57 protein-coding genes and 4 tRNA genes (2 of these 61 cut by a window edge) are annotated in these 55,470 nt (G+C 70.1%); 43 read left to right on the plus strand and 18 right to left on the minus strand.

Going from position 1 to position 55,470, the window contains the following annotated elements; translation table 11 throughout:
• Window positions 1-178 carry the 3' portion of a cell division protein ZapE gene (zapE, locus tag C8E83_RS05725; RefSeq protein WP_121368834.1) on the plus strand. 836 nt of this gene lie to the left of the window's left edge, so only the last 178 of its 1,014 coding nucleotides appear in the window; the start codon falls outside the window, past its left edge; it ends in the stop codon at window positions 176-178.
• Window positions 179-433: 255 nt separating this feature from the next.
• Entirely contained in the window at window positions 434-1,726 is a 1,293-nt protein-coding gene (locus C8E83_RS05730) for an ammonium transporter (protein ID WP_121368835.1), read from the plus strand.
• A 62-nt stretch (window positions 1,727-1,788) separates the two neighbouring features.
• On the opposite strand, the gene C8E83_RS05735 is transcribed toward C8E83_RS05730, so the two are convergent.
• The 7 genes from C8E83_RS05735 to C8E83_RS05765 form a co-directional block, all read right to left on the minus strand.
• Window positions 1,789-3,213 (minus strand): LLM class flavin-dependent oxidoreductase, encoded by a 1,425-nt coding sequence (locus C8E83_RS05735; RefSeq protein ID WP_121368836.1) that lies wholly within the window; start codon window positions 3,211-3,213, stop codon window positions 1,789-1,791.
• Between the two features lie 79 nt (window positions 3,214-3,292).
• Entirely contained in the window at window positions 3,293-4,231 is a 939-nt protein-coding gene (locus C8E83_RS05740; RefSeq protein WP_121368837.1) for a MetQ/NlpA family ABC transporter substrate-binding protein, read from the minus strand.
• Between the two features lie 41 nt (window positions 4,232-4,272).
• Window positions 4,273-5,004, minus strand: a complete 732-nt coding sequence (locus C8E83_RS05745) for a methionine ABC transporter permease (protein WP_121368838.1) — start codon at window positions 5,002-5,004, stop codon at window positions 4,273-4,275.
• Entirely contained in the window at window positions 5,001-6,056 is a 1,056-nt protein-coding gene (locus C8E83_RS05750) for a methionine ABC transporter ATP-binding protein (RefSeq protein WP_121368839.1), read from the minus strand. The genes C8E83_RS05745 and C8E83_RS05750 overlap by 4 nt, the downstream gene beginning before the upstream one ends.
• Before the next feature lie 496 nt (window positions 6,057-6,552).
• A complete protein-coding gene (locus C8E83_RS05755; RefSeq protein ID WP_121371766.1) occupies window positions 6,553-7,212 on the minus strand; it encodes a DUF4232 domain-containing protein in 660 nt (219 codons plus the stop codon).
• An 82-nt stretch (window positions 7,213-7,294) separates the two neighbouring features.
• The gene (locus C8E83_RS05760) at window positions 7,295-7,708 is read right to left on the minus strand and encodes a hypothetical protein (RefSeq protein WP_147430095.1); all 414 of its coding nucleotides are present in this window, start codon (window positions 7,706-7,708) and stop codon (window positions 7,295-7,297) included.
• Window positions 7,709-7,963: 255 nt separating this feature from the next.
• Window positions 7,964-8,036: transfer RNA gene (locus C8E83_RS05765), tRNA-Val, on the minus strand.
• 171 nt (window positions 8,037-8,207) lie between these two features.
• On the opposite strand from C8E83_RS05765, the gene C8E83_RS05770 reads away from it, so the two are divergent.
• From C8E83_RS05770 to C8E83_RS05780, 3 genes are all read left to right on the plus strand, one after another.
• Window positions 8,208-8,279, plus strand: a tRNA-Gly gene (locus C8E83_RS05770).
• A gap of 23 nt (window positions 8,280-8,302) precedes the next feature.
• Window positions 8,303-8,376, plus strand: a tRNA-Cys gene (locus C8E83_RS05775).
• Window positions 8,377-8,394: 18 nt separating this feature from the next.
• Window positions 8,395-8,466, plus strand: a tRNA-Val gene (locus tag C8E83_RS05780).
• Window positions 8,467-8,944: 478 nt separating this feature from the next.
• Here the strand turns inward: C8E83_RS05780 and C8E83_RS05785 are convergent.
• A complete protein-coding gene (locus tag C8E83_RS05785; RefSeq protein WP_121368841.1) occupies window positions 8,945-9,553 on the minus strand; it encodes a DUF4231 domain-containing protein in 609 nt (202 codons plus the stop codon).
• Between the two features lie 146 nt (window positions 9,554-9,699).
• Here C8E83_RS05785 and C8E83_RS05790 point away from each other — a divergent pair, with 146 nt between their 5' ends.
• Entirely contained in the window at window positions 9,700-10,113 is a 414-nt protein-coding gene (locus C8E83_RS05790; RefSeq protein ID WP_211331669.1) for a helix-turn-helix domain-containing protein, read from the plus strand.
• Here C8E83_RS05790 and C8E83_RS05795 read toward each other — a convergent pair.
• The 4 genes from C8E83_RS05795 to C8E83_RS05810 all read right to left on the minus strand — a co-directional run bounded on the left by C8E83_RS05795 (window position 10,095) and on the right by C8E83_RS05810 (window position 14,029).
• A complete protein-coding gene (locus C8E83_RS05795; RefSeq protein WP_121368843.1) occupies window positions 10,095-10,760 on the minus strand; it encodes a ClpP family protease in 666 nt (221 codons plus the stop codon). The two genes, C8E83_RS05790 and C8E83_RS05795, sit on opposite strands and share 19 nt — an antisense overlap.
• Window positions 10,757-11,371 carry a ClpP family protease gene (locus tag C8E83_RS05800; RefSeq protein ID WP_121368844.1) on the minus strand — a complete coding sequence of 205 codons (615 nt, stop codon included), beginning with the start codon at window positions 11,369-11,371 and terminating at the stop codon, window positions 10,757-10,759. Before C8E83_RS05800 ends, C8E83_RS05795 begins: the two co-directional genes overlap by 4 nt.
• Before the next feature lie 356 nt (window positions 11,372-11,727).
• The gene (locus C8E83_RS05805; RefSeq protein ID WP_121368845.1) at window positions 11,728-13,116 is read right to left on the minus strand and encodes a serine hydrolase domain-containing protein; all 1,389 of its coding nucleotides are present in this window, start codon (window positions 13,114-13,116) and stop codon (window positions 11,728-11,730) included.
• A 64-nt stretch (window positions 13,117-13,180) separates the two neighbouring features.
• Window positions 13,181-14,029: a LysM peptidoglycan-binding domain-containing protein gene (locus tag C8E83_RS05810; protein ID WP_147430096.1), complete on the minus strand. Its 849-nt coding sequence runs from the start codon at window positions 14,027-14,029 to the stop codon at window positions 13,181-13,183.
• 177 nt (window positions 14,030-14,206) lie between these two features.
• Between C8E83_RS05810 and C8E83_RS05815 the strand changes: the two genes are divergently transcribed.
• The gene (locus tag C8E83_RS05815) at window positions 14,207-15,205 is read left to right on the plus strand and encodes an ATP-binding cassette domain-containing protein (RefSeq protein WP_121368847.1); all 999 of its coding nucleotides are present in this window, start codon (window positions 14,207-14,209) and stop codon (window positions 15,203-15,205) included.
• Window positions 15,202-16,017, plus strand: a complete 816-nt coding sequence (locus tag C8E83_RS05820) for an ABC transporter permease (protein ID WP_121368848.1) — start codon at window positions 15,202-15,204, stop codon at window positions 16,015-16,017. The genes C8E83_RS05815 and C8E83_RS05820 overlap by 4 nt, the downstream gene beginning before the upstream one ends.
• Before the next feature lie 30 nt (window positions 16,018-16,047).
• On the opposite strand, the gene C8E83_RS05825 is transcribed toward C8E83_RS05820, so the two are convergent.
• Both C8E83_RS05825 and C8E83_RS05830 read right to left on the minus strand, forming a co-directional pair.
• Window positions 16,048-19,353: an AfsR/SARP family transcriptional regulator gene (locus tag C8E83_RS05825; protein WP_121368849.1), complete on the minus strand. Its 3,306-nt coding sequence runs from the start codon at window positions 19,351-19,353 to the stop codon at window positions 16,048-16,050.
• Window positions 19,354-19,433: 80 nt separating this feature from the next.
• The gene (locus tag C8E83_RS05830; protein WP_121368850.1) at window positions 19,434-19,718 is read right to left on the minus strand and encodes a hypothetical protein; all 285 of its coding nucleotides are present in this window, start codon (window positions 19,716-19,718) and stop codon (window positions 19,434-19,436) included.
• Window positions 19,719-19,785: 67 nt separating this feature from the next.
• Here C8E83_RS05830 and thrS point away from each other — a divergent pair, with 67 nt between their 5' ends.
• The 15 genes from thrS to C8E83_RS05905 all read left to right on the plus strand — a co-directional run bounded on the left by thrS (window position 19,786) and on the right by C8E83_RS05905 (window position 34,087).
• A complete protein-coding gene (gene thrS / locus C8E83_RS05835; RefSeq protein ID WP_170159856.1) occupies window positions 19,786-21,819 on the plus strand; it encodes a threonine--tRNA ligase in 2,034 nt (677 codons plus the stop codon).
• A complete protein-coding gene (locus C8E83_RS05840) occupies window positions 21,819-22,394 on the plus strand; it encodes an HIT family protein (RefSeq protein WP_121368852.1) in 576 nt (191 codons plus the stop codon). The genes thrS and C8E83_RS05840 overlap by 1 nt, the downstream gene beginning before the upstream one ends.
• Before the next feature lie 67 nt (window positions 22,395-22,461).
• Entirely contained in the window at window positions 22,462-23,385 is a 924-nt protein-coding gene (gene pdxS / locus C8E83_RS05845) for a pyridoxal 5'-phosphate synthase lyase subunit PdxS (RefSeq protein WP_121368853.1), read from the plus strand.
• A gap of 11 nt (window positions 23,386-23,396) precedes the next feature.
• The gene (pdxT, locus tag C8E83_RS05850; protein ID WP_121368854.1) at window positions 23,397-23,999 is read left to right on the plus strand and encodes a pyridoxal 5'-phosphate synthase glutaminase subunit PdxT; all 603 of its coding nucleotides are present in this window, start codon (window positions 23,397-23,399) and stop codon (window positions 23,997-23,999) included.
• Window positions 24,000-24,062: 63 nt separating this feature from the next.
• The gene (locus C8E83_RS05855; protein WP_121368855.1) at window positions 24,063-24,827 is read left to right on the plus strand and encodes a YebC/PmpR family DNA-binding transcriptional regulator; all 765 of its coding nucleotides are present in this window, start codon (window positions 24,063-24,065) and stop codon (window positions 24,825-24,827) included.
• A 27-nt stretch (window positions 24,828-24,854) separates the two neighbouring features.
• The gene (gene ruvC, locus C8E83_RS05860) at window positions 24,855-25,433 is read left to right on the plus strand and encodes a crossover junction endodeoxyribonuclease RuvC (RefSeq protein ID WP_121368856.1); all 579 of its coding nucleotides are present in this window, start codon (window positions 24,855-24,857) and stop codon (window positions 25,431-25,433) included.
• A complete protein-coding gene (gene ruvA, locus C8E83_RS05865) occupies window positions 25,430-26,026 on the plus strand; it encodes a Holliday junction branch migration protein RuvA (RefSeq protein WP_121368857.1) in 597 nt (198 codons plus the stop codon). Before ruvC ends, ruvA begins: the two co-directional genes overlap by 4 nt.
• A complete protein-coding gene (gene ruvB / locus C8E83_RS05870; protein WP_121368858.1) occupies window positions 26,026-27,045 on the plus strand; it encodes a Holliday junction branch migration DNA helicase RuvB in 1,020 nt (339 codons plus the stop codon). The genes ruvA and ruvB overlap by 1 nt, the downstream gene beginning before the upstream one ends.
• Before the next feature lie 77 nt (window positions 27,046-27,122).
• Entirely contained in the window at window positions 27,123-27,533 is a 411-nt protein-coding gene (locus tag C8E83_RS05875) for a preprotein translocase subunit YajC (RefSeq protein ID WP_121368859.1), read from the plus strand.
• A gap of 92 nt (window positions 27,534-27,625) precedes the next feature.
• Entirely contained in the window at window positions 27,626-29,416 is a 1,791-nt protein-coding gene (gene secD, locus C8E83_RS05880) for a protein translocase subunit SecD (protein ID WP_121368860.1), read from the plus strand.
• Complete coding sequence (secF, locus tag C8E83_RS05885) at window positions 29,416-30,414, plus strand: protein translocase subunit SecF (RefSeq protein WP_121368861.1); 999 nt, start codon at window positions 29,416-29,418, stop codon at window positions 30,412-30,414. Before secD ends, secF begins: the two co-directional genes overlap by 1 nt.
• Window positions 30,411-30,752 carry a rhodanese-like domain-containing protein gene (locus C8E83_RS05890; RefSeq protein ID WP_121368862.1) on the plus strand — a complete coding sequence of 114 codons (342 nt, stop codon included), beginning with the start codon at window positions 30,411-30,413 and terminating at the stop codon, window positions 30,750-30,752. Before secF ends, C8E83_RS05890 begins: the two co-directional genes overlap by 4 nt.
• Before the next feature lie 49 nt (window positions 30,753-30,801).
• On the plus strand, window positions 30,802-33,129 hold the full coding sequence (locus tag C8E83_RS05895; protein WP_121368863.1) for a RelA/SpoT family protein: 2,328 nt from the start codon (window positions 30,802-30,804) through the stop codon (window positions 33,127-33,129).
• A gap of 28 nt (window positions 33,130-33,157) precedes the next feature.
• Window positions 33,158-33,598, plus strand: a complete 441-nt coding sequence (locus C8E83_RS05900) for a helix-turn-helix transcriptional regulator (protein WP_121368864.1) — start codon at window positions 33,158-33,160, stop codon at window positions 33,596-33,598.
• A gap of 63 nt (window positions 33,599-33,661) precedes the next feature.
• Window positions 33,662-34,087, plus strand: a complete 426-nt coding sequence (locus C8E83_RS05905) for a VOC family protein (protein ID WP_121368865.1) — start codon at window positions 33,662-33,664, stop codon at window positions 34,085-34,087.
• Here the strand turns inward: C8E83_RS05905 and C8E83_RS05910 are convergent.
• From C8E83_RS05910 to C8E83_RS05920, 3 genes are all read right to left on the minus strand, one after another.
• Window positions 34,065-34,676 (minus strand): type IV toxin-antitoxin system AbiEi family antitoxin, encoded by a 612-nt coding sequence (locus C8E83_RS05910; RefSeq protein ID WP_121368866.1) that lies wholly within the window; start codon window positions 34,674-34,676, stop codon window positions 34,065-34,067. The genes C8E83_RS05905 and C8E83_RS05910 overlap by 23 nt on opposite strands.
• Before the next feature lie 117 nt (window positions 34,677-34,793).
• Entirely contained in the window at window positions 34,794-36,026 is a 1,233-nt protein-coding gene (locus tag C8E83_RS05915) for a DUF349 domain-containing protein (protein ID WP_121368867.1), read from the minus strand.
• Window positions 36,027-36,136: 110 nt separating this feature from the next.
• On the minus strand, window positions 36,137-36,958 hold the full coding sequence (locus C8E83_RS05920) for a peptidylprolyl isomerase (RefSeq protein ID WP_121368868.1): 822 nt from the start codon (window positions 36,956-36,958) through the stop codon (window positions 36,137-36,139).
• 114 nt (window positions 36,959-37,072) lie between these two features.
• Between C8E83_RS05920 and C8E83_RS05925 the strand changes: the two genes are divergently transcribed.
• From C8E83_RS05925 to C8E83_RS05970, 10 genes are all read left to right on the plus strand, one after another.
• The gene (locus tag C8E83_RS05925; RefSeq protein ID WP_121368869.1) at window positions 37,073-38,524 is read left to right on the plus strand and encodes a replication-associated recombination protein A; all 1,452 of its coding nucleotides are present in this window, start codon (window positions 37,073-37,075) and stop codon (window positions 38,522-38,524) included.
• Between the two features lie 132 nt (window positions 38,525-38,656).
• Window positions 38,657-39,286 (plus strand): 30S ribosomal protein S4, encoded by a 630-nt coding sequence (gene rpsD / locus C8E83_RS05930; protein WP_121368870.1) that lies wholly within the window; start codon window positions 38,657-38,659, stop codon window positions 39,284-39,286.
• Window positions 39,287-39,361: 75 nt separating this feature from the next.
• Window positions 39,362-39,574 (plus strand): hypothetical protein, encoded by a 213-nt coding sequence (locus C8E83_RS05935; protein WP_121368871.1) that lies wholly within the window; start codon window positions 39,362-39,364, stop codon window positions 39,572-39,574.
• A gap of 59 nt (window positions 39,575-39,633) precedes the next feature.
• On the plus strand, window positions 39,634-42,294 hold the full coding sequence (gene alaS / locus C8E83_RS05940) for an alanine--tRNA ligase (RefSeq protein WP_121368872.1): 2,661 nt from the start codon (window positions 39,634-39,636) through the stop codon (window positions 42,292-42,294).
• Between the two features lie 10 nt (window positions 42,295-42,304).
• A complete protein-coding gene (gene ruvX / locus C8E83_RS05945) occupies window positions 42,305-42,838 on the plus strand; it encodes a Holliday junction resolvase RuvX (protein WP_121368873.1) in 534 nt (177 codons plus the stop codon).
• A 3-nt stretch (window positions 42,839-42,841) separates the two neighbouring features.
• Complete coding sequence (mltG, locus tag C8E83_RS05950) at window positions 42,842-44,338, plus strand: endolytic transglycosylase MltG (RefSeq protein WP_121368874.1); 1,497 nt, start codon at window positions 42,842-42,844, stop codon at window positions 44,336-44,338.
• Window positions 44,339-44,417: 79 nt separating this feature from the next.
• Window positions 44,418-45,653: a chorismate synthase gene (gene aroC / locus C8E83_RS05955; protein WP_121368875.1), complete on the plus strand. Its 1,236-nt coding sequence runs from the start codon at window positions 44,418-44,420 to the stop codon at window positions 45,651-45,653.
• Window positions 45,653-46,168 carry a shikimate kinase gene (locus C8E83_RS05960; RefSeq protein WP_121368876.1) on the plus strand — a complete coding sequence of 172 codons (516 nt, stop codon included), beginning with the start codon at window positions 45,653-45,655 and terminating at the stop codon, window positions 46,166-46,168. The genes aroC and C8E83_RS05960 overlap by 1 nt, the downstream gene beginning before the upstream one ends.
• The gene (gene aroB / locus C8E83_RS05965; RefSeq protein ID WP_121368877.1) at window positions 46,165-47,274 is read left to right on the plus strand and encodes a 3-dehydroquinate synthase; all 1,110 of its coding nucleotides are present in this window, start codon (window positions 46,165-46,167) and stop codon (window positions 47,272-47,274) included. Before C8E83_RS05960 ends, aroB begins: the two co-directional genes overlap by 4 nt.
• A complete protein-coding gene (locus C8E83_RS05970; protein WP_342768903.1) occupies window positions 47,271-47,765 on the plus strand; it encodes a type II 3-dehydroquinate dehydratase in 495 nt (164 codons plus the stop codon). The genes aroB and C8E83_RS05970 overlap by 4 nt, the downstream gene beginning before the upstream one ends.
• On the opposite strand, the gene C8E83_RS05975 is transcribed toward C8E83_RS05970, so the two are convergent.
• On the minus strand, window positions 47,728-48,264 hold the full coding sequence (locus tag C8E83_RS05975; RefSeq protein WP_147430097.1) for a hypothetical protein: 537 nt from the start codon (window positions 48,262-48,264) through the stop codon (window positions 47,728-47,730). The genes C8E83_RS05970 and C8E83_RS05975 overlap by 38 nt on opposite strands.
• A gap of 49 nt (window positions 48,265-48,313) precedes the next feature.
• On the opposite strand from C8E83_RS05975, the gene C8E83_RS19160 reads away from it, so the two are divergent.
• The 10 genes from C8E83_RS19160 to C8E83_RS06020 form a co-directional block, all read left to right on the plus strand.
• Window positions 48,314-48,520: a hypothetical protein gene (locus tag C8E83_RS19160; protein WP_147430098.1), complete on the plus strand. Its 207-nt coding sequence runs from the start codon at window positions 48,314-48,316 to the stop codon at window positions 48,518-48,520.
• A gap of 33 nt (window positions 48,521-48,553) precedes the next feature.
• Complete coding sequence (locus C8E83_RS05980) at window positions 48,554-49,360, plus strand: dienelactone hydrolase family protein (RefSeq protein WP_121368880.1); 807 nt, start codon at window positions 48,554-48,556, stop codon at window positions 49,358-49,360.
• An 81-nt stretch (window positions 49,361-49,441) separates the two neighbouring features.
• Window positions 49,442-50,533: a tetratricopeptide repeat protein gene (locus C8E83_RS19405; protein ID WP_170159857.1), complete on the plus strand. Its 1,092-nt coding sequence runs from the start codon at window positions 49,442-49,444 to the stop codon at window positions 50,531-50,533.
• 114 nt (window positions 50,534-50,647) lie between these two features.
• Window positions 50,648-51,211: an elongation factor P gene (gene efp, locus C8E83_RS05990; RefSeq protein WP_121368881.1), complete on the plus strand. Its 564-nt coding sequence runs from the start codon at window positions 50,648-50,650 to the stop codon at window positions 51,209-51,211.
• A 14-nt stretch (window positions 51,212-51,225) separates the two neighbouring features.
• Window positions 51,226-51,642, plus strand: coding sequence for a transcription antitermination factor NusB (nusB, locus tag C8E83_RS05995; RefSeq protein WP_121368882.1), 417 nt, complete (start codon window positions 51,226-51,228; stop codon window positions 51,640-51,642).
• 151 nt (window positions 51,643-51,793) lie between these two features.
• A complete protein-coding gene (locus tag C8E83_RS06000; RefSeq protein WP_121368883.1) occupies window positions 51,794-52,255 on the plus strand; it encodes a MarR family winged helix-turn-helix transcriptional regulator in 462 nt (153 codons plus the stop codon).
• Window positions 52,256-52,295: 40 nt separating this feature from the next.
• Window positions 52,296-52,739 carry an OsmC family peroxiredoxin gene (locus C8E83_RS06005; protein WP_121368884.1) on the plus strand — a complete coding sequence of 148 codons (444 nt, stop codon included), beginning with the start codon at window positions 52,296-52,298 and terminating at the stop codon, window positions 52,737-52,739.
• A 152-nt stretch (window positions 52,740-52,891) separates the two neighbouring features.
• Complete coding sequence (gene pyrR / locus C8E83_RS06010; RefSeq protein WP_121368885.1) at window positions 52,892-53,437, plus strand: bifunctional pyr operon transcriptional regulator/uracil phosphoribosyltransferase PyrR; 546 nt, start codon at window positions 52,892-52,894, stop codon at window positions 53,435-53,437.
• Complete coding sequence (locus C8E83_RS06015; protein WP_121368886.1) at window positions 53,434-54,402, plus strand: aspartate carbamoyltransferase catalytic subunit; 969 nt, start codon at window positions 53,434-53,436, stop codon at window positions 54,400-54,402. The genes pyrR and C8E83_RS06015 overlap by 4 nt, the downstream gene beginning before the upstream one ends.
• On the plus strand, window positions 54,399-55,470 hold the 5' portion of the coding sequence (locus C8E83_RS06020; protein ID WP_121368887.1) for a dihydroorotase. Its footprint extends 308 nt past the window's final position; 1,072 of the gene's 1,380 nt are visible here — the first part of the coding sequence; it begins with the start codon at window positions 54,399-54,401; its stop codon lies beyond the right edge, outside the window. Before C8E83_RS06015 ends, C8E83_RS06020 begins: the two co-directional genes overlap by 4 nt.

The raw sequence follows: 55,470 nt of genomic DNA on the forward strand, positions 1-55,470 counted from the left end.
CCAGACCCAGGCGCTCCGCTTCGTGGCCTTCGTCGACCGTCTCTACGACGCCCAGGTGCGAGTCGTCGCGTCGGGGATCCCGCTCGACGAGGTGTTCGGGGCCGAGATGCTCGCGGGCGGATACCGCAAGAAGTACCTCCGGGCGATGTCGCGCCTGGTCGCCCTCACGCTGCTCTGACAGCGACACTGCGTCCTTGCCGGTCGGCAAGACTTCGAAGCGTGCAGACAGTCCGCTCGCGTCCGGGCCTCAGACTCGTGAAACACGTTGTTTACATAGACGCGATTCGTGTTACATCGGGGAAACATTCGCGCACCTCCACTGAAACGTCCGACCGCCAGGATGACTGCATCCCGGGTCGACACCCCTCGACATGCCTGCACCGATCTCGAGCGCACCCGGAACCTGCACTGCACAACTGAGAGGTGACACCAGATGTTCGACCAGGGCCAAACAGCCTACGTCTTGATCACGGCCGCCATGGTCCTGCTCATGACGCCCGGCCTCGCCTTCTTCTACGGCGGCCTCGTCAAGGCCAAGTCCGTCATCAGCATGATGATGATGAGCTTCGGAGCGATCGGCCTCATCGCCGTGCTCTGGGTGCTCTACGGCTACTCCATCGCGTTCTCGAATTCCGGCACCCCCGGATTCCACGGCAAGGAGGGCGTCTTCAGCCTCGACACGGGCATGTTCAGCCTGAACTCGCTCGTCGACAACGCTCACTCGACCGCGGCCTCGGCCGGCAGCTACCCCGCTCTCGCCTTCGCCGCCTTCCAGGCCACGTTCGCGATCATCACCGTCGCCCTCATCTCGGGCGCCATCGCCGACCGCGCGAAGTTCGGCGCCTGGATGGTCTTCGCCGGAGTGTGGGCCACCCTGGTCTACTTCCCGGTCGCCAACTGGGTGTTCAACCTCCCGACCAAGACCTCGACCGGTGGCTGGCTGGCCGCCAAGGGCCTGATCGACTTCGCGGGTGGTACCGCGGTGCACATCGACGCAGGATCCGCGGGCCTCGCCCTCGCCCTCGTGCTCGGCCGCCGCGTCGGTTTCGCCAAGGGCGCGTACAAGCCGCACAACCCTCCCTTCGTGATGCTCGGCGCCGGCCTCCTCTGGTTCGGCTGGTTCGGCTTCAACGCCGGTTCGGAGCTGGGTGCTGACGGCACGGCCTCGATCGCCTTCATCAACACTCTCGCTGCTCCTGCCGCCGCGGTGCTCGGCTGGCTGATCGTGGAGAAGATCAAGGACGGCAAGGCCACCTCGGTCGGCGCCGCCTCGGGTGCTGTCACCGGCCTCGTCGCGATCACCCCGGCCTGTGCCGCTCTGACGCCGTTCTGGGGCATCGTGCTCGGCATCGTCTCGGGCGCCATCTGCTGCATCGCCATCGACCTGAAGTTCAAGCTCGGCTTCGACGACTCGCTCGACGTCGTGGGTGTCCACCTCGTCGGCGGCATCGTCGGCACGCTGTTCATCGGCTTCTTCTCGTACTCGACCACGACCGCTCACCCCGGCGGCGTCGGCCTCATCTACGGCGGCGGCTTCGGCCAGCTCGGCATCCAGGCTCTGGCTGCGATCGTCGTCATGGTCTACTCCTTCGTCGGAGCGTTCGTGATCGGCTGGGTCATCCAGAAGACCATGGGCTTCCGCATCACGAACGAGGACGAGATCGCCGGCATCGACACGGCCGTGCACGGCGAGGAGGGCTACGTGCTCCTCGACGAGCGCGTCTAGCCTCACGGCACACGACGAAGGGCCCCGCAGCGACAGCTGCGGGGCCCTTCCCGTTGCGCGGGCTACGCGGAGACGGACGCCTTGTCGGCGACGGAGCCGGTGGCCGTCGAACGGCTGCCGCCGAGCCGGAAGGAGGCGCCGCGGTGCTCCTGGGGCAGGCGGTCGCCGCGGCCGTGCAGCTTCTCGCGCAGCGACCCCTCCGCGTACTCCGTGGGGTACGAGCCGCGCACACGCAGCTCCGGGATCACGTGCTCGATGACGTCCTCCCAGGTGCCGGGCGTGACGGCGTAGGCGAGGTTGAATCCGTCGACGTCCGTGTCACGAACGAGCTGCTCGAGGTGGTCGGCGACTCGCGATCCTGAGCCCACGAAGATCGGCCCGAGCCCGCCGATGGCGCCGAACTTGGCAATGTCGCGCACCGTCCACTCGCGCCCTTCGAGCTTGGCCGACTCCGCGAAGTTCTCGAGCACCGACTGGATCGCGTTGCCCTGCACGTCGCCGACGGGCTGGTCGAGGTCGTACTGCGACAGGTCGATGCCGGTCCAGCCCGACATGAAGACGAGCGCCCCCTCCTCGCTGGCGTACTCGAGGTACTCGTCGTACTTCGCCTGCGCCTTCTCGTCGGTCTCGTCGGTGATGATCGTGAGCAGCGTGTAGATCTTCGCCGAGTACCGATCGCGGCCGGCGGCCTCGAGCGCGTCGCGGATCCGCTTCACGGTCGCGGCGAGCACCGGGGTCGTCGGCGCCGAGATGAAGATCGCCTCGGCGTTCTCGGCGGCGAACCGCACGCCGCGGGGCGACGCGCCGGCCTGGTAGATGACGGGGGAGCGCTGCACCGAGGGCTCCGACAGGTGGATCCCCGGCACGGTGAAGTGATCGCCGCGGTGGCCGATCTCGTGGATCTTCGCAGGATCAGTGAAGACGCCGCCGTCGCGATCCTCCACCACCGCGTCGTCCTCCCACGACCCCTCCCACAGCTTGTAGAGCACGTCGAGGTACTCGCTCGCGTGGTCGTAGCGCGCGTCGTGCTCGAGCTGGTCGTCGTGCCCCATGTTGCGCGCGGCGCTCGGAAGGTAGCCGGTGACGACGTTCCAGCCGACGCGACCCTTCGTCAGGTGGTCGAGCGTCGTCATCCTGCGGGCGAAGGGGTAGGGGTGCTCGTACGAGGTGCCGGCGGTGACGCCGAAACCCAGATGCTTCGTGACGGCGGCCATGGCGCTCACCAGCAGCACCGGGTCGTTGACGGGGATCTGCGCGCCGTTGCGGATCGCGGCGACGTTGTTGCCGCCGTAGACGTCGTACGTCCCGAGCACGTCGGCGATGAAGATGCCGTCGAAGACGCCGCGCTCGAGCGTCTGGGCGAGGCTGGTCCAGTACTCGAGGTCGTTGTAGTGCCTCGACCGGTCGGCCGGGTGCCGCCACAGGCCGGAGGACTGGTGGGCGACGCAGTTCATGTCGAACGCGTTGAAGCGGATCTGTCGGGTCATGGGGCTATCGTCCTTCGCTTGTCGGAGAAAGGCTCGTGGCCGCGTCACACGAGGTCACGCGGCCACGGTCCTCGGGGCGTCAGTTCGACGCGGCCTTCGCGTCGACGGGCAGCAGGATGCCCTTCTCGTCGGGGTCGGTCGCCAGGAACTTCTGCACGGCGGGGTCCTTGAACGCCTTGATGAGCTGCTGCACGTTGTGCGAGTGGAGGTACTTCGTGCCGACGGTGAGCTGCCCGGCGAACTCGTCGGGCGCCGGGGGAGCGTAGAGCTGCTCCTTCAGCGGGATTCCGGCGGCGAGGTAGTACTCGGTGTAGCCGACGGCGGCGTCGAGGTCGCCGAGCGAGCGGGACTGGGCGGCGAAGTCCAGCAGAGTGAACTTCAGGTGCTTGGGGTTCGAGGCGATGTCGGCCGTCGTGGCGTAGCCCTTGTCGATGCCGGGCTTCAGCGTGATCAAGCCGGCGCGCTCCAGGATCCAGAGGCCCTGCGCCTCGTTCGCCGGGTCGGAGTAGAGCGAGATCGTCCCGCCGTCGGGGATCTCCTGCACCGACTTCCACTTCGCGCTCCACAGCCCGAAGCCCCAGCGGAACACCGGCGTCGCGGCGGTCTCCTGGAACGACGGGTTCGCCGTGAGCACCTGCTTGAGCCAGAGCCTGTGCTGGTACACCGTGCCGGCGACCTCGCCCTCGCTCACGGCCCGGTTGAGCGTGGTCGAGTCGGAGAGTCCTTTGAAGGCGACCTTGATGCCGTACTTCGGCGCGACGTTCTTCGCGACGTAGTCCACGAGCTTCTGCTCGGCCGAGTTGCCCTCGGCCGTGACGACGTAGAGCGTCGCCCCCTTCGTGTCGTTGGCGGAGGCCGTGGGGATGAGGCGCGGCACGGTGAGGCCCGCGGCGACGGCCACGACGGCGACGGCGGCTCCTGCGATCCAGGGCCAGCGGCGGCGGCGCTTCAGGGCGAAGCCGTGGTCGTCGGCAGAGGCGGCGGGCGTGGCGGGCGAGGTGGGGGTGGTGTCAGGCATGGCTGTGCTCCAGGAGGGTGGGGAGAGGGAGGAAAGAGGTGTCAGGAGGCGGCGGGGGTGAGCCGCCGGGCGAGGCGATCGCCCGTGAGCTGGACGACGATCACGAGGGCGACGAGCACGATGATCGTGGCGAGCATGACTCGCGTGTCGAACCGCTGGTAGCCGTACGTCACGGCGACGTAGCCGATGCCGCCAGCGCCGATCGTTCCGGCGATCGCGGAGTACTCGATCATCGCGATCGTGTTGATGGTGAGGCCGCCGACGAGCGCCGGGATCGCCTCGGCGAGCTGCGCGGTGCGGACGATCTGCAGACGTGACGCGCCCGAGGCCCGGGCCACGCGGGTGTACTCGGCGGGCACCGCGCGGAGCGAGTTCTCGACGATGCGGCTGAAGAACGCGATGCCGGCGAGAGACATGGGCACGATCGCCGCCGGGATCCCGATGTTCGTGCCGGTGACGAACTGCGTGAACGGGATGATGGCGGCCATCAGGATCAGGAACGGCAGCGACCGACCGAGGCTCACCACCCAGCCCACCGCGGCGTGCAGCGCACGGTGCTCGTAGAGCCCGCCCGGGCCCGAGTTGTGCACGAGGGCGCCGAGCGGCACGCCGACGACGACGACGATCGCCATGGTGATGCCGACCATGACGATGGTCGCGCCGAGGGCGGGGAGGATGAGGCCGGCGATCTGGTCGAGCGGCACCCGGACCTCGCCGATCTCACCCGCCAGCGCGGAGACAGCGGGCAGGGCGACGGTGGTGAGAGTGCTCATGCGACGGGCTCCAGGGTGGTGGCGGGGGTGGCGGGCTCGTCAGCGGCGGCCTGTGCAGCCGCTTCCGTTCCTGGGGAGGGCGACGCGAGGGCCAGGCCGAGGCGACCCAGCGACTCCTGCGCCCGTGACCTCGCGGCGACGGGCACGCCGATGGTGGCCCGGCCGATGGTCGTGCCGTCGACGACCTCGATCGTGGCGGCGAGCAGCGAGACGGGCGCCCCGAGCTCCGCGCCGAGGCGGGCCGGCCAGTCGCCGGGCACCGTGGCCGAGGCGTAGACGAGTTCGAGGGCCGTGTCTCCGGTGGCGGGAGCGGCGGCGGCGCGGGGCGGTTGGAGGTCTCGGCCGAGTCGGCTGCCCGGATCCTGCAGCAGATCGACGACGTGGCCCGACTCGGTGAAGCGCCCGTGCTCGAGCCGCGCGACCGTGTCGGCGACCTGCCGGACGACGTCCATCTCGTGCGTGATGAGCAGCACCGAGAGGTCGAGCTCGTCGCGCAGGGTCGACAGCAGGCGCAGGATGCTCGTGGTCGAGTCGGGATCGAGCCCCGAGGTGGCCTCGTCGGCGAGCAGCACCCTCGGGCGAAGGGCGAGAGCACGCGCGATCCCGACGCGCTGCCGCTGGCCGCCCGAGAGCTCGTGCGGATACGCCGCCGCCCGGTCGCCGAGCCCCACGCGGTCGAGGAGCTCGGCGACGCGGCGCTCCTTGTCGGCCTTCGTGACGCCGAGGTACTCCAGCGGCAGCGCGACGTTCTGCGCGGCGGTGCGGCGCGAGAACAGGCCGTCGGTCTGGAAGACGGTGCCGATCCGGCGGCGTGCGTCGCGGAGGCCGGTCTCGTCGGCACGGGTCAGGTCGACGCCGTCGACCTCGACGGAGCCCGACGTCGGTCGCTCGAGGAGGGCGATGGCGGCGGCGAGCGTCGACTTGCCCGCACCGGACGCCCCCACGACCGCGGCGATCTCGCCCCGCTCGACGACGAGGTCGAGACGGTCGAGCACGGTGGTCGTGCGGCCTGCCCTGGCGAAGGTCTTCGTCAGCTGGTGGATTCGGATCATGGCGACGACCGTAGGGACCGACTGAACGGTTCGGATCCGGTGTGTCGTCACGTCTCCGAGAGTGACTCCGTGTGACGGGCGTCGTCACAAACCGTCATGAGGAGAGGGTGCGGGTGCCGTGGAGGACGTCGCGCTTGTCACAAGGAGAGTGCGGGTGGGGGCGCGCTTCCCACGTCGCGCCGCCCACCCCAAGACGTCTCAGGCGACACCCGAATGTCGCCGGCCCGTCCTGGCTGGAGGCTCTGACTTCGCCGCCAGCTCAGACTAGATAACACCTTCACAACGTTTGTCACCAGTCCCCAGTCCTCGAGAACGCTGACAAACCGATGAATGCTCGCTGTCTGCCGACTCCCAGAAACCTCGTCATCGGGCGAGAGCGGGTGCCGCCCGATCAGGGCGGACGGCACCCTGGGCGACGAGCGCCCGGACTTGTTCGGAGAACGCCGCGGTTCGGTTTGGGCCGATGTGGGCTGACGGGCGGGGCGCAGTCGGCGCGTCAGAGCGCAGCGGGTTTCGCCGAGATGGCGTCGACGGTGAGTTCGCTGAGCCCGGAGCACGCGGTGTCGGTGGGGGCTGCGATGAACAGCGAAGCCGACTGCCCGGGGGGATAGACGCGGAAGCCGTCGGCCTTTGTGAGCTGGCAGGTGTCGGCGTTGTATCCGGTGATCTTGAGGAACGCGTAGGCCGATCCGCCGGCCTGGATCGTCACCGTGGCGTGCGCGGACGATCGGTTGAGCACCGCCGACGGCCCGATCTGCGTGCCGTTGCCGTCGCCGACCCACGACACGCCGGGCCATCCCTGCAGCGTGCACGGAACCGCCGAATGGTTGGTGAGCACGATGTTCTCGGTCTCGGTGCCGGCGGCGCCGTCTTCGGCCGTCAGCGAGCCGGTGAGGCTCGAGGTGAGGCACTCGGCTCCTGCGCGCTGAGAGACTGCCGGGGTCGTGGCCTGCGGGGCGGGCGTCGCGGTGCTCGTGCCCGTGCTCGCGCCCGGTGTCGCGGTGCGCGACGAGAGGGGCGGTGCGACGGTGACGGTCGTGCTGGGGGCCGTCGTGTGCGACGTCGACGTGCAGCCCGCCAGGGCGCCGGCGAGTGCGACCGCCACGATGACGGTGGCGAGGAACCGGGTCGTGGGAGTCGACCGGTGGATGCTCATGCCCAGAGTCTGCGCCACGCGCCTGACGGGGCTGCCAGCAGGATCAGAGAGTGTTCTCAGCCGACGGTGACTCGTGCGGCGCTCACTCCTCGCCCTCGGGCCACGGCGGTGAGTCGCGATCGGCGTCGTCGGTGTCGTGCCGCGCCGCCATGGCCCGTCGGGCGGATGCTTCGGCGCTCCTGGCGCGTTGTTCGGCAACGGTGCGCCAGAGTCCGCCGGCACTGATGACGCTGTTGAGCGCGCCGAGAACCGTGAGGCAGATGCCGAGGTAGGCGACGGGTGTCGTCGTGGCGGTCGCGAGGAGGACGACGCCTCCGACGAGGAGGACGGCGAAGCCGGTCGTCGTGGCGGTGCGCCTGATGCGGGTGCGACGGAGGGCGTCGTCGCTGCGCCGGGTCAGGTCGGTGAAGGCCCATTGCACGTCGCGGACTCCGCCGCCGGGGTCGGCCGTGGAGTGTTCGTGTGACCGTTGCTGCTGCGCTGCTCTGCGCGCCATGCCCCGACCCTAGCCCTAGCCCCCTCGCCCCGCAGCCCTGGCGAGCGAATCGATGCCGTCGCCCGTCGTCCCAAAAATGCCGGCGAGCGAAGCGATGCCCCCCGTGGAGCGGGCGAGCGAAGCGATGCCCCCCGTGGAGTCGGCGAGCGAAGCGATGCCCCCCGTGGCGAAGCCACACGCGAGCGGCAGCGAGCCAGACCAGCACAAACACGATGCCCCTGGCCAGTGGTCACACTGGACAGGGACTATGCATCGTGGGCGATACCAGACTCGAACTGATGACCTCTTCCGTGTGAAGGAAGCGCGCTACCGACTGCGCCAATCGCCCGTGGGGACTCGTCGATACTAGTAGAAGTTGGCGGCGAGAACCTATTCGGGCTCCTGCCCAAGACACGAATGAAACTCAGTTTGTGCCTCGGCGCGAAAGTCGGATAGAGTCTTCCAGGTCGCAGAGATGCGGCAGAAACAACACCAGCAGGGCCTCCGGGTCGTGCGAAATGCGGATGTGGCGCAGTGGTAGCGCATCACCTTGCCAAGGTGAGGGTCGCGAGTTCGAATCTCGTCATCCGCTCGAGTGAAAGCTCACCCCTCCAGGGTGGGGTGGCCGAGAGGCGAGGCACCGGCCTGCAAAGCCGTTCACGCGGGTTCAAATCCCGTCCCCACCTCCAGCTTCCAACTCCATATTTGAGCGATTGGCGCAGCGGTAGCGCGCTTCCCTGACACGGAAGAGGTCACTGGTTCGATCCCAGTATCGCTCACGACAATGCATGCCCCCTGTCCGCCGTTCCGGCCGGACCGGGGGCATTGTCTTTGTGCCGGTCTGGCTCGCTGCCGCTCGCGTGCGGCTCGCTTCGCTCGCCGCGGGCACCACGTGGGCATCGCTCCGCTCACCGGCATTCCCGACACGGAGCGGGGGCATCGCATCGCTTCGCTCGCCGCTTGCTCGGGAGGACAAATTTCCTCCCGAAGATGCTTTATGCGCCCCGGCGAGAGCGCAGGCGACCTAGCGCGATACCCGGGAGGACTTCACGAGTCGCCTCCCTCCTGAATGTCCACGTCAGGGCTCGAATCCTCCGGGACCGACGGTTTCGGCTGGTGTTCCTCCCGAGCGACGCAATGATCCTCCCGAAAGAAGAGCCATCTCGCTCGGGCACAGTTCAGGAGGAAATACTTCCTCCCTGACGCATCAGACGGGGCGCGGGCGGCACGGTGGAGGGTCGGGCGGGGCAGGGCGGGCTACTTCTTCGTCGGCGGAGTTCCCGATCCTGCACCCGAAGGGGCCTCGGCCGACTTCGCCCAGGTCGACGTCTCGTTGCCGGCGAGGGTCTCGAGCGTGAGCGCCAGCTGCCGCACCGCGTCGGCGCCGTCGAAGGGCTTGGCGCGCACCTCCCACTGCGTGAGCGTCTTCAGCAGCGTCGTGTGCGTCGAGCGGTAGCGGATCCAGTTGTCGTGGAACTGGAACGCCTGCTGCACGCCCTCGAGCACGAGGATGATGCCGCCGAGCACCGCCGTGAGCACGGGGCCCGCCGTCTGCATGAGCGCGGTCGCCGAGACAGCGGCCGCCACGATCAGCTGGACGACCTTGATGCCCAGGTAGCACCAGCGCGAGATCTGCGCGTGCTGCTCGTACCAGCCGAGGAGGTACGTCATCCTGCCCATCACGAAGTCGACCGCCCCGTCAGGGATCGGCGCGGGCTCGGGCGGAGCCTGGACAGGTGCGGGAGGCTCCGTCGGCGGGGGAGTGATCTGCCCGCGTCGCCCGCGGGTCCGAGGTGGCGTCGCGCCCACCGAGTCGGCGCGGGTGGGCGTGGACGAGGGCACGACGGCGTCGGGCGCGTCTGACATGGGGGCTCCTCATGTTCGGGTGCGAGAAGAGTCCCGGTGGACGCAGCCGGACCGCAATACGCTCTTCGACGTAGTCGCGCGGCCGGTCGTTCTGCTCTGAGCGGAACGACTCGACGCCCGCCCGGCGGCACTGGTTGGCTGACGCCATGGCCGACCACGCACGCACCGCGCCCGTCACCGATCGGGACGCCGGTTCCCGCGAGCTCGAACCCCTCCTGCGCGAGGTCGTCGGCCGCCGCCTCCGCGCCCTGCGCCTGGCCCGCGGCGAACGCCTCGTCGAGACCGCCGCGCGCGCCGGGATCTCGCCGCAGTACCTCAGTGAGATCGAACGCGGCCTCAAAGAACCGTCCAGCGAGATGATCGCCGCGATCACCGGCGCCCTCGCCACAACGCTCGTCGACCTCACCACCGATGTGGCCCGCGACCTCCGCGGTGGCCTCCGGGCGCAGGAGCAGCGCCACCCCCGCACGACCGAGACCCCGACCCGCTCCGACGAGCCCGCCGTCCTCGCCGCGCCGCCGTCGGCGCCGCCCTTCGCGCTCTACGCCGTCGCCGCCTGACCCCTCCCGAGCACGACGTCGACGAGCCCGTAGTCGCGAGCCCCGACGGCCGTGAACACGCGGTCGCGGTCGGTGTCGTGCCGCAGGGTCTCGACGGTCTGGCCGGTGTGGAGCGACAGGACCTCCTCGAAGTCCGACCGGATCCGCACGAGTTCGTCGGCCTGGAGGATGAGGTCGGGGATCGTGCCCCGCCCCTGCGCCGCGGGCTGGTGCAGCACCACTCGGGCGTGGGGGAGGGCGGCGCGGCGGCCGGGAGCTCCGGCGGCGAGGAGCGCGGCTCCTGCGCCCAGGGCCTCGCCGACGCAGGTGGTCGCGACGGGCGAGCGGATGAAGCGGATCGTGTCGTAGATCGCGAGCATCGCCGACGGGTCGCCGCCCTCGCAATTGATGTAGAGGTTGATCTCGGGCGCCGTGTCGCCTGAACTCGAGTCGAGGAAGAGCAGCTGCGCGATGAGTGCGTTGGCCACGCCCGAGTCGATCGCGGTGCCGAGGTAGACGATCCGCTGCGTGAGCAGGTGCGAGTAGACGTCGAGCACGCGGTCGCCGCGGGGGCTCTCGGCGACGACGCTCGGGATCGTGTAGGACCCACCAGCTCGCAATGACGCTGCCGTGCCCGCGGCCTGGAATGACGCTGCCGTGCCGCTCATGCGAACGCCCCGATCCCGACGTGGCGCGTCCGGGTCGGCATGACCTCGTCGAACGACGACACGATGCGGTCGATGAAGCCGTACTCGACGGCCTCGGCGGCCGTGTACCAGTGGTCGTGCAGCGAGTCGTCGAAGACCTTCTCGAGCGGCTGCCCGGTGTCGTCGGCGATGATGCCGAGGGTCGTGTCGCGCATCTGCCGCAGGTCGGCCGCCTGCAGCTCGACCTCGACGGCCGAGCCGCCGATGCCGGCCGAGCCCTGGTGCAGCAGGATCCGCGAGTGCTCGAGGGCGCTCCGCTTGCCCGGCGTGCCCGCCGACAGCAGGAACTGCCCGGCGCTGGCCGCCATCCCGATGGCGAGGGTCGCCACGTCGCACGGCACGAGCCGCATGACGTCGCGGATCGCGAGCATCGACGGCACGGAGCCGCCGGGCGAGTGGATCCACAGCGCGATGTCGCTGCCCGCGTCCTCGGCGGCGAGCGAGAGGATCTGCGACGCCAGCATCATGCCGTTGTCGTCGTTCAGCACGCCGTCGAGCACGACGACGCGACGATGCAGCAGCTGCTGGCGGAGGGGGTCGGTGAAGAACGGTGGTCGGGTGTCGTCGGTCATGCGACCAGTGTGCGAACCACGACGGGTGGGTGTCGCGCCACCCTGCTCACGGTGGATCCGCCCTGAGCGGAAGAAGGGCCCAGTGCAGACGGCGGGCGCGGTGCAGACGGCGGGCGCAGTGCAGACGGCGGGCGCGACCCGGAATCGCGAGGAAGTCCTGAGTCCGTCACTCTCGCCATTGAGCGTGACGGACGGCGGTCGGGCAGACCCCCAGTCGGGTGAACGGCTGCGCTGCCTTCCTACCGAGCGAGACTCTAGAGCGGGGCGTGTCTCGTGCGGTAGCCCCCGCGCGCGAGTGTCGCCGATCTGTTACCGAGCCGGGCGCAGGAGCGGCGTCACCCGCACGGCTCGGGCCCTCAGGCCGGGCTCCGCAGCTCGGCGAGCGACGACGGCTCGAGCGGCGGAGTCGCCCAGCGCGCCGTGAAGGTCTGCGACGACGGCACCAGCGCGAGGTGCAGCCGGTGCGGGGTCTCGAGGAAGATCACGTCGACGTGCAGCACGTCGCCCTCGACGGCGCCGGACGCCGCGAAGGCGTCCGTCACGACCCATCGGCCGCGGCCGACCGGCAGACGGAGCGTCTGCTCGGCCTCGCGCAGGGTCACGGCCAGCTCTCCGTCGCCGTCGACCTCCACCTCGACGAGGTCGAGGGAGGGGTGGTCGTTTCCGCGCGCCGCGGCGTAGGAGCCGGGGGCGATCACGCCGCCGCGCCCGGCGACGGGTGCGAGGGCCGACGTGGTGAGCCGTGCGGCGAGGGCCTGCTCCTGCGCCTCGACGTCGCCCTCGGTCGCACGGTCGATCGCGGGCACCAGGTGCTCCCACACGGCTGAGAGCACAGCCTGGGTGTCGGTGGTCTGCTCGGTGATCGCGACGACGAGGTCGAGCTCGGGGATCACGAGGCTGAACTGGCCGTACGCGCCGTCGGCGCGATAGCCGTGCTCGGAGAGCCAGAAGAAGTAGCCGTAGCCGAGGCGCCAGTCGGGGTTGTCCCAGCGGGAGGTGTCGATGTGCGACGTCGTGGCGTCGGCGACCCACTCGGGGCTGAGCAGCTGTCGGCCCTCCCACTGCCCGTTCTGCAGATAGAGCTGGCCGAGACGAGCGAGGGCGCCTGTGGTGGCGTGCAGGCCGGTGAAGGCGAGCTGGCGGCCCGAGGCGTCCTGCTGCCAGCCGGCGTGGCCGATGCCGAGCGGGTCGAACAGGCGTGGCCTGAGATAGTCGACGAGCGAGCCGCCGGAGTGCTTCTGGATGATCGCGCCGACCGAGTAGGTGCACGGCTGGTTGTAGGCGAACCAGCTGCCCGGCTCGTGATCCGGCGGGATCAGCAGGAACCCGCGGACGATGTCGAGCGGGTCGATCACCTGCGCGCGGGCGAAGGTCTCGTCGTCGTGGCCCGACGACATCGCGAGCACGTCGCGGACGCGGATCGACCGGCTGCGCGGGTCGGTGATCTCGTCGTCGAGCTCGGGGAAGTGGCTGAGGATCGTGTCGTCGAGGCTCATCATGCCCTCGGCGATCGCGAACGACGCGGCGACCGCAGTGAAGCTCTTGCTCACCGAGTACAGCAGATGCGGTCGCTCGGGCTCGTACGGCGCCCACCACGTCTCGGCGACGACGCGGCCATGGCGCAGGATCATGAGACTGTGCGGCTCGACGCCCTCGGTGCTCTCGAGTGCGTCCACGAGAGCCGTGATGCCTTTCGGGTCGATGTTCTCGGCGGACGGGGTGCTTCGCGGCAGTGCGGTGGTCACCCGTTCACCCTAGGCCTGGCCTGGCGACCCCGCCCGGGCGGCGTCGGGCCTCCCGCCGGGCGGCTCAGGCGAGCGCTGGGTCGAGATTGAGCTTGTCGCCGGCTGCCAGCCGGTGCCCGATGAACTCGCCCGACTGCGCGGTGAGCCAGTGGAGGTCGCGCTGGGAGATGCCGAAGCGCGCCTCGATGCCGGTCTCCGTGTCGCCGGGCGCGACGGTGTACGTCAGCGGAGATCCCGTCGACGTCGTGGTGACGGTGCCGCGAGCCTCGGTGCCGACGCCGGTGTCCTTCGGCGCGACGCCCGGGTGCCGGTTCGGCAGGTGCCAGACGAGCGGCGCGACGGCCAGCACGGCCCACGGGTCGCACGCAGTCGTCTTCTGCGCGGCGATGCCCGTCGTGAGCACGACGTCCTTGAGGAAGTCGGGCTGGTCACCGGCCGTCGACAGGTCGATCGTCGGCGGGATGCTCTGGTACGTCACGCCGGGGCCGCCCCAGTCGCTGTAGCCGAAGCTCACGCCGTCTTCGATGCAGTCGCCGACGCTCTCCGGGTACTGCCGGAAGAAGATCGCGTAGGGAGCCCCGGCGACAGACGAGTGGTAGTCGCTCGTGCGGATCTCGTAGGTGTCCTCGCCCGTCGCGACGACGGTGACCGTCACGCTGACGGCGCCGCTCATCAGACTGCTGGGCGCCGCCACATGGGCCGTCGCCACGACCGTGCCGGCCGCAGGCTTCGCCGCGGCCACAGCGGCCTCTTTCGCCGTGATCGCGGCGACCTTCTTCTGGGCGGGGCTCAGGGCGGCGACGGCAGCAGGAGCCGAGGCGGTCGCGCCAGGTGTCGCCGTGGAGGCGGTGCCGGACGGGTGCGTGAACGGCGAGAGACTCGTGCATCCTGCGAGCGCGAGAGCGCCTGCCACGGCAGCGCTCACCGCCAGCGCTCGGCGAAAGTGCGAACCCCTCATGCGAAACCCCCTGACACGGAGCATAACGGGAGGCGTGCGCCGCGCAAGCGCCGTGTAAGCGCCGTGTGAGCGGGGCCGTGCACTGTGTAGTCATCCGGCGAGCGCCGGACACCTTCCACGAGAGGACTGTTCATGAGCACCCCCACCGACTGGGCCGTCGAGGCCCACGGTCTCGTCAAGACGTTCGGCGAGAACCGAGCGGTCGACGGCGTGGACCTGAACGTGCGCGCCGGCACCGTCTACGGCGTGCTGGGCCCGAACGGGGCCGGCAAGTCGACCACCATCTCGATGCTCGCGACGCTGCTGCGCCCCGACGCGGGTCGCGCGACGATCTTCGGCCACGACGTCGTCAGGGAGGCGCAGATCGTGCGCCAGCTGATCGGTGTGACCGCGCAGTTCGCGAGCGTCGACGAGAAGCTCTCCGCGACCGAGAACCTCGTCGTGTTCGGGCGCCTTCTCGGCCTGTCTCGCTCGGAGGCTCGGCGCAAGTCGGCGGAGCTGCTCGAGGAGTTCGGGCTCACCGAGGCTGCGAATCGGCCGCTGGCGAAGTTCTCCGGCGGCATGCGCCGTCGCCTCGACCTCGCGTCGAGCCTCATCGCGCAGCCGCCGCTGATCTTCCTCGACGAGCCGACCACGGGTCTCGACCCGCGCACGCGTCAGCAGATGTGGGACACCATCCGGCGTCTCGTCACCAACGGCTCGACGGTGCTGCTCACGACGCAGTACCTCGAGGAGGCCGACCAGCTCGCCGACCGCATCGCGGTCATCGACACCGGTCGCGTGATCGCCGAGGGCACGGCCGACGAGCTCAAGGCGTCGGTCGGGCAGTCGTCGCTTCAGCTGCGTCTCGTCGAGTCGCAGGATGCCGAGGACGCCCGTCGAGCGATCCGCCAGGTGCTCGGCGCCGAGGCGACTCTCTCGCCCGAGGCGGGCCGCATCACCGCCCCGATGGCGGACCCCGACCGGGTCACTGACCTGCTCCTCACCTTCCGTGAGGCCGGCATCCGTCTCGCCGAGATCAGCGTGCAGAAGCCCACGCTCGACGAGGTCTTCCTCACCCTCACCGGCCACAGCGCCGAAGCGGCTCCGGCCGACGACACGAACGACCAGAAAGCATCGGTGAACGCATGACCACCGCAACCCTCACCCCCGCCCAGATGGGCAAGCTCAAGAACCACGTGAGCCTCGGGCAGTCCGTCCGCAACTCCTTCACGATGGCGTACCGCGGCCTCCTCAAGGTGCGCCGCACGCCCGAGCAGCTGATCGACGTCACCGTTCAGCCGATCATCTTCACGCTGATGTTCGGGTACCTCTTCGGCGGAGCGATCGGCGGCAGTGTCGCGGCGTATCTGCCGGTGCTCATCCCCGGCATCCTGGTGCAGACCGTCATCACCGGCTCGGTGACCACCGGCGTCCAGCTCCGCGAGGACATGGACAAGGGCGTGTTCGACCGCTTCAAGTCGCTGCCGATCGCCCGGATCGCGCCACTCGCCGGTGCCCTGCTGGCCGACACGGTGCGCTACGCCATCGCCACGACCATCACGCTGATCATGGGCGTCATCATGGGCTGGCGCCCGGGCGGCGGCTTCTGGCACATCGTGCTCGCCGGCGTGCTGGTCATCGCCTGCGCCTGGGCGATCAGCTGGATCTTCGCCTTCTTCGGCGTCATCGCGCGGAGCGCCTCGAGCGTCCAGGGCATCTCGTTCCTGATCCTCTTCCCGCTCACGTTCCTCTCGAACGCGTTCGTCCCGGTGAACACTCTGCAGCCCTGGCTCAAGACGTTCGTGAGCTTCAACCCGGTCTCGCACCTCATCACCGCCGTGCGCGACCTTGCGAACTCCGGCACGATCACGGGCGACCTGTGGATCGCCCTCCTCGGAGCCGCGATCATCGTCGCGATCTTCGCCCCGCTCACCGTCCGCGCCTACATGCGGAAGGCGTAGCCGCAGCGCTCGCGTCGCCGGGCCGATCGATTACAGCCCGGCGACGGTCCGCAGCGTGCGATCGTCGAGCAGCGCGACAGCCGCCGCCAGCGCCCCTCCGGGGGCGAGGGCGGCGGCTTCGTCGTCGTAGCGGGTGAGGGCCGCGGTGTCGCCGGGGTCGGTGATGCGGGCGAGGTGGCTCTCGTGCACCAGGACCCCCAGATCCTGCCGCGCGCCCGTCCGCCGCCCGAGGGCGATTAACCGGAGCCCGAGGTCTCGACGTGCGGCGTCGTCGCTCACGGCCCGCAGCCACAGCCCCAGGGCGAAGACGCAGGAGCCGAGGATCGGGACGTCCTGGAACAGCCCGGGAATCCGGTCTCCCGCCAGCAGCCGCACGCGGATCCGGTTCGCCAGGCGCCCGGTGTCGGGGTGAGCCGCGCGGCCGTTCGTGACTCGGGCCGTGAGCGCTGCCGCGGCGACGAGCTCACGCCAGGGGGAGAACAGCTCGCCACGGCGCAAGGCCTCGGCCGAGGCGTCGTAGGCGGCGATGCCGTCGTCGATCCGGCCGTCGGCGAGAGCGACCTCGGCGAGGCCTGCGCGGCTCACCATCGTCAGGTCTTCGCCGTCGGTGACCTGGTCGACCTGGTCGACGTCGGAGAACCGGGTGAAGATCTCGCGGGCCTCGTCGACGCGGCCGAGCTGCACGAGGGCGAGGCCGGAGAGCCACTCCGCACGGTTCACATCGGCCGTGGCGCCCACGGCGGACAGCCCCGTGCGACTCCGCCGCGACCACTCGAGCGCGTCGGCGGGCCGACCGCGCTGCATGTGGAGCTCGGCGATCTGCCCGGCCGCGGTCGCCCGACCCCAGACGTGGTCTGCGGCGACGGCGAGTTCGTAGCCGCGCAGCGACAGCTCCATGGACTGCTCGACGTCGCCGTCGTTCTCGCGCACCTGGGCGCTGACGAGGGCTGCGAGCTGCTCGACGGCGGGGTTCGGCGAGGCGATGCCGTCGGCGAGGACGCCCTTGAGCGACGGGAGGTCGAAGGCTGCCGCCATGAACAGTCGCGAGGTCATCTCGACGAGCGGGTCGTTCGCCGGCCCGTCGCGGCGGATGCGGCGGAGGAGGCCGAGAGCCACCAGTCCGGTGCGGCGGTCGCCGAAGAAGGTGAGGCTGCCGGAGAGCGAGAGCGCCAGCATGGCCGCGTCACGGCTCTCTGCCGACGGCGGGTGCGCGAGGAGCGCCCTCACCGCGACCCGAGCGAACTCGCCGACCTCCTCGTGGACTCCGCGCAGCGTCCACTGGTAGCCGAGGGCGGCGAAGACGACGACCACGACGTCGGTGAGTCCGTCGGCGGCCGCCTGACGCAGCACGGCCACGAGGTTGTCCTGCTCGGACGCGACCGTCGCGATGGCCCGCACCTGCTGCGTTCCGGTGAGCTGTGAGAGCGCCTCCGTGGCGAAATCGCGCGCCCAGGTGGTGATGGCCTCGCGGACGAGGTCGCCCTCGCCGGCCTCCCGGAGCCTCTCGAGACCGAACTCGCGGACCGTCTCCAGCATCCGGTAGCGCAGGTCTCCCGTGCGAGCATCGTCGGTCACGGAGACCAGCGACTGCGCGACGAGGCCGTCGAGGTCGTCGATGGCGGACCCCGTTCCGGCGGACGCCTCCGTGCCGCACTCCTCGACCCGCGCGGCGACCTCGGCCCCGAAGCCGCCCGGCAGCGGCGCGAGGCGTCGCAGGAGCCGCTGCTCGCTCGGCCCCAGCAGGTTCCAGCTCCAGTCGATGACGGCCGTCAGCGTGCGATGGCGCTCGGGAGCCGAGCGGTCGCCCGTCGTGAGCAGCGCGAAGCGGTTGCCGAGACGGCGCTCGATCTCCTCCACCGGCATCGAACGGACCCGGGCGGCGGCGAGCTCGATCGCGAGCGGCAGGCCGTCGAGGCGCAGGCAGAGCCGTTCAACAACGTCTCGGGGGAGCAGCGCGCCGGGTCGCGCCTGGCGTGCTCGGTCTTCGAAGAGGTCGGCCGCTGCTCCTGCCGCCTGGAGCGGCTCGAGCGGGTAGACGTGCTCGGCCGCGATCGCGAGGGGCGACCGGCTGGTGGCCAGCACGGTGAGGTCGTGCGCGGAGGCGAGAAGGTCTGCCACCCACGCCGCCGCGGCGTCGACGACGTGCTCGCAGTTGTCGACGATCAGCAGGGTGGGGCCGGAGTCGAGGGCTCCGAGGATGCGCTCCCGCACGTCGCCCCGCACCTGGGGCAGGTCGCCGAGGGGCAGCCGCGACACCGTGAGGTCGCGGATGCCGAGGGCGTCGGCGATGGCCGCCGGCACGTCGTCGGCGCTGCGGACCGACCCCAGTTCGACCATGGCGACGGAGAGCGACGGGTCGGCGTCGTGCAGGCGCTGACCGACCTCGGTGGCCAGTCGCGTCTTGCCGAGGCCGCCGGCGCCGAGGATCGTGAGGGCCCTGCCGTTCTCGAGCCGTTCGGCGATCGCCCGGGCGTCGGCGTCGCGCCCGAGTAGCCGGTTCGGCGAACGCCGCAGGCCGCTGACCCGGCCGACCGGGGCGGCACGGCGCGCGGGCGGCGATGTCGATGTGCTGGCCTCGGCCTCGGGCTCGTCGCGCAGAAGCTCTGTGTTCAGGCGCAGGAGCCGCGCAGACGGGTCGATCCCGAGTTCGTCGGCCAGGGCCTCCCGGTGCTCGGCGAACGCGCGGAGAGCCTCCGCGCGGCGGCCCGTCGCGCCGAGAGCGCGCATCCGCACCTCGAGCACGTCGTCGCCCGGCATCGGCGCACCGGCCGGAAGCCGCTCGACGTCGGCCAGCGCGCCGCCCGGGTCGCCCGTCGCCAGGCGGAATCGCGCGGACGCGAGCAGCAGGGCGGCCTCGAGTCTCGCGGACTCCGCCGTCAGCTCGTCGCCGAGCTCGCCCGAGGGCAGGTCGTCGCCGGGGACCGACGAGCTCCAGAACGCGAGCGCCTCGATGCAGGCGGCCAGGGCCTCGCCGGGGTCGGCTGCATCCGTCGCCTGCGCGAGAAGGGCCCTGGCCACCGCGAGGTCGGTGACGACGCCGTCGCCGAGGCGGTAGCCGACAGGGGTCGACTCGATGACACCCGCGGCGCCGGACTGCCGGGTGCGGGAGACGAGGGTCTGGAGCGCGGCCCTCGGCGCGCCCGGGGGAGTGTCGCCCCAGACCTCGTCGACGAGGCGGGCAGAAGAGACGCCATCGGAGCCGGCCAGGGCGAGCGAGACGAGGAGCGCCTTCGAGAGCGCGCCCGCGGGTTCGGTCAGCTCGTCGCCCGAGGCCGCGCGCAGACGCACGCGGCCGAGAACGGCGAGCGTGACGCGGGAGGCGACCTCGGTGGACACGGGTGCAGTCTAGCGTGCGGGTGCGTCACAACGATACATCGTCGATGTATCGCCCATCCTGCGCCCGGAGGTCGCTCGACCTAGGCGGCGGTGTCGGTGGCGAACCAGATCTCGCCGAAGTCGTGTCGCTCGGCGGCGTCGAGGAAGCTCGAGCGGAGATCGGGCTGAGCGCCCTCGACGACGAGCACCTCGAGGCCGCGGGAGATCAGCTCGCCCATGAGGTCGCCGACGACACGGCTGTCGGCCAGCGCGACCAGGCTCGCGTCGATCTCGACATGCGCCGCGCCGGCCTCGGGAAGGGCCTCGACGAGCTCCAGGCTCTCGGGGGCGTCGTGCAGCAGCGGGGGCAGGGTGATGGTGAACATGTGGTGGACGACCCTACTCCGAGCCGTCGATAGACTGACCGAAACCCCTGAACGAAAAGGAAGACACGTGTCTGACGCAGTCGAAGAAGTGACCACGGCGATCCCCGCGATCGAGGTCACCGAGACGACGACCGGGTTCGACCTCTTCCCGCAGCGCGAGGTCGTCGCCGTGCGCGTCGACGGCGCGCTCTACGACATGGCGCGATCGTTCGAGCCCGGCACGCTCGCAGAGCCCGTGCTGATCAGCGAGCCGCAGGGTCTCGAGATCCTGCGCCACTCCACCGCCCACGTGTTGGCGCAGGCCGTGCAGTCGATCAACCCCGAGGCCAAGCTCGGCATCGGCCCGCCCATCGATGACGGCTTCTACTTCGACTTCGATGTCTCCGAGGCGTTCACGCCCGACGACCTCAAGGCGATCGAGAAGGTCATGGAGCGCATCGTCAAGGCGAACCAGCGCTTCGTCCGCCGCGTCGTGACCGAAGACGAGGCGCGCGAGCTCATGGCGGACGAGCCGTACAAGCTCGAGCTGATCGGGCTGAAGGGCGGCACCGACCTCGCCGAGTCTGGGCTGGTCGAAAATGGCGGAGATGCCGGCGAGAGCGTGGAGGTCGGCGGCGCCGAGCTCACCGTCTACAACAACGTCGACCCGAAGACCGGCGACGTCGTCTGGCGCGACCTCTGCCGCGGCCCGCACCTGCCCTCGACCCGCCTGATCCAGAACGGCTGGAAGCTCATGCGCTCGGCCGGCGCGTACTGGCGCGGCTCCGAGAAGAACAAGCAGCTGCAGCGCATCTACGGCACCGCCTGGGCGACGAAGGACGACCTGCGCGAATACCTCGCCCGGCTGGAAGAGGCCGCGAAGCGCGACCACCGCAAGCTCGGCGCCGAGCTCGACCTCTTCTCGTTCCCCGACGAGCTGGGCTCCGGCCTGGCCGTCTTCCATCCCAAGGGCGGCATCATCCGCCGCGCGATGGAGGACTACTCGCGCAAGCGCCACGAGGAGGAGGGGTACGAGTTCGTCTACACGCCCCACATAACGAAGGCGAACCTCTACGAGACCAGTGGCCACCTCGACTGGTACAAAGACGGCATGTTCCCGGCGATGCACCTCGACGAGGCTCGCAACGAGGAGGGCGAGATCGTCCGCCAGGGCGCCGACTACTACCTCAAGCCGATGAACTGCCCGATGCACATCCTCGTGTACCGGTCGCAGGGCCGCTCGTACCGCGACCTGCCGCTGCGGTTGTTCGAGTTCGGCACCGTCTACCGCAACGAGAAGTCGGGCGTGATCCACGGCCTCACCCGCGTGCGCGGCATGACGCAGGACGACGCCCACATCTTCACCACTCGCGAGGAGATGGCGAACGAGCTCAAGAACACGCTCGGCTTCGTCCTGTCGCTGCTGAAGGACTACGGGCTGAACGACTTCTACCTCGAGCTGTCGACCAAGGACCCCGAGAAGTACGTCGGCGACGACGCGACGTGGGAGGAAGCGACCGAGACGCTCGCCCAGGTGGCGAGGGAGACCGGCCTCGAGCTGGTCCCCGATCCTGCCGGCGCCGCCTTCTACGGCCCGAAGATCTCGGTGCAGGCCCGCGACGCGATCGGCCGCACCTGGCAGATGTCGACCGTGCAGCTCGACTTCAACCTACCCGAGCGCTTCGACCTCGACTACACCGCGGCCGACGGCACGCACCAGCGCCCGGTGATGATCCACCGCGCGCTGTTCGGCTCGATCGAGCGCTTCTTCGGCGTGCTCACCGAGCACTACGCCGGCGCGTTCCCGGTCTGGCTGTCGCCCGTGCAGGTCGTCGGCATCCCGGTCGCCGAAGAGTACGGCCCCTACCTCGACGAAATCGCCTCGCAGCTTCGGGCCCGCGGCGTGCGGGTGCAGGTCGACCACTCGAACGACCGCATGCCGAAGAAGATCCGCACGCACGCGAAGAACAAGGTGCCGTTCCAGCTGATCGCCGGCGAAGAAGACCGCGCGGCCGGCGCGGTCAGCTTCCGCTTCCGCGACGGCACGCAAGAGAACGGCGTGCCCGTGGCCGACGCGATCGAGCGCATCGTCACCGCGATCGAGACCCGGGCGCAGGTCTGATGCCGTCGGGTGCGGCGGCCGAGGGCGCAGGATCAGGGGGTTTCATCCCCGAGACCTCCTCCGACTTCGCCGCCGCCCCCGACCCGTTCCAGCGCCTCTGGACTCCGCACCGCGCCGTCTACGTCACGAAGGGCCAGGGCGCCCACGACGACGACTGCCCGTTCTGCTCCGCCCCGTCGAAGTCCGACGAGGAGGCGCTGATCGTCGCGCGCGGGTCGCACGCCTACGCGCTGCTCAACCTGTTCCCGTACAACCCGGGGCACCTGCTCGTCTGCCCGTACCGCCACGTCTCCGACTACGACGAGGCGACGCTCGACGAGACCGCCGAGATCGCGTCCATGACGCAGACCGCCATGCGGGTGCTCCGGCAGGTGTCGAGCGCGCAGGGCTTCAACATCGGCATGAACCAGGGCGCGGTCGGCGGCGCCGGCATCGCGGCGCACCTGCACCAGCACCTCGTGCCCCGGTACGCCGGCGACTCGAACTTCTTCCCGATCATCGCCGAGACCAAGGCGATGAGCCAGCTGCTGGGCGACGTACGCACCGCCATCGCCGAGGCGTGGCCACGCGACTGAGATTGGACCGACCGCCCGCGTCGGCTCGGAGGGTCACGCGCTCGGCGAACCCGTAAGCTAGAGCACCATGAGCGACAGCACTCCCACCATCGGTTCCTCCCTTGCAGCGCCCGCTACTGGCTCGTCCCTCGTGAAGCGCGGCTTGGCCGACATGCTCAAGGGCGGCGTCATCATGGACGTCGTCAACGTCGAGCAGGCGCGCATCGCGGAAGACGCCGGCGCCACCGCTGTCATGGCGCTCGAGCGCGTGCCCGCCGACATCCGGGCACAGGGCGGCGTGGCCCGCATGTCCGACCCCGACATGATCGACGAGATCATCAAGGCCGTGAACATCCCGGTCATGGCGAAGGCCCGCATCGGCCACTTCGTCGAGGCGCAGGTGCTCGAGACGCTCGGCGTCGACTACATCGACGAGTCCGAGGTGCTGAGCCCCGCCGACTACGTCAACCACATCGACAAGTGGAAGTTCACCGTGCCCTTCGTCTGCGGCGCGACCAACCTGGGCGAGGCGCTCCGCCGCATCACCGAGGGCGCGGCGATGATCCGCTCGAAGGGCGAGGCCGGCACCGGCGACGTCTCCGAGGCGACCAAGCACATCCGCACCATCACGAAGGAGATCGCGGCGCTCCGCGGTCTCAAGGAGGACGAGCTCTACGTCGCCGCCAAAGAGCTCCAGGCGCCGTTCGAGACGGTGCGCGAGGTCGCGCAGACCGGGAAGCTGCCCGTCGTGCTCTTCACGGCCGGCGGTGTGGCGACTCCTGCCGATGCCGCTCTGATGATGCAGCTCGGCGCCGACGGCGTCTTCGTCGGCTCGGGCATCTTCAAGTCGGGCGACCCCGTGGCCCGCGCCGCGGCCATCGTCAAGGCGACCACGTTCTTCGACGACCCCAAGGTCGTCGCTGAGTCGTCGCGCGGCCTGGGCGAGGCGATGGTCGGCATCAACGTGGCTGACGTCCCCGCGCCGCACCGCCTCGCCGAGCGCGGCTGGTAGTCGCGCACGCGGTGAGCGACACCACCCCTCGCATCGGCGTCCTGGCGCTCCAGGGCGACTTCCGCGAGCACCTGCACGTCATGAGCTCGCTCGGCGCCGAGGCCGTCACCGTCCGGCGTGAGCAGGAGCTCGCGAGTGTCGACGGGCTCATCATCCCCGGCGGCGAATCCAGCGTCATGGACAAGCTGTCGCGCTCGTTCGGGCTCGCCGGTCCGCTGAAGGCGGCGATCGCCGCCGGGCTGCCGGTCTACGGCACCTGCGCCGGCCTCATCATGCTCGCCGACCGGATCCTCGACGGCATGGCCGACCAGCAGACCCTCGGCGGTCTCGACGTCGCCGTGCGGCGGAACGCCTTCGGGTCGCAGCGCGACTCCTTCGAAGAGGACATCGCGTTCCCGGCCCTCGACGGCGACCCCGTGCACGCGGTGTTCATCCGCGCGCCCGTGGTCGAGGAGGTCGGGCCGGCGGCGACGCCGCTCGGCGCCGTGAGCGACGGCCGCGTTGTCGCCGTCGAGCAGGGCAACCTCCTCGGCACGTCGTTCCACCCCGAGATGACGAACGACTGGCGGTTCCACCAGCTCTTCCTCGACCGCGTGCGTGCGCGCCTGGCCTGAGCGCGCGCGGCTACACTGGTCGAGACTTTTGCACCATCAGCAGCACCAAGCGACAGGAGCACCGTGTCCGGGCATTCCAAGTGGGCAACGACCAAGCACAAGAAGGCGGTCATCGACCAGCGCCGTGCGAAGTCGTTCGCGAAGCTCATCAAGAACATCGAGGTCGCCGCGAAGATCGGCGGCGCCGATCTCTCGGGCAACCCCACCCTGGTCGACGCCGTCCAGAAGGCCAAGAAGACCTCCGTCCCCAACGACAACATCGACCGCGCCATCAAGCGCGGCGCCGGTCTCACGGGCGAGTCGATCGACTACCAGACGATCATCTACGAGGGCTACGCCGCCAACGGCATCGCGCTCATGATCGAGTGCCTCACCGACAACAAGAACCGCGCGGCGGCGAACGTCCGCACGGTCATGACCCGCAACGGCGGCACCATGGCCGACCCGGGCAGCGTCGCCTACAACTTCAGCCGCAAGGGCGTCATCACGGTCCTCAAGACCGACGGCCTCACCGAGGACGACGTCATGACCGCGGTGCTCGACGCCGGTGCCGAAGACGTGGTCGACCAGGGCGCGGGCTTCGAGATCCAGACCGAGCCGGGCGACCTGGTGCCCGCGCGCACGGCGCTCCAGGAGGCCGGCATCGACTACGAGGCCGCCGACGTCGAGTTCGTCCCCGGCCTCAAGGTCGAGGCCGACGCCGACACCGCCCGCAAGGTGTTCCGCCTCATCGACGCGCTCGACGACGACGACGACGTGCAGAACGTCTACTCGAACATCGACGTGTCGGCCGAGGTCCAGGCCGAGCTCGACAAAGACGACGAGTAGCCGCGTGACGGCCGGCGGTCGAACCCGATGACCCTCCGGGTTCTCGGCGTCGACCCCGGCCTTACGCGCTGCGGCGTCGGCATCATCGAGGTCGACACGACACGGCGGCCGTCGCTGGTCTCCGTCCACACGATCCGGTCGGCCGCCGACGCTCCGCTGGAACGACGACTGCTCACCATCGCGCGGGGGATCGAGGCGCTCGTCGACGAGTTCCGGCCCGACGCCATGGCGATCGAGCGTGTCTTCGCGCAGAACAACGTGCGCACGGTGATGGGCACCGCCCAGGTGTCCGGCCTGGCCCTCCGAGCCGCCGCCGAGCGCGACATCCCGGTCGCGCTGCACACGCCGTCCGAGGTGAAGGCCGCGGTCACGGGCTACGGCTCCGCCGACAAGAAGCAGGTCGGCACGATGGTCGCACGCCTGCTCGGCCTCGACGAGATCCCGAAGCCGGCCGACGCAGCGGACGCTCTCGCACTGGCCATCTGCCACGCGTGGCGCCGGGACTCGCAGCCGGCCGCCTCGGCTCCTGCCCACGGCCTGACCCCCGCCCAGCGTGCGTGGCGCGACGCAGAGAAGTCGGTGCGCACTCCTAGGCTGGGGGGATGATCGCCAGCCTTCGCGGAACAGTCGCGCACGCGTCGGGGTCGACGGTCGTCGTCGAGGTCGGGGGAGTGGGCTACCGCGTGTCGGTGACACCCCAGCTCGCCCTCACGCTCGCCGTCGGGTCGACCGCGCACCTGCACACGGCGATGATCGTCCGCGAAGACGACATGTCGCTGTTCGGCTTCGTCTCGCTCGACGAGCTCGAGGTGTTCGACCTCCTGCGCGGCGTCACCGGCGTCGGCCCGAAGTCGGCGCTCGGCGTGCTCGGTCACCTGACGCCCGCCCAGGTCGCCACCGCCGTCGCTGCCGAGGACGACGCCGCCTTCCGCCGCGTCTCCGGCATCGGCCCGAAGACCGCGAAGCTCATCACCGTGCAGCTGGCGGGCAAGCTCGACATCCGGATCCAGGCGCCGACCGTGACCGCCGCGTCGACCACCGCCGCCGACGTCCTCGTCGCGCTGAGCGGCCTCGGCTGGTCCGAGCGCGACGCGCAGAAGGCGATCGACGAGGTGCTGGAAGACGGCGACACGTCGGTCACGACGGCGGTTCCCGCGCTCCTGCGAGCCGCCCTCACCCGTCTCGGGCCGCAGCGCTGATGGCCGACGACGATATCACCAGGCCCGACCCCGAGGACGACGCCGAACTCGCCTTCGAGGGCGCGCTCCGCCCGAAGTCGCTCACCGAGTTCGTCGGCCAGACGAAGGTGCGCGGCCAGCTCGAGCTGCTGCTGCGCGCCGCAGCGCTGCAGGGCCGCACGCCCGACCACGTGCTGCTCGCCGGCCCTCCCGGCCTCGGCAAGACGACCCTGGCCATGATCGTCGCCCACGAGGGCAATCGTCCCCTGCGCATGTCGTCGGGCCCCGCGATCCAGCACGCCGGCGACCTCGCCGCCGTGCTGTCGTCGCTCGTGCCCGGCGAGGTGCTCTTCATCGACGAGATCCACCGCATGGCGCGCTCCGCCGAAGAGATGCTCTACCTGGCGATGGAGGACTTCCGGATCGACATCATGGTCGGCAAGGGCGCCGGCGCCACGAGCATCCCCCTCGAACTGGCCCCGTTCACGCTCGTCGGCGCCACGACGCGCTCCGGCCTCCTCCCGAACCCCCTGCGCGACCGCTTCGGCTTCACGGCGCACCTCGAGTTCTACGACGAGCAGGAGCTCGAGGAAGTGCTCCGGCGAGCCGCCTCCCTCCTCGACATCGACATCGACCGAGAGGCCCTGGCCGAGATCGCCGGGCGCTGCCGCGGGACCCCGCGCATCGCCAACCGCCTCCTCCGCCGCGTGCGCGACTACGCCCTCGTGCACGGCAAGCCCGCCGATCTCGAGACCGTGCGAGCCGCGCTCGACCTGTACGACGTCGACAGCCTGGGCCTCGACCGCCTCGACCGCGCCGTCGTCGAGACGATCCTGAAGCGCTTCGGGGGCGGGCCCGTCGGGCTCTCGACCCTCGCCGTCTCGGTCGGAGAGGAGGCGGACACCATCGAATCGGTCGTCGAGCCGTTCCTCGTGAGGGTCGGACTCGTCACGCGCACGCCGCGCGGCCGGATCGCCACCCCGGAGGCCTGGCAGCACTTCGGGATGACCCGGCACACAGATGGCCTGTTCGACGCATGACCTATAATCTCCGGAGACTTCTCAGCGGTCGCGGCTGATTTCTCGCGACACACCTCCACCGAAGGCACAGTTCCCCCATGAATTACACGTACATCATCCTTTTCGTCCTCCTGCTGGTCTTCGTCCTGTTCCAGTTCCGCTCGAGCCGGCGCAAGAAGCAGCAGCAGGAAGCGCTGCAGAAGAAGATGGTGGCCGGCACGCCGGTCATGCTGACGTTCGGCCTCTACGGCACGATCGTCGACATCCACGACGACGAGAACATCGCCGAGGTCGAGATCGCGCCCGGCACCGTCATCAAGGTGCACAAGCAGACCCTGGGCCGCGTGGTCGAGCCAGTGCCCGCCGACGACGAGGCGACGACGACCTCCTCGACGGAGCCGACGTACTCCCTCAACGAGGACCACGCGATCTCCGCCACCGAGCCCGACTTCGGCGAGCGGGTCGACACCACCCCGACCACCCGAGACGCCGACAAGCCCGACGCCTGACCCGCCCGACGCGATCCTGCTGACCTGCCGGATCCCCACCCGGTGACGCGGCGCCGCGCGCCCGCCACCGCCTGAGAAAGCTGAGTTCCTCCGTGGCACGATCGACGCCCGCGAAGAAGGCCCTTCGATCCCTGACCTGGTTGCTGGTCATCATCGCCGCGATCGCCGCTCTCAACGGCGCCGCGACCATCATCCACAAGACCACGAACAGCACGGCGGGCTGGTGGTCGAGCGCGAGCTTCGTGCCCGAGCTGGCGCTGGACCTCCAGGGCGGCACCCAGATCACTCTCGCGGCACAGCTGCAGAGCGGGAAGACGGTGTCGTCTGACCAGCTGACCCAGGCCGTATCGATCATCCGGCAGCGCATCGACGCGTCCGGCGTGTCCGAGGCAGAGATCAACACGCAGGGTAAGAACAACATCGTCGTGTCGATCCCGGGCAAGCCGGACGCCGCGACACTCCAGCGCATCGAGTCCGCCGCGCGCCTGACCTTCCGCCCCGTCCTCTACACGGGCACCGCGACGAACACCGCGGTCGGGAAGGACAAGGCCGGCAAGGTCACCTCGAGCCCGACGCCGTACTCGCCGCCCGCGAGCATCCCGAACACCTACACGGCCAAGCCGACCAACGGCAGCGACACCAGCTACATCACCGCCCGTCTCGCGGCTCTGTACTCGAACTACAACTGCGACGCGCCCGACGACGTCACCAACGCCTCCGACAGCAAGCCGCTCGTGACCTGCTCGCAGGACGGCACGGCGAAGTACATCCTCGGCCCGGTCGAGGTGCAGGGTTCTACGATCAGCGACGCCACCAGCGGCATCGCGACCAACTCGCAGGGCAACAGCACCGGCCAGTACGCCGTCAACATCACGTTCAACAAGCAGGGCACCGCCGACTTCAAGGCCGTCACCAGCCGCCTCGTCTCGCTGACGGCACCGCTGAACCAGTTCGCGATCGTGCTCGACGGCGAGGTCATCACCGCACCGACCACGAACTCGGCGATCACCGACGGCAAGGCCCAGATCACCGGCTCGTTCGACGCGACCTCGTCGAAGACCCTCGCCGACCAGCTCAAGTTCGGTGCGCTCCCGATCAGCTTCACGGTGCAGAGCAACGAGGTCATCTCGGCCACGCTCGGCTCGACGTCGCTCCTCGCCGGCCTCATCGCCGGCCTGATCGGCCTGATCCTGGTCGTGCTCTACTCGATCTTCCAGTACCGCGCCCTGGCCTTCGTCACCGTCCTCTCGCTGGCGATCTCGGCCGCGATCACGTACCTGGTCATCGACTTCCTCTCCTGGCACGACGGCTACCGCCTGTCGCTGGCGGGTGTCGCCGGTCTGATCGTGGCGATCGGCATCACGGCCGACTCGTTCATCGTGTACTTCGAGCGAATACGAGACGAACTGCGCGACGGCAGGGCCCTCGAGTCCGCCGTCGAGGCCGGCTGGACCCGCGCCATCCGCACGATCCTGGCGTCCGACTCGGTGAACTTCCTCGCAGCGGCGACCCTCTACATCCTGGCCATCGGCAGCGTGAAGGGCTTCGCCCTCACCCTGCTGCTGACGACCCTCATCGACGTCGTGGTCGTGACGCTGTTCACGCACCCGATGCTCCGTCTCCTGGCCCGCACCGAGTTCTTCGGCGGCGGCCACCGCTTCTCGGGTCTCGACCCCGACGCCCTCGGTGCCGTCTACCGCGGCCGTGCACAGTTCCGCGCCCCCGGCGAGACCGCGGGCCGCAAGCGCGGCGGCGGCAAGGAGGCCGCGACCCGGCAGACCATCGCCGAGCGACGGGCGGCGGAGGCAGCCGCCGCCAGGAACGGCGGCACCACCACCGACGACGACACCCGCGCCACCACGAAGCCCGGAAAGGACGCCTGATGGCCAGCTTCTCGACCTTCGGCAACGATCTCTACACCGGAAAGCGCTCGTACGACATCGTCGGGCGTCGCCGCACCTGGTACATCATCGCCGCGGTGATGATCGCGATCGCGGTGATCGTGCCGATCGTTCGCGGCGGATTCCAGTTCAGCATCGACTTCACGGGCGGCTCCGAGTACCAGATCTCGGGTCTCAAGAACCCCGACGAGTCCATCGCCACGAACACGGTCCAGGCGTTCGACCCGAAGTCCGTGCCTCTGGTCTCGGTCGTCGGCGGCAACACTGTCCGCATCCAGGCGAACAACCTGACCACGAAGCAGACCGACGCGCTCGGCCAGAAGCTCGCCGACGCGTACCACGTCTCCGACAGCAAGGTGGCGACGTCGTTCATCGGCGCGACCTGGGGCGGTGACATCACCGGGCAGGCGATCCGCGGTCTCGTGGTCTTCCTGATCCTGGCCGCGATCTTCATGACCTTCTACTTCCGGACCTGGAAGATGGCGGCGGCCGCCATGATCTCGCTGATCCACGACCTCGTCATCACCGCAGGCGTCTACGGGGTGTTGGGCGTCCAGGTCTCCCCGGCGGCCGTGATCGGCTTCCTCACGATCCTCGGCTACTCGCTCTACGACACCGTCGTGGTGTTCGATAAGATCCGCGAGAACACGGCCGAGGATCGCGGCGGCTCGCTGCGGACCTTCGGCCAGTCGGTCAACCTCGCCGTCAATCAGACCCTCGTGCGCTCCATCAACACGTCGGTCGTCGCGCTCCTGCCCGTCGCCTCGATCCTCTTCATCGGCTCGCTGCTCCTCGGTGCCGGGACGCTCCGCGACATCGCGCTGTCGCTGTTCATCGGCATCCTGGTCGGCACGTACTCCACGATCTTCATCGCGGCACCCGTCTACGCGCAGATCCGCGGCACCGAGGCCGGGATCAAGAAGTCCGACGAGAAGAAGCGCCTCGACGCCGAGAAGGCTGCCGCGGCGGTCGCCTCGTGAGCGCCGAGCGCGCCGCAGTCACGGCCGCCGAGGCCGTCGCCGAGGTCGAGGCGGGCGCCTACCTCCTCGACGTGAGAGAGCAGCACGAGTGGGACGCCGGGCACGCCCCGGCAGCCCACCTGCTGCCGATGTCCCAGCTGTCGGCGCGCGTCGAGGAGATCCCGCAGGATTCCGAGGTGCTCGTCGTCTGCCACATCGGCGGTCGCTCGGCGCAGGTCACGGCCGCGCTGCGGAACGCCGGATTCGACGCCGTCGACGTCCTCGGCGGCATGGTCGCGTGGGCTGACGCTCAGGGCGAACTGACGAGCGAGAACGGCGCAGAGCCGCGGGTCGGCTGAGCGCGGCGAGTATCCTGGTATCTCGACCTCGAGACGAGAGCGGGCGCTGATGACGACTGAGATCACCACCTCCGACTCCGCTGCGCCCGCCGGCGTCCCCAGCCCGGCTTCGTCGCCGCAGGGCCAGAACGGCGGTCAGTCCTCGGCCTCCCTCCGCACCCTGCTACCGCGACTCTTCTCGCGCAGCCAGCCGGCGGGTGCCGTCGATCGCCTCATCAAGACGGTGCGCATGCACCACCCGAAGGTCGACCTGTCGATCATCGACCGGGCCTACGCGACGGCCGAGCGAGCGCATTCCGGCCAGCTCCGCAAGAGCGGCGAGCCGTACATCACGCACCCGGTCGCGGTCGCGCAGATCCTGGCCGATCTCGGCATCGGGCCGATCACCATCGCCGCCGCGCTCCTGCACGACACCGTCGAGGACACCGACTACTCGCTGTCCATGCTCCGGGCTGACTTCGGCGACGAGATCGCCATGCTCGTCGACGGCGTCACCAAGCTCGACAAGCTGAAGTACGGCGACTCGGCCCAGGCCGAGACGGTCCGCAAGATGGTCGTGGCGATGTCGAAAGACATCCGCGTGCTCGTCATCAAGCTCGCCGACCGCCTACACAACGCTCGCACCTGGGGCTTCGTCGAGTCGGCCTCGGCCACCCGCAAGGCCACCGAGACCCTCGAGATCTACGCGCCTCTCGCGCACCGCCTCGGCATCCAGACCATCAAGTGGGAGCTCGAAGACCTCAGCTTCGCCGTGCTGCACCCGAAGCTGTACGTCGAGATCGACAGCCTCGTGAAGCAGCGCACGCCGCAGCGCGAGCAGTTCGTGCAGAACGTCATCAACGCCGTGAAGAGCGATCTGAAGGCGGCGAAGATCCGCGGAGACGTCGTCGGCCGACCCAAGCAGTACTACTCGATCTACCAGAAGATGATCGTGCGGGGTCGCGAGTTCGACGAGATCTACGACCTCGTGGGCATCCGCGTCCTCGTGAACAGCCTGCGCGACTGCTACGCGGTGCTCGGCTCGATCCACGCTCGCTGGAACCCGATCCCGGGCCGCTTCAAGGACTACATCGCGACTCCGAAGTTCAACCTCTACCAGTCGCTGCACACGACCGTGATCGGCCCCAAGGGGCGCCCGGTCGAGATCCAGATCCGCACGCACGAGATGCACCAGCGCGCCGAGTTCGGCGTCGCCGCGCACTGGAAGTACAAGCAGCGGATGAACGGCGGCAAAGACAGCGCCACCGACCCCAAGACCGAGACCGACATGGCGTGGCTCGCGCACATCTCCGACTGGCAGGCCGAGACGGCCGACCCGAGCGAGTTCCTCGACAGCCTCCGCTTCGAGATCGGCGCGAAGGAGGTCTACGTCTTCACGCCGCAGGGCAAGGTGATCGGCCTGCCCTCCGGCGCGACGCCCGTCGACTTCGCCTACGCCGTCCACACCGAGGTCGGGCACCGCACCATGGGCGCAAAGGTCAACGGCCGTCTCGTGCCGCTGGAGTCGACGCTCACCTCCGGCGACGTCGTCGAGGTGTTCACGTCGAAGAACCCCGACTCCGGCCCCAGCCAGGACTGGCTGACCTTCGTCAAGAGCCCGCGCGCCCGGAACAAGATCAAGCAGTGGTTCACCAAGGAGCGCCGCGACGAGGCCGTCGAGCAGGGCAAGGATGCGATTGCGCGCGCCATGCGCAAGCAGAACCTCCCGCTGCAGAAGCTGATGAGCCAGGACTCCATCGCCGAGGTCGCCGCCGCCATGCGGTACGACGACCTCACGGCCCTGTACGCGGCCGTCGGCGAGGGCCACATCTCGACCCAGTCGGTCATCGAGAAGATCCTCGCCGCCGTGCAGGAGCAGACCGACGACGACACCGACCTCGACCTCGAGTTCCCGTCGAAGGGCCGCCCGCGGCCGCTGCGCAACAGCGACTCCGGGGTCCTCGTGCGCGGAGCGCCCGACATCCTCGTCAAGCTCGCGAAGTGCTGCACCCCTGTGCCGGGCGACCAGATCGTCGGCTTCATCACCCGCGGTCAGGGCGTCAGCGTGCACCAGGCGTCGTGCCACAACGTGCAGGGCCTCATGGCCGAGCCCGAGCGGATGATCGACGTCTCGTGGGCTCCCTCGTCGAAGAGCGTCTTCCTCGTGCAGATCCAGATCGAAGCGCTCGATCGGTCGGGCCTGCTCTCCGACGTCACCCGCGTGCTGTCCGAGCACCACGTCAACATCCTGTCGGCGACGGTGTCGACGTCGTCCGAGCGCCTGGCACTCAGTCGGTTCGTGTTCGAGATGGGCGACACGACCCACCTCGACCGCGTCCTCAACGCGGTGCGCCGCATCGACGCCGTGTACGACGTCTACCGCGTCAGCGGCGGCTGATCCGGCGGCGGCCCGCCAGGCAACGACCATGCGCGACGACGACCTCGAGAAGCTCGTGGCGGTGCGGCGTGCCCGCGACCTCATCGACCGCGAGTACGCCAAGCCGCTCGACGTGCCGACCATGGCGGCCGAGGCGTTCATGTCGACCGCGCACTTCTCGCGCGTGTTTCGCGACGCCTACGGCGAGACCCCGTACGGCTACCTCATGACCCGCCGCATCGAGCGCGCGATGGCGCTCCTCCGCGGCGGCATGTCGGTCACCGACGCCTGCTTCGCGGTCGGCAGCACGTCGCTCGGGTCGTTCTCCTCGCGCTTCACGCAGATCACCGGCGAGACCCCGAGCGCGTACCGCGCCCGCGACCACGACGCCGTCGAGGCCATGCCGGGCTGCATCGCCATGCAGCTGACGAGGCCGCCCTACCTCGGCGCGGTCGGTGCGGCGGCAGCGCCGCTTCAGGCGTCCTCCTGACGGCGATCAGGCGAGCAGGATCCGAGAAGCGCACCGCCGACACCCGGCCGTAGTGTCGAGGCCATGAGCATCTCACTCCAGTACTGCCAGGTCACCGTCAACGACGTCGACGAGGCGATCGCGTTCTATCGCGACGCTCTCGGCTACGAGGTCAGCCAGGACGTCTCGTCGGGCGAGTTCCGCTGGGTCACCCTCAGTTCTCCCCAGGCACCGGGCGCGGGATCGCCGGGCGCCGCCCTCGTCCTCTCGCAGCCGCACGCCGGCCGCTCGCAGGCCGACGGCGACGCCATGCAGGAGCTCCTCGCGAAGGGCACCCTCCCGATCCTCGTCTTCACCAGCGACGACGTCGACGCCGCCTTCGAGCGCGGCCGCGCCGCCGGCGCCGAGGTCCTGCAGGAGCCCATCGATCAGCCCTGGGGCCCGCGCGACTGCGCCTTCCGCGATCCGTCGGGCAACACGATCCGCATCAACCAGGTTCAGACGGCCTGACCCACATCTGGGCCAGTCGCGACCTCGCACGCCTTCGGTGCGGCAGGGTACGGCCGCGCGCGAGGATCGCATCGCACGTCGCGCGGTCGACCCGGTGCTCCGCGATGAGGAACGCGACGATCTCGGCCGTCGCGCCCTCGTCGAGGTCGAACCGCACGAGATCGACGATGGTCCGCGCCGGCGCGGTCACCCGCACGGGCCCGAAGTCGACGAGGTCGTCTTCCGGCGGATCGACGGCGCGGACGAACAGCCCGGTCGGCACATCGTGCAGGCCACGCCGCGTCTCGCCGAACCCCTCGTGCGTGCCCGGCGCCTGAGCGAGAGCGCCCCACACCCAGGCCGCCGATCGGCCGGCGACGACGAACTCCCGCCCGCACAGGTCGGCGAGGGCCGTGGCCCGGCGCCAGGGCACGTCGAACTCGGCGATCGAGCAGAACGCACGGTCGATGCGGAACACGTCGCCGTCGAGGGCAGCGGCCTGCAGCTCCGGCCACGGCAGGTCGGCCGAGGTGAGGAGGGCGGAGGAGCGCGTCGAGGAGTCGACGGGCGAGCGAACGGGGGAGCGAGCGGGGGTCGGATGCGGAGCCATGTGTCCAGCGTGGCGGTGTCCCGCTGCTCCTGCGACCCGTCTGGATAATCTGTGGAGAACGCGGAAGGCCGGCCGCCCCTGGGGAGGAGCGACCGGCCTTCGCCGTGACGAGAGGGGCTAGGAGCCGAGGGCGTCCAGCCAGATGCGACGGGCGTCCAGTGCCTCCTGTGCGTCTTTGATGGCGCGCTTGTCGCCGGAGGCCTGGGCGTCGGCGAGCTCGATCTCGAGCTTCGCGATGGCGCTCTGCAGCTGCCCGGCCAGGCCCTCGGAGCGAGCCTTGCGCTCGGGGTTGTTCTTCTGCCAGTACTCGTCGTCGAGCGTGCGAACGTGGTTCTCGATGGCGCGCAGGCGGTCTTCGACGGCGCGGACCTGGTCGCGGGGCACGCGACCGATCTCGTCGAACCGCTGCTGCACCGAGATGAGGGCGTCGCGGGCGGCCTGGCGATCGGTCAGCTGCAGGATCGGCGCAGCCTCGTCGAGCAGGGCGTTCTTCGCCACGAGATTGTCGGCGTACTCGGCTTCATCTTGCGCGACGATGGCGCTCTTGGCGTTGTACAGCACGTCGCCGGCGGCCTTGAAGCGGGCCCACAGGGCGTCATCGTACTTCTTGCCGGCGCGACCCGCGCGCTTCCAGGCGTCGAGCAGCGAACGGTAGGTGGGGATGCCGTCGGCGCCCTTCGGAGCGAGCGCCTCGGCCTCCTCGACGAGGGCCTGCTTGCGGGCGCGGGCGTCGCGGTGGACGGCGTCGAGCTCGGCGTAGAACGCCTTCCGGTGGGTGTCGATGGTGGAGCGGGCCGCACGGAAGCGCTTCCACAGCTCGTTGCCCTCGCCCTTGGGGATCCGCGGCCCCTCCTGCTGGTGCTTCTGCCAGCGGGCGAAGATGTCGTCGATCGCCGCGGTGACCTGCTTCCACTGGACCCGCGCGGGATCCTGCGCAGCCAGGGCCTCGGCCTCGACGACGAGCGAGGTGCGGTACTCGATGGCGCCGGCGACGGCCTCGTGCGCCTCGGCGGTCTGCTGCTGCGTGAGCTCGACCACGGTGGTGTCGAGGGCGCCGACGCGGGTACGCAGAGACTCGAGGTCGCCGACCGCGCTGGGCTCGACCAGCGAGTCGCGCAGGTGGGCGACGGCCTTGGCCACGTCCGTCGCCGACGCGCCACGCTTCACCCGCTGCTCGAGGAGCGTCACCTGGCCGGCGAGCTCGGTGTACTTCCGCTCGTAGTAGGCGAGAGCCTCGTCGGGCGTCGCGTCGGGGTACTGCCCGACCTCGCGCTCACCCGCGGCCTCGCGGACGTAGACGGTCCCGTCTTCGTCGACTCGGCCCCAGGGCGCCTGATCGTCTTGAGCCACAATTCCACCTTGCACGTGTTCTCGTCGCGCGAGAGCACAGTCGCCCCTCGCGATGGGTATCGACAGCCTATTGCATGCCTGAGAATTGCGTTTCTGCCCGGCCAGCGCCGCTACTTGATGCTGGCGCCCGTGATCGTCGTCTTCACCTTCGGCGATCCCGTCGTCGTGTCCGACGGGTCGGACGAGAAGGGCGTGAGGCCCTTCGAGGTGATGTTCTTCTCGAGCGACGACAGGCCGCTCGTGACCTTGCCGACCACGGTGTAGCCGCCGGTGGATCCGTCGAGGAACGTGTCGCCGTAGACGATGAAGAACTGCGTCGCCTGCGAGTACTGCGAGGACGAGCGCGCCATGGCGATGACGCCGGTCTTGTACTCGTTCGACGAGGGCACGTTCTCGAGCGGTCCGAACTGGAAGCCGTCGTCGCCGGTGCCGTCGGACTTCGGCGCGCCGCACTGGAAGAACTTGGCGCTCGAGGCGTTCGACATGCGCCAGCAGGACGTGCCGTCGAAGAACTTCTTCTGGATCAGGTCGATCATGACGCTCGCGGCCTGCGGCGCCGCCTTGCCGTCGAGCGAGATGTCGAGCGTGACGTCCTTGTTCAATGTGAGCGAGCCGGTCCAGGTGCGGCCCTTCGCGATCGTCTTCGACGGCACGTCGCCGGTGTTCGAGCCGGCGGTCGCGGTCGGTGTCGCCGTGGCGGTCGGCGAGGCCGATGCGCTGGCGCTGGACGACGCGGGAGTCGAGTGGGCGGTGCCCTGCGTGTGAACGATCTGCGAGGCCGTGCCGAGGGCGCCGATCACGACGATGGCGACGATCGCGCCGACGTTGTCCCGGAGACGTCGCCGGACCTGCGAGGTGTGGACCTTCTGCCGAGCGGTGTACCTGCGGAGCCGATCGCGCGCCTCGCGGTCCTGGTTCTTGCTCGGGGTCACTGATCCTCCACAGTGGTCTGGGTTCTCGCAGAACCCTAGCGGACGCGCTCAGGCGGCTTCGTCAGCCCCCGCCCGGCCCGGCGCTGTCGGTGGTCCGGTCTACCATGACTTCCCATGAGCACAGAGGCGGCGGCGGGCCGTTCCGCGGTGCGTCGAGGCCCCATCGCGAGCTCGACGCCACTCGCCGTGCGCATGCGGCCGACCAGCCTCGACGAGGTCGCCGGCCAGAAGCACCTGCTCCGACCCGGTTCGCCGCTGGTTCAGCTCGCCTCCGACTCGACGGGCGAGTCCGGCGCGGTGTCGGTGATCCTCTGGGGGCCTCCGGGCACCGGCAAGACGACTCTGGCGCAGGCGATCGCGCACAGCTCGGGGCGGCAGTTCGTCGAGCTCTCAGCGGTCACCGCGGGCGTGAAAGACGTCCGTCTCGTCATGGAGAAGGCGCTGTCGAACCGCGACCTCTACGGCACCACCACCGTGCTCTTCCTCGACGAGATCCACCGCTTCACCAAGGCCCAGCAGGACGCCCTTCTGCCCGGCGTCGAGAACGGCTGGGTGATCCTCATCGCCGCGACGACCGAGAATCCCTCCTTCTCGGTGATCACCCCCCTTCTCTCGCGCTCGCTCCTGCTCACGCTCGAGCAGCTCACCGACGCCGACCTCCGCTCGCTCGTCGAACGCGCCGTCCACGATCCCCGCGGCCTCGCCGACACCGTCGAGATCGACGACGAGGCGCTCGACGTGATCGTGCGCCTCGCCTCGGGCGACGCCCGTCGCGCGCTCACGGCCCTCGAGGCGTCGGCCCAGTCGGCGTGGGCCATGGCCGCCGCCGACGAGGCCCCGCGCGCGGCCGACCCCGCCGACGACCCCGACTCCGACCCAGACGACGAGCCCGACGACGACGATGCCGGGCCGCAGGAGCCAGTGGGCCAGCCGGTCATCACGGCCGAGCTCGTCGCCCAGTCCGTCGACCGGGCCCTGCTCCGCTACGACCGCAACGGCGACGAGCACTACGACGTCATCTCCGCCTTCATCAAGTCGGTGCGCGGCAGCGACGTCGACGCCGCGCTGCACTACCTCGCGCGCATGATCGAGGCGGGGGAGGACCCCCGGTTCATCGCGCGCCGCATCATCGTCTCCGCCTCCGAGGACATCGGCATGGCCGACCCGCAGGCGCTCGTCATCGCCGTGGCCGCGGCCGACGCGGTGCAGATGATCGGCATGCCGGAGGGGCGCATCCCGCTGGCCGAGGCGGTCGTCTACCTCGCGACGGCGCCCAAGTCGAACCGCTCCTACCTCGGCATCGACCAGGCGATCGCCGACGTCCGCGCGGGCAAGGCCGGCCGCGTGCCGATCCACCTGCGCGACGCCCACTACCCGGGTGCCAAGCGGCTCGGCCACGGCAAGGGCTACAGGTACGCCCACGACGGCGAGTTCGGCGTCGTCGAGCAGCAGTATCTGCCCGACACACTTCTCGGCACGACCTATTACGACCCGACGAACAACGGGCACGAGCGGGAGGTCGGGCCGCGTCTCGAGAGGCTCAGAAACATCACTCGAGGCGAGTGACCCCGATCCTGCGCCCGTCGTGTAAGCTTGCATGGTTGCCTTTAGCCGGCGACGAACCCCTCTTGTTATGCCTGTCGGCGCTCGCGCGCCTGGCAGACGTTCCACTTTCCGACAAGATCGATAGGAATCACCATGTCCACCAAGTCCCGCACCCGGTCGAAGACGCGCCTCTCGCGCGCGCTCGGCATCGCCCTCACCCCGAAGGCGGCGCGCTACCTCGAGAAGCGCCCCTACGCCCCCGGCGAGCACGGCCGCACCAAGCGCCGCACCGACAGCGACTACGCCGTTCGTCTCCGCGAGAAGCAGCGTCTGCGCGCCCAGTACGGCATCCGCGAGGCCCAGCTCCGCATCGTCTTCGAAGAGGCCCGCAAGGCCAAGGGCCTGACCGGTGAGAACCTGGTCGAGCTCCTCGAGGAGCGTCTCGACGCCCTCGTGCTTCGCGCCGGTTTCGCCCGCACCACGGCGCAGGCCCGCCAGATGGTCGTGCACCGTCACATCCTCGTCGACGGCAAGCTCGTCGACCGCCCCTCCTTCCGCGTGAAGCCCGGCCAGATGATCCACGTCAAGCCGAAGTCGGAGTCGATGGAGCCCTTCCAGGTCGCCGCCGCCGGTGGTCACCTCGACGTGCTCCCCAAGGTCCCCGGCTACCTCGAGGTCGAGATCGACAAGCTGCAGGCGAAGCTCGTGCGTCGCCCGAAGCGCGCCGAGGTCCCCGTGACCTGCGAGGTCCAGCTGGTCGTCGAGTACTACGCGGCCCGCTAGCCTCAGCCGGCACCGCACCGAAGGGAGCAGCCCACTCACGTGGGTCTGCTCCCTTCGTCGTCCCGGTAGGCTCAGATGCAGTTCGTTTCGAAGGAGACCTCGCTCGTGAAATACCTCTTCGTGCTCGCCATCGGCACAGCGCTGGGCTTCTACGTCGCCCACCGCGTGAACCAGACGCCCGCGGGCCAGGAGTTCTTCACCGGTCTCGACAGCCGTCTCGGCCAGTTCCGCGCCGCCGTGGTCGACGGCTACCGAGCCCGCGAGGCCGAGCTCCGCGACCAGGCCTAGGGTCTGCGCCGGGCTCGGCCGCCTCCGCCCTCCTCTTCACTTCGAACCGAAAGACCACCATGCAGACCGCAGAAATCCGCAACCGCTGGCTCAAGTACTTCGGCGACCGCGGCCACACCGTCGTGCCGTCGGCGCCGCTCGTCTCGGACGACCCGAGCCTCCTCTTCGTCGTCGCCGGGATGGTGCCGTTCATCCCGTACATGACCGGGCTGATCCCCGCGCCGTATCCGCGCGCGACCAGCGTGCAGAAGTGCATCCGTACGAACGACATCGAGGAGGTCGGGAAGACGCCGCGCCACGGCACGTTCTTCCAGATGAACGGCAACTTCTCGTTCGGCGACTACTTCAAGGAGCAGGCGATCACCTACGCCTGGGAGCTCCTGACCACGCCCGAGGACGGCGGCGGCCTCGGCTTCCGCCCGGAGGACCTCTGGGTCACCGTCTACAAGGACGACGACGAGGCGATCGCCCTCTGGAAGCGCATCGCGGGCCTGCCCGACGAGCGCATCCAGCGCCTCGACAAGGACACCAATTACTGGTCGACCGGGCAGGCCGGCCCCGCCGGCCCGTGCTCCGAGATCTTCTTCGACCGCGGACCCGCGTACGGCGTCGACGGCGGCCCCGCCACCGACGACGACCGCTACGTCGAGATCTGGAACCTCGTGTTCATGCAGTACCAGATCGACAACGTCACCTCGAAGGTCGACTTCGACATCGTCCGCGAGCTGCCGAACAAGAACATCGACACCGGCATGGGCCTCGAGCGCGTCGCGTTCCTCAAGCAGGGCGTCGACAACATGTACGAGATCGACGAGGTCCGTCCCGTCCTGGACCGCGCGGCCGTCCTCTCGGGCAAGACCTACGGCGCGAACCACGACGACGACGTCCGCATGCGCGTGATCGCCGACCACGTGCGCTCGTCGCTCATGCTGATGAGCGACGGGGTCGCGCCGTCGAACGAGGGCCGGGGCTACATTCTGCGCCGGCTCCTGCGTCGCTCTATCCGCTCCATGCGCCTGCTGGGCGTCGAGGGGCCGACGTTCGCCGACCTGTTCGCGGCGTCGCGCGACGCGATGAAGGCGTCGTACCCCGAGGTCGAGACGGAGTACGACCGCATTTCGCGGCTCGCGCTGGCGGAGGAGGAGACCTTCCTGCGCACGCTCGCGGCGGGCACGACGATCCTCGACACAGCGGTGGACGAGACGAAGACGGCTTCGAAGCAGGAGCTCAAGGGCGAGACCGCGTTCCTGCTCCACGACACGTTCGGGTTCCCGATCGACCTCACCCTCGAGATCGCCGAGGAGGCGGGCCTCACGGTCGACCGCACCGCGTTCGACCGCCTCATGAGCGAGCAGCGCGCACGCGCGAAGGCCGACGCGAAGTCGCGGAAGACCGCGCTGGCCGACCTCAGCGTGTACTCGGCGTTCCGCGCGCAGGGCGAGACGGTCTTCACCGGCTACGACTTCCTCAACACGGAGTCGCGGATCCTCGGCATCATCAAGGACGGCCAGTCCGTCGACCGCGCGGTCGCGGGCGACATCGCCGAGGTGATCCTCGCCGAGACGTCGCTCTACGCCGAGTCCGGCGGCCAGGACGCCGACGAGGGCTCGATCGTCGGCCGAGGCTTCGACCTCGAGGTGCTCGACGTCCAGAAGCCGGTCAAGGGCCTCATCAGCCACCGCGTGCAGGTGCGCTCGGGCGAGGTCGGCGTGGGCGACGAGGCGACCAGCGTGGTCGACCCGACCTACCGACGCGGCGCGACGCAGGCGCACTCGGCGACGCACCTGATCCACGCGGCGCTCCGCCAGGTGCTCGGCCCGGAGGCGCACCAGGCCGGCTCGTACAACAAAGCGGGCTACATGCGTCTCGACTTCAACTGGTCGAACCCGCTGTCGCTCGACACGCGCACCGAGATCGAGGACATCGCGAACGCCAAGATCCGCGACGACCTCGAGGTGACCACGCGGATCCTGCCGCTCGACGAGGCGCGCGCTGCGGGCGCGATGGCGCTGTTCGGCGAGAAGTACGGCGACGAGGTGCGCATGGTCGACATCGGCGGCCCCTGGTCGCGCGAGCTGTGCGCCGGCACCCACGTGTCGCACTCGTCGCAGATCGGTCTCATCAACCTGGTGGGGGAGTCCTCGATCGGCTCGACGAACCGCCGCGTCGAGTCGCTGGTCGGCGTCGACGCGTTCCGCGACTTCGCGACCGAGCGCGCCCTCATCAACCAGCTCACGTCGTCGCTCAAGACGCCGCGGGAGCAGCTGCCCGACCGCATCGCCGACCTGTCGACGCAGCTGAAGGTGGCCGAGAAGCGCATCGCCGAGTTCGAGGCGGCGGCGCTGCAGACGCGCGTGCCCTCGCTCGTCGAGAAAGCGGCGCCCGTCGGCGCGCTCACCGTCGTGGCCGAGGCCATCGGCCAGGTGAAGTCGACCGACGACCTCCGCAGCCTCGTCATGAGCGTGCGTGAGCGTCTCGGGCAGGGCTCGGCGTCGCTCGTGGCGCTGGCCGCCGACGTGCAGGGCAAGCCCGCCGTGATCGTCGCTACCACCCAGGGCGCCAGAGATGCAGGAGCAATGGCGGGCGCCCTCGCGCGCACGGCGGCCGGCATCCTCGGCGGCGGTGGCGGCGGCAAGGACGACCTGGCGCAGGGCGGCGGCTCCGACCTCGCGGCGATCCCCGCGGCACTGTCGGCCATCGTCGACGCCGTCCGCGGCTGAGGCAGGCGGCATGAGCGACTCCACCGGGCCGGACTCCGCGGGCTTCCGCCGCGGCGTCCGGCTCGGCGTCGACGTCGGCCGGGCCCGCATCGGCGTCTCCCGGACCGATCCCGACGGCCTCCTCGCGACGCCGGTCGAGACGGTGGGGCGGGTGGCGGGAGCGGGGCCCGACGACATCGGCAGCGACGACGTGCGCTCGATCCTGCGCCATGCCCACGACCTCGACGCGATCGAGGTGATCGTGGGCCTGCCGCTGTCGCTGTCGGGGGCCTCCACCCCGTCGACCGACGACGCCCGCGCGTTCGCCCGACGCCTCGCGATCGCGTGCGCGCCCACCCCGGTGCGGCTCGTCGACGAGCGACTCTCGACCGTCACGGCGCAGGGAGCGCTCCGTGCCGCGGGGCGCTCGGCGAAGAAGCAGAGGTCCGTGGTCGATCAGGTGGCCGCTGTTATCATCGTGCAGCATGCGCTCGACCTCGAGCGTTCGAGCGGGCGCCCACCGGGCTCGCTCGTCGAGGTCGCGGCCCCCGACGAAGGACTCTGATTAGTGGCTGACGAACCTTCCTGGGACGAGATCTTCTCCGGCAGTGCCGCCGGCCAGACCACCTCGAACCAGGCCGGCACCCCCTCGCGCGCCCCGAGCGCCGACGATCTGCCGGCCCCGATGACCCGCCGTGAGCGACGCGAGCGAGAGCGGCTGGCGCAGGAGCAGGCCGAGACCCGCACGGCACCGACGGCGTCGGCCCCCTCGGCCCCCGCCGCCACGCCTGGCGAGCCGTCGCCGACGCTCCTCGCCGCCTCTCCGCACGAGCCCGCCGACACGGCCGACACCGTCGAGACGCCCGCGACCGCTCCCGCCGCGGCCGGCGCTGCCGCCGCCCCGAAGCCGAAGGCCGGTCGCTCGTCCCGCCCGCCTCGCGACCCCAAGCCACCGCGCCAGAAATCTCCGAAGGCGCAGAAGGCCCCGCGCGAGAAGAAGAGCCACCGGCGCGGCGCGATCATCCTCGTCATCGTCCTGGTCGTCGTGCTCGGCGGCGGCACGGCCGGCGGCTTCACGATCTACAACCAGTACGGGCCGAAGGTCGCCGCGCTCTTCGGCGCCAAGCCGAGCGACGACTACACCGGCTCCGGCGACGGCAAGAAGGTCGACTTCACGATCGTCTCGGGCGACATCGGCTCGACGATCTCGAAGAAGCTCGCCGCCGCGCACATCACGAAGTCGGCGTCGGCGCCGTACAAGATCCTGCTGGCGAACCAGAACATCCAGTTCCAGCCCGGCACCTACTCGATGTTCGAGCACATGAGCGCCCAGTCGGCCATCGACCGGCTGCAGGACTCCAACTCGCTCATCACGACGAAGCTCGTGATCCCCGAGGGCACGAGCCTCAAGGGCATCATCCGCCTCATGTCGTCGGTCACGAAGATCCCGCTCGCGACGGTCACCGCCGCGGCCAAGGACTACAGGTCGTACGGGCTGCCGTCGAACGCGACGAGCCTCGAGGGCTATCTCTTCCCGGCGACCTACGACCTCCAGCCGGGCAAGACCGCGAATTTCTACTTCCAGCAGATGGTCGACACGATGAAGCAGCACCTCATCGACGCCGGGGTCTCCGAGCCCAACTGGGAGCACACGATCATCTTCGCCTCCCTCGTGCAGAAGGAGGCCGGTCTCGCCGCCGACTTCCCGAAGGTCGCCCGGGTGTTCCAGAACCGCATCGACCAGGGCATGCTGCTGCAGTCGGACGCCACTGTCGCGTACGGCGCCGGCACGACGAACACCGTGACCACGACCGACGCCCAGCGGGCCGACGCGTCGAACCCCTACAACACCTACGTGCACAAGGGGCTGCCGCCGGGGCCGATCTCGAACCCTGGCGACGTCGCGATCAATGCCGTCCTGCATCCTGCGACCGGTTCGTGGCTGTACTTCGTCACGGTCAACCTCGAGACGGGCGAGACAGTCTTCTCGACCACCTACGCCGACCACCAGAAGGCCGTGGCGCAGTTCCAGGCCTGGCTTCGCGCCCACCCGACGTACCAATAGCCGTCGGGCCCGGTCGCAGGATCCGAGGCGCCCTGTGGACAACGCCGGTCGCCCTCCGCACCTGTGAAAGAATCGTTCCATGCTTCGTTGGTTGACCGCGGGTGAGTCTCATGGCCCCGAACTCATCGCCGTTCTCGAGGGCCTTCCGGCCGGTGTGCCGGTGCTCATGGACGACATCCAGGGCGACCTCGCCCGCCGCAAGCTCGGCTACGGCCGCGGCAGCCGCATGAAGTTCGAGCAGGACGAACTGCACATCTCGGGCGGCGTGATCCACGGTCGCTCGATCGGCAGCCCGATCGCGATCCGCGTCGGCAACACCGAGTGGCCGAAGTGGCAGGAGGTCATGAACTCCCAGCCGGTCGAGATCTCCGACGCCTCCCGCGGCCGCAGCGCCGCCCTCACGCGCCCGCGTCCCGGCCACGCCGACCTCGTCGGCATGCAGAAGTACGGCTTCGACTCCGCCCGACCGATCCTCGAGCGCGCCAGCGCCCGTGAGACCGCCGCACGCGTCGCACTCGGCGCCGTCGCCAAGTCGTTCCTCGCCGAGCTCGGCATCGAGATCGTCAGCCACACGCTCTCCATCGGGCCTGTGCGCGTGCCCGAGGGCCGTCCGTACCCGACCCTCGCCGACGTCGACACGCTGGACGCCGACCCGCTGCGCTGCTTCGACCCCGAGACCAGCGCCAAGATGGTCGAGGAGGTCGAGGCCGCCAAGAAGGACGGCGACACGCTCGGCGGCATCGTCGAGGTGCTCGCGTACAACCTCCCGCCCGGGCTCGGTTCGCACGTGCAGTGGGACCGCAAGCTCGACGCTCAGCTCGCCGCGGCCCTCATGGGCATCCAGGCGATCAAGGGCGTCGAGATCGGCGACGGGTTCCTCACCACCACGCGCCGCGGCTCCGAGGCGCACGACGCCCTCTACCAGACCGACCGCGGCATCCAGCGCGAGACGGACCGCGCGGGCGGAACCGAGGGCGGCATGTCCACCGGTACTGTGCTGCGCGTCCGCGCCGGCATGAAGCCGATCGCCACCGTGCCCCGCGCGCTTCCCACGGTCGACGTCGCCACCGGCGAGGCCGCCAACGCCCACCACCAGCGCTCCGACGTCTGCGCCGTCCCGGCGGCGGGCGTCGTCGCCGAGGCCATGGTCGCACTCGTCCTCGCCAACTCGGTGCTCGAGAAGTTCGGCGGCGACTCGATCGACGAGACGAGCCGCAACCTGCAGAACTACCTCGACTCGATCCCCGACCTGCTCGCCACGACGCCCGAGTCCGAGGCCGTGGCGCACTCCGGGGCCGCCGCGGCTCAGGCCTGATGCCCGGGCCCGACCGGCCGATCGTCGTGATCGGCCCGATGGGCGCGGGCAAGACCAGCGTCGGCAAGAAGCTGGCGAAACGGCTCGGCCGCACCTTCGTCGACACCGACCGGGTCATCGTGCGTCACCACGGCCCGATCGCCGCGCTCTTCGAGGAACACGGCGAAGAGCGATTCCGCGAGATCGAGCGCGACGCCGTCGCCGACGCGCTGCTCGACCCCGCGTCGGTGATCTCGCTCGGCGGGGGCGCCGTGCTCCACCCCGAGACACGCGAGCGTCTGCGCGGAGCCCGGGTGGTCCTCCTCGCCGTGACGCCGGAGGCCGTCGCGGCTCGGATCCAGGGCACCGACCGCCCGCTCCTACAGCACGACGGCCTCACCGCCTGGCAGGAGATCGCCGAGCGCCGGGCGCCCGTCTACGCCAGCCTCGCCGACTTCACCGTCGACACCTCTCACAGGCCCCTCGTGCACGTCGTCGACGACATCGTGCGCTGGATCGAAACGGAGCACGCATGACCACCGAGACCGAAGGCCCCACGGCGGGCGTGCCGACGACCGTGATCGACGTGCCGGGCGCCACCCCGTACGAGGTGCGGGTCGGCCGAGGACTCACGGGGGAGCTGCCCCAGATCCTGGGCCCCAAGGTCAAAAAGGTGCTGATCGTCCACGCGCCCCCGCTCGGTGCGCGCGCCGAGACCCTGCGCGAGTCGCTCGTCGCCGACGGCTACGAGACCCTGCTCGCCGAGGTGCCCGACGCCGAGGCCGGCAAGCGGGTCGAGGTGGCGGCGTTCTGCTGGCAGATCCTCGGCCAGGCCGACTTCACCCGCACCGACGCCGTGATCGGCCTCGGCGGCGGCGCCACGACCGACCTCGCCGGCTTCGTGGCGGCCACCTGGCTGCGCGGCGTGAAGCTCGTGCAGATCCCGACGACCGTGCTCGCCATGGTCGACGCCTCCGTCGGCGGCAAGACCGGCATCAACACGAACGAGGGCAAGAACCTCGTCGGCTCGTTCTACGCGCCGGCCGGCGTGCTGGTCGACTTCGAGCTGCTCGACGGGCTCGCCCGCAACGAGATCCTCGCCGGGTTCGCGGAGATCGTGAAGGCCGGCTTCATCGCCGAACCCGAGATCCTCGACATCATCGAGGCGTCCGTTGACCGCGTCGTCGACCCGACTACGCCCGAGTTCCGCCGGGTCGTCGAGCTGTCGATCGCGCTCAAGGCACGGGTCGTGGGGGAGGACTTCAAGGAGTCCGGCCTCCGCGAGATCCTGAACTACGGCCACACCCTCGGCCACGCGATCGAGCACGCCGAGCGCTACCAGTGGCGCCACGGCGCCGCCGTCGCCGTCGGAATGGTCTTCGTCGCCGAGCTGTCGCGCCTTGCCGGCCGGCTCTCCGACGACGTCGTCGACCGGCACCGCTCGATCCTCGAGTCGCTCGGTCTCCCGACGAGCTACCCCCTCGGCCGCTGGAGCACCCTCCTGGCCACCATGCAGCGCGACAAGAAGGCCCGCGCGGGCATGCTGCGCTTCATCGTGCTCGACGACCTCGCGCGGCCCACCGTGCTCGAGGCACCCGACAACTCGCTGCTCTACGCGGCATACCAGGAGATCGGTTCGTGACGACCGTCCTCGTCGTGGCCGGGCCCGAGAGCACTCGGCGCCGGGCGTCACACGAGGGCGCAGGATCAGGAGCGTCGCCGTCCTCACGCACCCCACCCGTGATCCTCGTGGGGCTCCGCGACGAGTTCAAAGCCCTCGCCTCCGAGGGCGTCGACGTCGTGGTGCGCCAGACCGACGACGAGGCGACACTCATCTCCTGGCTGCACGAGGCGGCCTCGGCCGGCTGGGGCGTCGTGGTGAACCCCGCCGCCTACACGCACTACTCGTACGCGCTCCGCGACGCCGCCGCGGTCGTGACTGCGGCGGGGCTGCCGCTGATCGAGGTGCACCGCTCGAACCCGGTGCGCGACGAGCACCGCCCGGCGAGCGTGCTGTCCGCCGCCGCCACGGGCGTCATCGCCGGGCTCGGCCTCGACTCGTACCGGTTCGCCGTTCGCGCCGCCGCCGATCGGGTCACGGCGCGGGCGGTGCCGGCGACTGCTCAGGCGTGAGCGGGTTCCGTCGGCGGTAGCGCCGTGTCGCCCTCGCGATGAGGTCGAGCAGGCCGAAGGCGGCGACTCCCACGAAGCCCAGCACGAGGGCGGCTCCGACACCGTGCCAGTGCCACGCTGACGTTCCGATCAGGGCGACGGCCGCCCATGCCGCGAGAGGCACGATCATCAACAGCCCAAGAGGGTCCCACCGCCGTGGCGGCCGCGGAGTCGTGGGCGTGGCGCTCGCGCCGAACATCGACCTCCGGCGCAACATCGCGCTGCTGACGAAGCAGGCGACGGAGCCCAGCCACGAGACGCCGTACCACTGACGCCCCACGGCGAGATCGAATCCGAAGCCGAACGAGATCGACACGATGCCAGCCCAGGCCAACACCCGCGCCCAAAAGCTCCGCGCGCGGCTGAGCGGCGGCGGCGGGCCGTCGTCGAGCATCTCCTCCCGATAGCCGTGCCACATCCCCTGCTCGTTGACCGGCGGTCGAGGCTTCCTCGGCTTCATGGGCGCGACCCTACGCCCGCCTGTCGAGGGGCACCCGAAGGGGGATCTCGTGCGCGCACCCTCCGAGGCGCAGGATGTCAGCATGGAGCAGATCAGGATGGCGGCGTTCGGCGCCGCGCTGGGCCTCGCGGCGACCGCGTGGTTCGTCACGCACAACCTCGTGGCGCGCGCGATCCTGGAGCCCTGGAAGAACGGCCGCCGCCTCGACCTCACCCTCGCCACGCACTCGTCGCGGCACCACGGCACGGCTCACTGACCACAGCCGCCCCGGCGCACGTAGGGTGGCGTCATGGCGGCGACGACAGCACCCACGGGAGACCTGGCCGGGTGGGGGCGCGGCTCCTTCACGGGCGCCGGGCGCACCAGCGAGGTGCTGGAGCGCGGCGAAGGGCCCGGCGTGCTGCTGATCCCCGAGGTGCCGGGCGTCACGCCGGAGGTGCTCGGGCTCGCCGATCACCTGGTCGCGCAGGGGTTTCGCGTGCTCCTGCCCTCGATCTTCGGTGAGCCGGGCCACCCGATGACGCCCGGATACACGGCGGGCGTGATTGCGCGTCTGTGCGTGTCGGCGGAGTTCCGGGCGTTCGCGACGAACGCGCACCGGCCGATCACCGACCATCTGCGCGCGCTGGCGGCCGACCTGGGCGAGCGCACGGGTGGCCCGGTGGGCGTGATCGGCATGTGCTTCACGGGCGGGTTCGCTCTGGCCCTGGCGGTCGACGAGCCCGTGGCGGCCGCCGTCGTGAGCCAGCCGGGTGTGCCGTTCCCGGTGTCGAAGGCGACGAGGCAGGATCCAGGGCTCTCCCGTGACGAGCTCTGTCGCGTCGTCGCGCGGGCCGAGGCCGGCGGGGTGTGCGCGCTCGGTCTGCGATTCAGCCACGACAGCGGTTCGCCGGCGGCACGTTTCGCGACGCTGAAGTCGGCTCTCGGCGTCGCGTTCGAGGTCATCGAGCTCGACTCCTCGCCCGGGAACGAGTGGGGGATCCCGCGGATGGCCCACTCGGTGCTCACGAACGAGCTGCGCGAGATGCCCGGGCACCCGACCCTCGCCGCGCGGGATCGCGTCGTCGCGTTCCTGCGCGAGCGCCTCTCCGCGTAGAGGCCTCCGCGACGCGCCTCGAGGCGCGTGGCCCCCGAAGGAGGGGTCGCGCAGCCGCCGGCAAGGCGGGAGGCTGACCTCGTGACGACGCAGGGGGCCTCGGCGACGAGGGACGACGACGATGTGCGAATCGCACAGCTGTGCCTGGACCTGGGGAAGGCGCGCGAGGCACGGACGATCCTCACGCGGGTGATCGCTGCTGGCGACGACACCCCGACGACGGCCCTCCTGATGGCACAGGCCTGCTTCGCGACGCGGGCAACCCGGGAAGGCCTCGACTTCGCACGACGAGCAGTTGGTCGGGACCCCGAGAACGCCTGGGGATGGCGACTCCTCGCAGCAAACGCCGCCGCGAATCGCGACCATGACATCGCCTTCGCAGCCGTGCTGCGGGCCATCGAACTGGACCCGGACAACTGGCGCACCCACGCGGAGCGCGTCGAAGTCGACATGGCGTGCAAGCGCGCACACGAGGACACCTGGGATTCGGCCCAGAGGGCGGTGGAACTCGCCGGCGACGAGGCCGGCCCGTTCCTCACGAGCGCGCGTCTTGCTCGCTACAACGGTCATCTCGACGGGGCGAAGATGTTCTATCGAGAGGCTCTCAAGCGCGACCCGGGAAACAGCGAGGCCACGCACGGCATCGCGAGGGCTCGACTCGACAGCAACGACATGGCCGGCGCGACGGTCGCGTTCTCCGACATGCTCGCCAGGAACCCGCGATCACGCTCCGCATCGCGATCCCTACGCCGTGCCGTGCTGCGGACTCTCGAGTGGGTGACCGGCATCCTGCTTGTCGGGCTCATCGTCGTCGGCATGCTCGCGATTCTCGGTGACGTCGACCACGGTGCTGCGGTGGTGAAGGCATTGCTGGCGGTCACCCTCGCCCTCATCCTCGCCGGCCTCGTGTTCGCCTTCGACCGATACCGGCGCGGATTGGGGGAGGGCGGACCGGAATTCCTGCGTAGCCTGCCGCGCCTGAGCCCCGGCCTCATGGTGCTCGCGGCGTTGCAGGCCCTGGTGCTCGTGTGCGGGATCCTGCTCGTCGTGACGCTCATCGCCGGGCACGGCGGAGGCGGCCTCGGACTCACCACGGCCGTCGCTGCCATCGGAGCCAGCGGGGGCATCGTCGCCTGTCTGCTCTACACCGGCGTCTTTCGCGCAGCCCTCTGAGAGGCGAGCACGGCCGGCGACGGCGGGCCACGGGCCACACGGGGCGACCCGCTACACTTGACGGTGGCCTTTCGGGCCCCGCATCTTCAACGACTCAATAAAGGACTCTCGCGCATGGCCACCACAAACGACATCAAGAACGGCGCCGTTCTCAACCTCGACGGCCAGCTGTGGAACGTCGTCGAGTTCCAGCACGTCAAGCCGGGCAAGGGCGGCGCGTTCGTCCGCACCAAGATGAAGAACGTCATGACCGGCAAGGTCGTCGACAAGACGTTCAACGCGGGCACGAAAGTCGACTTCGCGAACGTCGACCGCCGCGAGTACCAGTACCTCTACGCCGAGGCCGACGGCTACGTGTTCATGGACACCACCGACTACGACCAGATCAACATCCCGGCGACCGTCGTGGGCGACGCGAAGAACTTCATGCTCGAGAACCAGAACGTCCAGGTCGCCCTGCACGACGGCACCCCGCTCTACATCGAGCTTCCCGCCTCGGTCGTGCTCGAGGTCACGTACACCGAGCCCGGCCTCCAGGGCGACCGCTCGACCGGAGGCACCAAGCCCGCCACCGTCGAGACCGGCTACGAGATCCAGGTGCCGCTGTTCCTCGAGACCGGCACCAAGGTCAAGGTCGACACGCGCGACGGCTCGTACCTCGGCCGCGTCAACGACTAGGCGCCGCTGACTTCGTGAGCGCACGGACCAAGGCGCGCAAGCGCGCCCTCGACATCCTCTACGTCGCCGACATCCGGCAGATCCCGATCGACGACGCCCTCGTCGCCGAGACGCAGCGGGCCATGAACGAGCCCGAGCGGAGCTCCTCCTGGGGCTACGCGCGCGACATCGTCCAGGGCGTCATCGAGCACCGTCCCGAGATCGACGAGCTCATCGAGACGTACTCGCAGGGGTGGACCCTGCAGCGGATGCCTACGATCGATCGTGCGATCCTGCGCATCGGCATCTGGGAGCTCTCGCACAACCCCGACATCCCGCACCCCGTCGCCATTTCGGAGGCCGTCGAGCTGGCGCAGAGCCTGTCGACCGACGACTCCGCGAGCTTCGTGAACGGGCTGCTGGCCCGGATCGCGTCGACGATCAGCGCGTAGACGCCGCACGCCACCACCGAACCGCCGCTCGGCGGTCGATCCTCTCCTCGGCGAGGTTCGATCGCCGGGCGGCGGTTTCGTACGCACCCGTCCAGCATCCCGTAACCAGTTGTGCACAACAGAGTTGCGCGCGACGTGATAGCGTCGAGCCATGTCCACGACAGCGGCGGCAGCACCGGCCCCGAAGCTCGACGAGCAGATCTGCTTCGCGCTCTACAGCGCGTCGCGCGCTCTCACGGCGACGTACCGCGAGCTCCTGGCGCCCCTGGGCCTCACCTACCCGCAGTACCTCGTCATGCTCGCGCTGTGGGAGGCCGACGGGCACGAGCCCGTGTCGGTGTCGCAGCTGGGCGAGCGTCTGCACCTCGAGTCGGGCACGCTCTCGCCGCTCCTGCGCCGCCTCGAAGCCCAGGGCCTCGTCGTGAAGACCCGCGCCGCCGGCGACGAACGCGTCGTCGAGCTCACGCTGACAGACCAGGGGCGCAGGATGCACGGCGAGACCACCCGCATCGGCCAGGGCATCTGCGCCGCCACGGGTCTCACCACCGAGGCCCTCATGGTGCTGCAGCAGCAGATCACCTCGCTCGCCGAGCACGCCCGCGCCGCCCTCTGACCCTCACCCACCTCAGCACCACCCACACGAAGGAGACACCATGCCCACACGCACCGCACGCACCGCCTGGAACGGAAGCCTCGAGGAAGGCTCGGGCCAGGTCGAGCTGACCTCGTCGAAGCTCGCCACGTTCGACGTCTCGTTCCCGAAGCGCGCCGCCGACGAGGCCGGCGGCTTCACCAGCCCCGAAGAGCTGATCGCCGCGTCGCACTCGGCCTGCTACGCGATGCAGTTCTCGGCTCTCCTCGGTGCGGCCGGCGGCACGATCGAGGCGCTCGACGTCAAGGCCGACGTCTCGCTCGGCCCGGACTCGTCGGACGGCGGCTTCAAGCTGACCGGCATCAAGCTCACGGTCCGCGGCGAGGTCTCGGGCGTCGACGCCGCCCAGTTCGCCGACGCCGCGAACGCCGCCAAGGCCAGCTGCCCGATCTCGAAGGCCCTCACCGGGGTCGAGATCACCCTCGACGCCGAGCTCGAGCAGTAGCCCGCGCACAGTGACCCTCGACGCCCCGCCGACCACCGTCGGCGGGGCGTCGTCGTCTCTGCCTCCCCGCGAGAGGCGGTAGGGTGAGAGGACCACCTTGCATCTGTCCCGAGAGACAGCAGGCCGTACGAGAGACGGGAAAGGAGGTCCGGTTGAGCACCAGAACAGTGCTGAATCAGGCTGACATCACACGCGCGCTCACGCGCATCGCCCACGAGATCCTCGAGGGCAACAAGGGGGCCGACGACCTCGTCGTCATGGGCATCCCCACGCGAGGGGTCTTCCTCGGCGATCGAGTCGCCGCGGCCCTCGCCGACATCTCCGGTCAGTCCGTCCCGGTCGGGGCGATCGACGCGACCCTCTACCGCGACGACCTGCGGCGACAGCCGACGCGTGCGCCCCGGCCGACGAGCGTGCCCGAGGGTGGCATCGACGGCAAGACCGTGGTCCTGGTCGACGACGTGCTCTACTCGGGCCGCACGATCCGCGCCGCGCTCGACGCGCTGAGCGCCATCGGGCGGCCGCGCGCCGTCCGGCTCGCGGTGCTGGTCGACCGCGGCCACCGCGAGCTGCCGATCCGCGCCGACTACGTCGGCAAGAACCTCCCGACCTCGACCTCCGAGCGCATCTTCGTGCACGTCGACGACGTCGACGGCTCCGACGAGGTCGTCATCGACAGCGGGGAGGCGGGGGAGTGAAGCACCTTCTCAGCACGTCCGACCTCACCCGCGACGACGCGATCCGCATCCTCGACATCGCCGAGGACATGGCGGCCGTCTCCACCCGCGAGGTCCGCAAGCTGCCGACGCTCCGCGGCATCACGGTCGTCAACCTGTTCTTCGAGGACTCCACGCGCACCCGAATCTCGTTCGAGGCCGCGGCGAAGCGCCTCAGCGCCGACGTCATCAACTTCGCCGCGAAGGGCTCGAGCGTCTCGAAGGGCGAGTCCCTGAAGGACACCGCGCAGACCCTCGCGGCCATGGGCGCCGACGGCATCGTGATCCGCCACCCGGCCTCCGGCGCTCCCCGGGTGCTCGCCGAGAGCGGCTGGGTCGACGCCGGGGTGGTGAACGCCGGCGACGGCACGCACGAGCACCCCACGCAGGCTCTCCTCGACGCGTTCACGATGCGCCGCAGGATCCACGGCACAGCCTCGCGGGGCCGCGACCTGGCCGGCGTCAAGGTCCTCATCGTCGGAGACATCCTGCACTCGCGGGTCGCCCGCTCGAACGCCTGGCTGCTGAAGACGCTCGGCGCCGACGTGACGTTCGTCGCCCCGCCGACCCTGCTGCCGAACGGCGTGGGCGTCTTCGGCGTCGACGTCGACTACGACCTCGACGCCGCGCTCGCGCGCGTCACACCGGACGTCGTGATGATGCTGCGCATCCAGCAGGAGCGCATGAACGAGGCCTTCTTCCCCAACGGCCGCGAGTACTCGCGCGCCTGGGGCCTCACGGCCGAGCGGTTCCGCCGCCTGCCCGAGTCGACGCTCGTCATGCACCCCGGCCCGATGAATCGCGGCCTCGAGATCAGCGACGAGGCGGCCGACTCGCCGCAGTCGACCGTCCTCGAGCAGGTCACCAACGGCGTCGCCGTCCGGATGGCCGTGCTCTACCTGACCCTCGCCGGCGAGAGCGCCGGCCCGAACGGAGGCGCCGAATGAGCGACACCGCAGCGAACGGCGCGCACGCCGACTACCTCGTCAAGGGCGCGGAGCTCTCCGACGGGCGCGTGACCGACATCCTCATCGGGTCCGACGGCAACGGCTCGGGCGTCGTCAAGGCGATGGGCACGAACCTCACCCAGGCCGGTGCGACCGAGATCGACGCTCACGGACTCCTCGCACTTCCAGGCCTCGTCGACCTGCACACGCACCTGCGCGAACCCGGCTTCGAGGGCAGCGAGACCGTCCTCACCGGATCCCGTGCCGCGGCGGCGGGCGGCTTCACGGCGGTGAACGCCATGGCGAACTCGTCGCCCGTCGCCGACACCGCCGGCGTCGTCGAGCAGGTCCAGGCCCTCGGCGACCGGGCCGGCTACGTCACGGTGCGTCCGATCGGAGCCGTGTCACAGGGTCTCGCCGGCACGCATCTCTCCGAGATCGGCGCCATGGCGTCGTCGAAGGCCAGGGTCCGCGTCTTCTCGGACGACGGCTCCTGCGTCGCCGACCCCCTGCTGATGCGTCGCGCGCTCGAGTACATCAAGGGCTTCGGCGGCGTGCTCGCGCAGCACGCGCAGGAGCCCCGGCTCACCGTCGGCGCGCAGATGAACGAGGGCGAGCTCTCCGCCACCCTCGGGCTCGGCGGCTGGCCCGCGGTCGCCGAGGAGGCGATCATCGCCCGCGACGTCCTGCTGGCTCACCACGTCGGCGCCCGCCTGCACGTCTGCCACGTGTCGACCGCCGGCAGCGTCGAGGTGATCCGGTGGGCGAAGTCGCGCGGGTTCGACGTGACGGCCGAGGTCACGCCGCACCACCTGCTCCTGACCGAAGACCTCGTCGCGACCTACGACGCCCGCTACAAGGTGAACCCGCCGCTGCGCAGCTCCGACGACGTCGAGGCCCTTCGCCAGGCCCTGGCCGACGGCACGATCGACATCGTCGCCACCGACCACGCCCCGCACACCAAAGAGGCGAAGGCCTGCGAGTGGGCCGGAGCCGCGAACGGCATGGTCGGCCTCGAGTCGGCGCTCAGCGTCGTCCAGGCGACGATGGTCGACACCGGCCTGATCG

Source organism: Frondihabitans australicus (genome assembly GCF_003634555.1).
Lineage (GTDB): Bacteria > Actinomycetota > Actinomycetes > Actinomycetales > Microbacteriaceae > Frondihabitans > Frondihabitans australicus.

Excerpts from the sequence above, each read along its gene's own strand:
- C8E83_RS05730 (WP_121368835.1), top strand. The coding sequence starts at position 434 with ATGTTCGACCAGGGCCAAACAGCCTACGTCTTGATCACGGCCGCCATG.
- C8E83_RS05735 (WP_121368836.1), bottom strand. The coding sequence starts at position 3,213 with ATGACCCGACAGATCCGCTTCAACGCGTTCGACATGAACTGCGTCGCC.
- C8E83_RS05740 (WP_121368837.1), bottom strand. The coding sequence starts at position 4,231 with ATGCCTGACACCACCCCCACCTCGCCCGCCACGCCCGCCGCCTCTGCC.
- C8E83_RS05745 (WP_121368838.1), bottom strand. The coding sequence starts at position 5,004 with ATGAGCACTCTCACCACCGTCGCCCTGCCCGCTGTCTCCGCGCTGGCG.
- C8E83_RS05750 (WP_121368839.1), bottom strand. The coding sequence starts at position 6,056 with ATGATCCGAATCCACCAGCTGACGAAGACCTTCGCCAGGGCAGGCCGC.
- C8E83_RS05755 (WP_121371766.1), bottom strand. The coding sequence starts at position 7,212 with ATGAGCATCCACCGGTCGACTCCCACGACCCGGTTCCTCGCCACCGTC.
- C8E83_RS05760 (WP_147430095.1), bottom strand. The coding sequence starts at position 7,708 with ATGGCGCGCAGAGCAGCGCAGCAGCAACGGTCACACGAACACTCCACG.
- C8E83_RS05785 (WP_121368841.1), bottom strand. The coding sequence starts at position 9,553 with ATGTCAGACGCGCCCGACGCCGTCGTGCCCTCGTCCACGCCCACCCGC.
- C8E83_RS05790 (WP_211331669.1), top strand. The coding sequence starts at position 9,700 with ATGGCCGACCACGCACGCACCGCGCCCGTCACCGATCGGGACGCCGGT.
- C8E83_RS05795 (WP_121368843.1), bottom strand. The coding sequence starts at position 10,760 with ATGAGCGGCACGGCAGCGTCATTCCAGGCCGCGGGCACGGCAGCGTCA.
- C8E83_RS05800 (WP_121368844.1), bottom strand. The coding sequence starts at position 11,371 with ATGACCGACGACACCCGACCACCGTTCTTCACCGACCCCCTCCGCCAG.
- C8E83_RS05815 (WP_121368847.1), top strand. The coding sequence starts at position 14,207 with ATGAGCACCCCCACCGACTGGGCCGTCGAGGCCCACGGTCTCGTCAAG.
- C8E83_RS05820 (WP_121368848.1), top strand. The coding sequence starts at position 15,202 with ATGACCACCGCAACCCTCACCCCCGCCCAGATGGGCAAGCTCAAGAAC.
- C8E83_RS05830 (WP_121368850.1), bottom strand. The coding sequence starts at position 19,718 with ATGTTCACCATCACCCTGCCCCCGCTGCTGCACGACGCCCCCGAGAGC.
- C8E83_RS05840 (WP_121368852.1), top strand. The coding sequence starts at position 21,819 with ATGCCGTCGGGTGCGGCGGCCGAGGGCGCAGGATCAGGGGGTTTCATC.
- pdxS (WP_121368853.1), top strand. The coding sequence starts at position 22,462 with ATGAGCGACAGCACTCCCACCATCGGTTCCTCCCTTGCAGCGCCCGCT.
- ruvC (WP_121368856.1), top strand. The coding sequence starts at position 24,855 with ATGACCCTCCGGGTTCTCGGCGTCGACCCCGGCCTTACGCGCTGCGGC.
- ruvA (WP_121368857.1), top strand. The coding sequence starts at position 25,430 with ATGATCGCCAGCCTTCGCGGAACAGTCGCGCACGCGTCGGGGTCGACG.
- ruvB (WP_121368858.1), top strand. The coding sequence starts at position 26,026 with ATGGCCGACGACGATATCACCAGGCCCGACCCCGAGGACGACGCCGAA.
- C8E83_RS05875 (WP_121368859.1), top strand. The coding sequence starts at position 27,123 with ATGAATTACACGTACATCATCCTTTTCGTCCTCCTGCTGGTCTTCGTC.
- secF (WP_121368861.1), top strand. The coding sequence starts at position 29,416 with ATGGCCAGCTTCTCGACCTTCGGCAACGATCTCTACACCGGAAAGCGC.
- C8E83_RS05895 (WP_121368863.1), top strand. The coding sequence starts at position 30,802 with ATGACGACTGAGATCACCACCTCCGACTCCGCTGCGCCCGCCGGCGTC.
- C8E83_RS05900 (WP_121368864.1), top strand. The coding sequence starts at position 33,158 with ATGCGCGACGACGACCTCGAGAAGCTCGTGGCGGTGCGGCGTGCCCGC.
- C8E83_RS05905 (WP_121368865.1), top strand. The coding sequence starts at position 33,662 with ATGAGCATCTCACTCCAGTACTGCCAGGTCACCGTCAACGACGTCGAC.
- C8E83_RS05910 (WP_121368866.1), bottom strand. The coding sequence starts at position 34,676 with ATGGCTCCGCATCCGACCCCCGCTCGCTCCCCCGTTCGCTCGCCCGTC.
- C8E83_RS05925 (WP_121368869.1), top strand. The coding sequence starts at position 37,073 with ATGAGCACAGAGGCGGCGGCGGGCCGTTCCGCGGTGCGTCGAGGCCCC.
- rpsD (WP_121368870.1), top strand. The coding sequence starts at position 38,657 with ATGTCCACCAAGTCCCGCACCCGGTCGAAGACGCGCCTCTCGCGCGCG.
- C8E83_RS05935 (WP_121368871.1), top strand. The coding sequence starts at position 39,362 with ATGCAGTTCGTTTCGAAGGAGACCTCGCTCGTGAAATACCTCTTCGTG.
- alaS (WP_121368872.1), top strand. The coding sequence starts at position 39,634 with ATGCAGACCGCAGAAATCCGCAACCGCTGGCTCAAGTACTTCGGCGAC.
- ruvX (WP_121368873.1), top strand. The coding sequence starts at position 42,305 with ATGAGCGACTCCACCGGGCCGGACTCCGCGGGCTTCCGCCGCGGCGTC.
- aroC (WP_121368875.1), top strand. The coding sequence starts at position 44,418 with ATGCTTCGTTGGTTGACCGCGGGTGAGTCTCATGGCCCCGAACTCATC.
- C8E83_RS05960 (WP_121368876.1), top strand. The coding sequence starts at position 45,653 with ATGCCCGGGCCCGACCGGCCGATCGTCGTGATCGGCCCGATGGGCGCG.
- aroB (WP_121368877.1), top strand. The coding sequence starts at position 46,165 with ATGACCACCGAGACCGAAGGCCCCACGGCGGGCGTGCCGACGACCGTG.
- C8E83_RS05975 (WP_147430097.1), bottom strand. The coding sequence starts at position 48,264 with ATGAAGCCGAGGAAGCCTCGACCGCCGGTCAACGAGCAGGGGATGTGG.
- C8E83_RS05980 (WP_121368880.1), top strand. The coding sequence starts at position 48,554 with ATGGCGGCGACGACAGCACCCACGGGAGACCTGGCCGGGTGGGGGCGC.
- efp (WP_121368881.1), top strand. The coding sequence starts at position 50,648 with ATGGCCACCACAAACGACATCAAGAACGGCGCCGTTCTCAACCTCGAC.
- C8E83_RS06000 (WP_121368883.1), top strand. The coding sequence starts at position 51,794 with ATGTCCACGACAGCGGCGGCAGCACCGGCCCCGAAGCTCGACGAGCAG.
- C8E83_RS06005 (WP_121368884.1), top strand. The coding sequence starts at position 52,296 with ATGCCCACACGCACCGCACGCACCGCCTGGAACGGAAGCCTCGAGGAA.